Consider the following 56,729-nt stretch of genomic DNA (forward strand, 5'->3'; position numbering starts at 1 on the left):
TTCTGTCGCTCGCCGACGGCCTCGCGCGTTCGCTGGGTCCGGTTCCCGTCGATGGAATCGCCGCACTCGATTATCACGACCGGCGTCTGGAGGTGACCTTCAAGCCGCAGATCAAGGTCGATCAAGACCTCGCGCGGCGGCTCGCGCGCAACGGGCTGAACGGCGCGATCGACGCGAATACCGGCAAGTGGACCATCAGGAGCGGACAATGAAATCGGCACTTGCCCAATCGTGGGCTGGATTCTGGGACGGCCGCACCGAGCGCGAGAAAGCGTTGCTGACGTGGGGTGGCGCGGCGGTCGGCGTGGTGGTCGCGTGGTCGGTGTTGTGGGCGCCCGCGCAAGACGGCCGCGCGCGTCTGCGTGAAACGCTGCCGGCGATGCAGCGTCAGCTCGCGCAGATGAGCGCGCAGGCGAACGAGGCGCGCACGCTGTCGGCGGCGGCGCAAAGCGTGGCGCCGACCGGCATTGCGCTGCGCGATGCGTTGACCGCGTCGCTGACGGATCACGGAATGTCGGCGGTGCAGGTTCAGGTGGTCGGCAACGCAGTGCAGATCCAGTTGAAAAACGTGTCGTTTCCCGCGTGGACGCAATGGGCGAACGACGTGCGCCGCCAGTTCAAGGTGCAGGTCGCCGAGGCGCACGCGAGCGCGCTGAAGGACAACGGTCAGGTCGATCTGATCGCGTCGCTGCAACCGTCGACGGTCAAATGACCGCAGCGTGTCTGCGTGCTACGTGCCGCACGCGTCGTCTGACTCAAAAGAATCTGTATCGGGAATTCGCATGAACTTCTGGACGTTGCGCTTGCGTGCCGCCCTGCCCTGGCTCGTCGTCGCGCTGTTGTCGAGCGGCGCCGTGCTGCTCGCGCTGTTGCCCGCGGCGTGGATCACGCCGCAGTTTGCCAAAGCCACGGGCGGTCACGTCAATCTGGTCGATCCGGCCGGCTCGCTGTGGCATGGCTCGGCCACGCTGATGCTGGCCGCCGGTTCCGATACGAGCGCGGCAACCTTGTTGCCGGGACGGATCGAGTGGCATACGGCATTCTGGCCGCTGTTCACCGGTCGTCTGCGGATGAAGATGCTGCAAAGCGAGGCGATGCCCGACCCGATTACCGTCGACGCGACGCCGCGCGGCGCTGTCGTCACGCAAGGCGCGCTGGCGGTGCCGGTGTCGTTGCTGTCGGGGTTGGGCGCGCCATTCAACACGCTTGATCTGCAGGGCGACGTGCGTCTGACCTGGAGCGACTGGCGCAGCTTCAACCAGCAGGCGTTCGGTCAGTTGACGGTGATGCTGAACGACGTCAGTTCGCGGGTATCGATGGTGAAACCGCTCGGGTCGTACCGGTTGGTGTTCCAGGCGCAAGGCGCGGTATCGACGCTCGACCTGTCTACGCAGAAAGGTCCGTTGATGCTCGACGGACACGGCACGGTGACGGCCAGTTCGACGTCGTTCCACGGCTCGGCCAGCAGCACGCCCGAAACCCACGACAATCTCGCGGGCCTGCTGAATCTGCTCGGACGGCCGAGTGGCCCGAATACGGTGCTGCTGAGCTTCGTCCACTGAACGCGACGCCGGACGCCCGGCGCCGTGCTTCAGTTGGCGCGCGGCTGTTGCGGCGCACCGGCCGCCTTCGCAACCGGCACGGCCGAAGCGGGCATAGCCGCCGACGCCGCATCGGGCGCCGCGACGCTGCCGGTTTCCTGATCCATTTGCGACGCGTCCCAGCCGCCGCCGAGTGCCTTCACCAGACCCACCGACGACACCATCCGTTGACCCGCGAGCGCAGACAGTTTTTGCGACGCGGTGAACGCGGTGGTTTGCGCCGTCAGCACGTTGACGTAGTCGACGGTGCCCGCCTTGTACTGATTCGTGACGATAGCCAGCGCCTGATTCGCCGACGCGACCGCCTGCTCCTGCACGACGATTTCCTGTTCGAGAATGCGCTGCGACGCGAGATTGTCTTCGACGTCCTGGAACGCGGCGAGCACCGTCTGACGGTACGTGGCGACGTCCTGGTCGTACGTGGCGCGCGCGGCGTCGGTTTGCGCCTTGCGCAAACCCGCGTCGAAGATCGTGGCGGCGAGTTGCGGTCCGAGGGTCCAGAAACGGGCGGGCGCGGTGAGCCATTGCGAGAACACCGAGCTTTCGAAACCACCCGACGCCGATAGCGTTAGCGTCGGGAAAAACGCGGCAATCGCGACGCCGATCTGTTCGTTCGCTGCCGCTGCCTTGCGCTCTGCCGCGGCGATGTCGGGCCGCCGTTCGAGCAGCGACGACGGCAATTGCGCGGGCACCGTGGGCGGCGTTGCGTCGAGCGGCGCAGCGGCAATCGAGAAAGTTGATGCCGGTTCGCCGACCAGCACGGCGATGGCATGCTCGTCCTGCGCGCGTGCCACGCCGTTATCGATCGCGGACGCTTGCGCCGATTGCAGCTGCGTCTGCGCCTGGATCACGTCCGAGCGCGCGGCGACGCCGGCCGCGTACTGGTTTTGCGTGAGCGTCAACGAGCGCTGATACGCCGCGACGGTGTCGTCCAGCAGCTTTTGCGACGCGTCGAGCGCGCGCAACGAGAAATAGGTTTGCGCGAGCGTGGCTTGCGCCGACAGACGCGCGTTGGCGAGATCGGCGGCGGCGCCCTGCTGCCCCGCTTTCTGCGCGCCGACCGTGCGGCTGACGCTGCCCCACAGATCCGGCTCCCACGTTGCGTCGAGCGCGAGGTTGTAGGTGTTGTTGATGCCGCTGCGGCTGGTAGTGCCCGAGTTGGACGTGACGCTGCCGCTCTTCGAGCGCGTCGCCGAGCCCGATGCGGTCACGATCGGGAAGTACGACGCGCGGGCTTCCGCGACCAGCGCGCGAGCTTGCCGGTAAGCCGCCGCGTATTGCGCGATGGTCTGGTTCGCCGTGTTCAGCTTGTCTTCGAGCGCGTTCAGTTGCGAGTCGTTGTAGATCGTCCACCACGTGCCACGGTCGTGTTGATCGGCGGGTTCGGCGACTTTCCAGCCCGGCGCGGCTTCCTTGTACGACGCGGGCACCGCAGCGTCCGGCCGGTGATAGTCCGGACCGACCGCGCAGGCGGCAAGCAGCGTCGCGAATGCGGCGGCAGTGGCGACGGTCAGGACGCGCGGCGCAACGGCCCGCGCGCGCGAGGTTCGATCAAACGGCATGCAGTGGATTCCTGTCGATTCGACTGACGGGTTCATGGCGGAATGCGGACGGCGCCGGACGGCCGACCCGCGACGTCGCGGACGGTGGCCGCAGCTATCCGGAATGGTAGCGCAGGCCGCGTTCGCCACGATGAAAACACAAGGTTAATGCGGGTCGGGTCGCAGGTGTGTAACCGGCGGTGAGGTATCGGTTACCTGCTGTTACGGCGATGTAAGGCCGACGCGACGGTCGGCCTGGAAAAGAGAGGATGCGGCGTGACTGGAGACGGCAGGACGGCGCGCCGAATGCCGCTTAGTTAAGCGGTTTCGAGCAGGCCTGGCGCGGCTGCTTGTGCTTGCCCGCAGCGGCGCGACACGGCGCTGCGTCGGCGCGCGACTGACAGCCGCCAGCGGATGCCGCACCCGGCTGGTTCGCCGCCGATGCGCCCGCTCCAGCGTTCGACGTCAGACGTGCGGCCGGCACGACCCGCGCCGCACGTGCTTGCCGCCGATGATCGATCCACGCGAAAACCATCACCCCTAGCGACCCGCCCGGCAGCACGAACAACACCGCGTACAGCGCGAGTTTCCACCAGCGATGCGGACCTTGAAAGGTTTGCATTGCGGAACCGGCGATCGAGCGGCTCAGGCCGTGGAGGGTGTTTTTCAGGTACAGCATCGGAGCGTCCTTACGCGCGGCAGAATGCGATGCGCGGCACAGCGGGTCGAAACAAAGTCGCGGCAAACGCGCGTAACTCATTGACTGTCATAATATTGACTATGCAAGTAAATTTCAACATACTTCATACCAACTTTTTTGGCGTTGTTGTTTTTAGGTGTCGATCGGCAGATTTTGTCGGGATTGACATCACTGCTTAGGCAGATAAAATTTCGCCAGCATTTCCGGATTTCAGCGTAACCCCCATCGAGATGACCGACAGCCACTATCAAGCCGACCAGATTCAGCTCGAAACGAGTCTCGGCTATTACCTGTCGAAAGCGCGCAACGTGCTGGTCGAACGAACGGATCGCGCGGTCAAACCGTTGGGGCTGACGTCGCAGCAGATCGGCGTGATCCTGATGCTGTCGAGCGGGCGCGCAAACACGCCGCTCGAGTTGTCGCGTGCAATGTCGTACGACAGCGGATCGATGACGCGGATGCTCGATCGCCTTGAAAAGAAAGGCTTCGTGGTGCGCTCGCGTAGCGATGCGGATCGCCGGATCGTCGAACTCGAACTGACGCCGCAAGGCAAGGACGCGGCGCGGCAACTGCCTGCGCTGGGTGCGACGGTGCTGAACGACCAGCTGCGCGGCTTCTCCGCCGACGACCTCGCCACGTTGATCGGCCTGCTGGGCCGTTTCATCGAAAACGGCCGTCCGGCGGACGGCAGCGACGAAAACGCGGACGCCGTCGGCGGGTGCATCGGCGGTTGCGGGTTCGGCGATCCGGACGACGAAGACTGACGCCGGGACCGGCGCTAAACCTCCAGACGCAGACGTATCCGCCGCGCCCTTCGGGGTGCACTTTGAACATCGAATATCTGTCTGGGCAGAAGGTGCACGAGCATGCAAGCGGCCTTGAAGCGAGGCCAAAATTGCATGCTACGGCAAGTTTTCTGCGCAAATTCGTGAGAACCGACCCATGTCTACAACGACATCCGCCGCGCCGGAGCCGATCGAAGGCCCGTCACCCTCACCCGCTCCCGCCGCCGGACCCGCGCCGCTCAGCGGTGGCGCCCTCGCGCTGCTGACGGTCGGGCTCGCGCTCGGCACGTTCATGGAAGTGCTCGACACGTCGATTGCGAACGTGGCCGTGCCGACCATTTCCGGCAGCCTCGGCGTCGCGACGACGCAAGGCACGTGGGTGATCTCGTCGTACTCGGTCGCATCGGCGATCGCGGTGCCGCTGACCGGCTGGCTCGCGCGCAGGGTCGGCGAGGTCAAGCTGTTCACGGTGTCCGTTTTGCTGTTCACAATTGCGTCGGCAATGTGCGGGCTGGCGCATAACTTCGAATCGCTGATCGGGTTCCGGCTGCTTCAGGGGCTGGTGTCCGGTCCGATGGTGCCGCTGTCGCAGACCATCCTGATGCGCAGCTATCCGCCCGAAAAGCGCGGCCTCGCGCTCGGCCTGTGGGCCATGACGGTGATCGCCGCGCCGATCTTCGGTCCCGTGATGGGCGGCTGGATCACCGATAACTACACGTGGCCGTGGATCTTCTACATCAATCTGCCGGTCGGGCTGTTCTCCGCCGCGTGCGCGTTCCTGTTGCTGCGCGGCCGCGAAACCAAAACCATGAAGGTACCGATCGACGCGATCGGTCTGACCTTGCTGGTGGTCGGCGTCGCGTGTCTGCAGATGGTGCTCGACCTCGGCAAGGACCGCGACTGGTTCAACTCGTCGTTCATCGTCGCGCTGGCGATCATTTCGGTGATCTCGATTGCGTTCCTGCTGGTGTGGGAACTGACGGACGCGCAGCCCATCGTCGATCTGACGCTGTTCAAGGACCGCAATTTCGCGCTCGGCGTGCTGATCATTTCGTTCGGGTTTATGGCGTTCTTCGGCTCGGTGGTGATTTTCCCGCTGTGGTTGCAGACGGTGATGGGCTACACGGCGGGCGCGGCAGGTCTCGCGACCGCGCCGGTCGGCCTACTGGCGCTGGTGCTGTCTCCAATGATCGGCAAGAACATGCATCGTCTGAATCTGCGGATGGTGGCGAGTTTCGCGTTTATCGTGTTCGCGGGCGTGTCGTTCTGGAATTCCACGTTCACGCTCGACGTCGCGTTCAACCAGGTAATCTGGCCGCGACTCGTGCAAGGGATCGGCGTCGCCTGCTTCTTCGTGCCGATGACGACGATCACGTTGTCGAGCGTGTCCGACGAGCGTCTGGCCAGCGCATCCGGGCTGTCGAATTTCTTCCGGACGCTGTCGGGCGCGATCGGCACCGCCGTCAGTTCGACGTTCTGGGAAAACGACGCGATCTATCACCACGCGGTGCTGGCGGAGTCGGTGAGCGCGTATTCGGCGAACACCAGCGCGTATCGCGACGCGATGGCGCAGATCGGCTATGTCGGCCAGCAGGCGACCGTGAAACTGAACAGCGTCGTCACCGATCAGGGTTTCATGCTCGCCACCAACGACTTCTTCCGCGTGTCATGCGTTGCGTTTCTGGTGCTCGCGGTGGTGGTGTGGATCACCAAGCCGCGCAAGGGCGCGGGCCCGTCGATGGGACATTGACGCGTTGCGCGCTGCAACAGCAATCGCTGCGGCAGAAAGTAGAAACAAAAACGGCGCACCTTACGTGCGCCGTTTTCTTATTTGCGAGCTTATTGCGGTGCGGGCTCGACGCCCGGCGCGCTGGTCGATTGCGCGGGCGTCGAATCGGGCAACGGCAAGTGGGCGTCGCCCGATGCCGGCGCGGGACCGGCGCCGCCGTGCGGCGGCGGGCTCTCGGTGCCGCTGCGCACGAACGCCTTGAAGTCCGCGCCCGCCTCCCACGGATTCGGTTTGCAGCCGAGCGAGCTATCGCAATGCGCGGCAAAGCCGATCGTCGCGGTGCCGTCGTTGTTCGGCGCTCGCGTAATCTGGAATGCGAGCGCGCGCTTGCCGCCGTCGGGACCGGCGGTCTGGATCAGCGTGTCGGTATTCGCCTGCAAATCGTAGCGGGAATGACTTTTCACCCACGTTTGCGCGCGCTGCCACCACACGTCGCACTCGCTGCGGTTCGCGCACGTCAGCGGCTTGGTGGCGACCTGCATGACGTCCGGATCGACCTGGCCACGCGTCGAGCATCCTGCGGCGAGCGCACACAGCATGACGCACAGAAGCTTCTTCATCGCGTGATTCCTCCGTCGTAATGCAGGTTGGACCGCAGCGGCGTGAGCACGTTTCAAAACCTGCCCGAAGCTTGATGCAGATCGCGTGCCCGGACGAAAAACGATCAGGTGGGACGGGGCATTGGCGCGATGCCAATAAAAAAGGCAGCGTCGAAACGCTGCCTTTTCACTGCCGATGACGCTGCGCTGCAATGCGAAACGCAACGCACGTCGCGACTTACACGCTGAAGCGGTTCAGCGTATACGCCCGATACGCGGCGACGAACGCATCGAACGAGCCGACTTCGTCGTGTTCGAGTTGCACCTGCTGCGCGAGCGACTGCGCGGCGAGATCGTCGAATGCTTTCGACTCGGCCGGATCGAGCGGACGCGCGCGGAAAAAGTCCGCGTGCGCCTGACTCAGATCGAGCGCGAAATCGAGGAAGCTCTGCTGCTTGTCGCGCATGGTTTGCAACACACGCGCGGACGGCGTCAACGATGCGTCCGCGAGTTTTGCACGCTGTAAGCGTACCGAATCGGCATGCGAGGTGTCGCCGCGCAGCGTATCGAGCACGGCGGCCGCCTTGTCGATTTTCGCCATCAATTCGTTGGCCCAGTCGAGCATGGCGACCGGCTGTCCGTCGCGGGACAGTTCGAGGCCAGGCTTGCGGCCTTCGAGCGTCACGCGACCGAAGTTGCGATTTGCTTCGCAGTACGCGTCGGGCGGCAGCGGTGCGCTGTCGTCGAGCGCGCAGACGAGCAGATACGCATCGAGGAAACGCGCGGCTTCCAGCGAGATGCCGGTCGGCTCGAACGGATCGATATCCATGCAACGCACTTCGACATACTGCACGCCGCGCGAGGCCAGCGCATGCAACGGACGCTCTCCGGGATACGTGACGCGCTTCGGACGGATCGTCGAGTAGAACTCGTTTTCGATCTGCAGCACGTTGGTGTTGATCTGCACCCACTCGCCGTCGCGCTGCGTGCCGATCGCTTCGTACGCCGGATACGGCTGACTGACGGCTTGTGCGAGCGCGTCGAGATAGCCCGGCAACGTGTCGTAGTCGGCATGCAGTTCGGCTTGCGCGGCGGTGTTCGAATAGCCGAGATCGCTCATCCGCAAACTGGTCGCGTACGGGCGATACAACGTGTCGGCGTCGAGCGATTCCAGGTTGTGCGGACGGCCGCGCAAAAAGCGCCGGTCGAGCGCCGGCGACGCGCCGAACAGATACATCAGCAGCCAGCTGGTGCGGCGGAAATTGCGGATCAGCGCGAGATAGCGCTCCGATTGATAATCGACCGCGCCGACCGTGGATTGCTGATCGACGTGCAGCAAACGCCACACTTCTTCGTTCAGCGAATAGTTGTAGTGGATACCCGCGATGCACTGCATCGTGCGGCCATACCGCAGCGACAGCCCGACGCGATACACGTACTTCAGCTTGCCGATATTCGACGAACCGTAACGCGCGATCGGGATGCCTTCATCTTTTTCGGGCAACACGCCTGGCATCGAGTTGTTCCACAGCAGTTCGCCGTCGAGCTTTTCGTAGACGAAGCGATGCAGCGTGTCGAGCTTGTCGAGCGTAATGGACGCGTCGTGTTCCGCGGGCGTGATCAGTTCGATCAGCGCTTCGGAATAGTCGGTGGTCAGCGACGGATGGGTCAGCGCAGATCCGAGCGTGCGAGGATGTTCCGACAGCGCTAGCGCGCCGTCCGGCAGCACGCGCAGACTTTCCTTTTCGATGCCGCGCAGCCCGGTAATCAGCGCATCGCGCTGCGGCCCGGAAGTCAGCACGGACAGGCGGTGCGAAAGCGCGTCGGTCGTGCGGGAGGAGGTCGTGTTTGGCATTGATGCGTGTCAAGCGTTGTCGGCCGCCAGGTGCCGCTTGCAGCCAGGTGAGCATGACTGTGTGCGGTCGACAACGTTCGGCGGAATTTTCGGTAGCGGGCACTTTAACATCTCGCCGTAACGGCTGCTTGACGCGACTTTGGACGCAATTTTCAGACGCTCCCGATCGACCCCGAACCCACGCCGGAACGCCGGTTGCGCTGCTTCGACGGCAGCGTGAGACCGGGTTGCGACCGGCTGCGGATCAGGTCGGTGTCGGTTCACCGGTTTTGATCCGCGCAGCGGACGGTGCGGTTGTCGTGGATGTCGTCGTCGGCCGGGCGGCCGATGTATTCGCCGTGGCGTTGCCAGCTTCGTGCGATGCACCCTGCGCTTCGACCGCCAGCAGCGCTGCCTTGCGCCCCAAGCCCCAGCGATATCCTGCAAGCGCCCCGCTCTTTCCGACGACACGATGACAGGGAATCGCCAACGCAACGGGATTTGTCGCACACGCGCTCGCGACCGCCCTGACCGCGCGAGGCGAACCCACCGCTTCCGCAATGTCCGAATAACTGCGCGTCTCACCGTATGGAATGCGTTGCAACGCGTCCCACACACGCTGTTTGAACGCGGTCGCGGCGATATCGAGGGGCAACTCGACATGCTGACGCGTGCCGTGCAGATACGCATCGATCTGCGCGAGAAATGGCGCGATGTAGCGATCGTCGTCACGCAGATCGGCATTGGCGAACTCGGCGCGCACTTCGTCGGCGAGCACGGCCGCGTCGTCACCGAATGCGATCTTGCACAAGCCTTTGGCGGTGGCCGCGACCAGCACCTGACCGAGCGGCGTCGGCGCGCTTGCGTAGTACACCGTCAGACCCGCGCCCTTCTTCCGGTACGCGGATGGCGCCATGCCCAGTTCCGCCGACGCGCTCTCGTACATTCTCGACGGCGAACCGAAGCCCGCATCGACGGTCGCGCGCGTAACGTCGGCGCCACGCTGCAGCGCATCGCGCAACGATGCGCCACGCCGCGCGGCCTGATACTGACGCGGCGACACACCCACGACGCGCTTGAACAGACGCTGCAAATGAAACGGGCTGACGTGCACGGCATCGCTCAATTGCGCGAGCGTTAGACGCTGCTGCGGATCGGCGTCGAGCGCGGCGCATGCACGTTTGACGATCTCGATCTCGCGCGGCAAACCATCCGGCTGACAACGCTTGCACTCGCGATAACCGGCTGTACGCGCTGAATCTGCGGAAGCGAAAAAATCGACGTTCTCACGACGCGGCAAGCGCGATGCGCACGATGGCCGGCAAAAACACGCCGGTCGTGCGCACGCCGTAGAAGAACGCACCATCGGCGCGTGCATCGCGACCCACGATGGCGTCCCATCGTTCGGAATCGACGGTGAAACTGGCTGCGTTGCTGTTGCCGGAAGCATTGAATTCAGTGCGATACATGATGTGCCCACATAGAGGGTTTCGATGACCCTCAAGGTAATTCGCATCCCGTCACAGTACGCTCCGCTTATTGCTCTGTCATTGCGCATCGCATTCGGCAATCAAACGTCGTTGAGCACGTAATTGCGCACCCCAAAAACCGCTGGAACGCCCGGCCCGTGGGCATCTGCGACAAAGTGACACCCCATCGGGTTTTCCCTTAAAAAGTTATTGCGTCGCACCAACCCAATGTGTATAGTGATTCTTGTCTCCTCCATGTCTCCTCCTGATATGGATTAAGCCCGCTCCCAGTGAGTGGGTTTTTTTTCGTCTATTGCGTTTGAATCACCGCGCATAATCGGCCCGTAAAAAAGCCGACTCTCACGCGCCACGCGCGTCTCCTACACTCCGTCAGAACACGCCTGATTTTGCGCGGAGACCGTATGAAAATTCTGATTCGCGAGATCGATCACGTCGTCATCCGGACGATCGACGTCGATACGCTCACGCGCTTTTACTGCGATGTGCTGAGTTGCACCGTTGAAAAAGAACAGCGCGATCTTGGACTGATCCAGTTACGCGCCGGCCGGTCGTTGATTGATCTGCTGCAAGTGGGCGGCAAACTCGATCGCGCGGAAAGCGGCCCGCCGGGCGCGGGTCGGAACATGGATCATCTGTGTTTGCGCATCGACGGGTTCGATCGCGACGCGCTGGCCGCGCATCTACGGGCGAACGGCGTGCGGATCGGGGAAACGGCGGAGCGTTATGGCGCGGACGGTTATGGACCGTCGCTGTATCTGTTCGATCCGGAGGACAACATGATCGAACTCAAAGGCGACCCGCGCGCGTCGGCTTCGTAGCCTCGAAACGTCGAGACGTTTCACCGCGCATCGGGTCTGCAACGGGAATTACGATTTGGTCGGCGCCTTCAACACCGTCCATTCGATCGGTACCGGATCGGCGTCGGCGCTGCCCAGCCATGCCTGGCCGTCCTGCACCGTGCATTGCAGACGCATCGTGCGCTCCGCGAGACCGCTCAATTCCGATGCGACTTCTTCGCCGAGCGACCATACCGTCACGTTGCGCAATCGTTCGACCTTGTTGCGCACGCCTTGCCACCAGATGTCCGACGTGCGGCCGCCGTACGCGATCACGATCACTTCGTTCGAGCGGCCGCTCGCCTTCGAGATCCGGCGTTCGTCGGGCTGGCCGACTTCGATCCACGTTTCGATCGCGCCGGTCAGATCTTTCTGCCAGAGATCGGGTTCGTCGGCGTCGGACAAGCCCTTGCTGAACTCCAGTCTTTCCTGCGCGAACAGCGCGAATGCGGCGACACGCACCATCATCCGTTCATCGGTTTCGGACGGATGACGCGCGATCGTCAGCGCATGGTCGGCGTAGTAATGCCGATCCATATTGGCAATCTGAATTTCTGCCTTGTAAATCGTCGATTTGAGAGCCATGAAAATCCGGGGACCCGCGCCTGCGGGCCGCACTGAAAAGGGATCGTCAGCGGCACGTTGCCGTCTGTTGTGATGTTTGAACATTGCCTGCTCCTTCACGGTCGGTCGATGCCGCGACGTGAAACGGCGGCTTTGACGATAGCGACGCATTTAGCGTGCCATCGGCGTGAGGAGGCTGGCGCGTGATGATACCGAATATGGCGCGCGCGCACCGGACATGGCTGCGCGTCGTTTAAGGCAGAAGGCCGTCGATGCCGCGCGAAAACCCTGCGGTTTGCGCGGCAGTACGTTTTTACAGCGGGAATGGCGCGCGAGAGGCGCTTTGGGAGAAGCGGTAAACCGGTTCGCAACGTCGATAACGATGCGGCCGCGCAGCGCTACGAATGATTTGAGTTTTAACGTCGCGGGCGCATGCAAAGCCCGCCATTCAACTGGCGGGCATGTTGCCTTCAATGCGATAAAACATCGGCAATAGTGTCGGTTTTAGACCAACAGTTATTGCTTGATAAACCGATCGCTTGTCCAGAGCCCTTGCGTGTCGCTATTTCCCGCATTGACGAACTCGACGTCATGTCCGACGACCCGCAACACTCTGAAATTCGAGTTTTCAGGCGTCGACAGACATTGATAGCCGCTGAAGAATTCCTGCATTTTCTGCTGTTCGCCTGCTTGCGCATGCTGATCGGCAGCGTCGAGTTTATCTTTCGACACGCAACCATAAGCATTTGCTTTTAGTTGAATCATTTGTTCAGGCTTGACCATCGAGTCTTGCGCTTGCGCGACCGAAATGGCGGCCAGGCCAGCAAAGGCAAAGAGAAGCGTAATTGACGTTTTCATGTGATGCCTCCCAGCGGCGATTTACTGAGGTTAGCTATGCGTTTAACTTCACGGTTTTACCCACGCCTTTCAATGTAGAGGACATTGCACGAACGACAAGCACATCTTGTGTGCGCTCGCAACAGCGGCGAATTGCCGCACCCTGGAATCGGCTCGTGTTTCAGCTTAATGCCTGTTTTAAAACCGGTTTTCCCGTTGCAACCGCGTGTCGCGAATAACGGTGAAGGGTTATTGAATAAGCTTGAGCGCGAAGCATGCGCGTAAACACGCATGCGAATTTAAGCGAGTTAATACAACGCAAACGCGATTTGATGCATTGCACACAAATTCATTTTGCTGATTAATCGGCGGCCAACGCGCAATGGGGCGGTTGCAGGACAAGAACGGTGCCTATTGCTGTTGGTGCGCTCGCGAATCCGGATTCGGAAGCGGCTTGCGCTGCGCAAAAGTTCGTGGATAAATCCGGCATCTACTACGGAGACAATGCCCCATGACACTCGCCAACTGGCTACCTTTCGCGATCGCCTCCGCGATCCTCGTTGCGATTCCCGGTCCTACGGTTCTTCTCGTCGTGTCCTACGCGCTCGGTCATGGGCGCCGATACGCGATGGTTACCACGGCCGGCGTCGCGCTCGGCGATCTGACGTCCATGACGTTGTCGATGCTCGGACTCGGCGTGATCCTGGCGGCGTCGGCGGCGATGTTCACTGCGTTGAAATGGGTCGGCGCGGCGTATCTGATCTATCTCGGCATCAAGCTCTGGCGCGCGCCGATCAACACCGGCGACACACCCGCCGCCGACGAAACCCGGACGAGCCGGATTTTCGCGCATGCCTACGCGGTGACGGCGCTCAATCCGAAGAGCATCGTCTTCTTTGTCGCGTTCGTCCCGCAATTCATCGATCCGCATAACGCGCCGGTCTTGCAGATCGTCGTTTTCGAAGCCACCTTCGTGCTGCTCGCGACGGCCAATGCGTTCGGTTATGCGTTGCTGGCGTCGGCGGCACGGCGCGCGGTGCGCAAGCCCGGCGTACAGCGCGCAGTCAACCGGACGGGCGGCGGTCTGCTGATGGCTGCCGGCGTGTTCGCCGCGACGTGGAAGAAAGCGGCAGCTTAAAACTGACCTCGGCCGCCGCGATCTGCGGCAAACGCCCGTAACGCCCGCTCAGCGGCTTGCGGGCGACGGTCGCCCCCGCACGTGGTGCGCAGCCGGACGCGCCGCGCTAACGGCCGGAAAGCAGCTTTTCAAACGCCGTCTACAATGAATTCACGGACCTGGCTGAATTGGGAGGGAGCCGTGATCGAGAATCTGATATTGGGCGCGTTTCTGGTCGTGCCGCTGGTGATAGTCGCTTTCCTGTTCTCGGACGAACTGTGGCAGGAGCATCGCCTGCAACCGCGCCGGGTGCGAGCGCGCCATATCGACTGGCGTCATCCGTTGCGGAGCATTCGCCATCATTGAGCGTCGGCGAATCGGGAATCCGTTTCGTGCGTGTCGCGCATGCGTGGCGACATGGCGGACAACTGTGCGTTTTCCCTGACGTATTCGCCGATCAAACCCCGCGTTTCTGACGTTGCCGTCCTATTGGAGCATATGGTCTTAAAATAGGGCCGCGTTAGAAAGGAGGGTTTGTGCGCAAGTTGATTTCGTTGTTTGTGATCGCGGCCGCCAGTGCGGCCGTTTTGTTGCCTGGGACCGCCGAAGCGCGCGGTCACTCGCGTGTGGTCTGTAAGCGGGTGTGGGTGCATGGCCGGCTGGAGCGTCATTGCCGACGGATTCCGCCGCCGCCTCCGCCGCGGCATCATCAGCATCGGCCGCCGCCACCGCCGCCGCATCGATATTGAAAAAAGCCCCGCGATTACTGCGGGGCTTTTTGTTTGGACGACGCCGGATTAACCGTTAAGTGAACGCCGCGCGAATCCGCTCGGCGAACGCTTCGAGCGTCGGTTGCGGCGCGATTTCACGCGCGTGCATGCGCAAGCTCTGGCCTTCGGTGCACGGAATCACGTGAAAATGGACGTGCGGCACGGTTTGTCCGGCGGCCGCTCCGTTGAACTGGCCGATAAACATTCCGTCCGGTTCGAATGCGGCGTGAACCGCGATCGCGACGCGGCGCGTCAAACGCATCGCTTCGGCCGCCGACGCTTCCGATAACTCGAAAATCTGCGTCGCCGGTTCCTTGGGAATCACGAGGACGTGGCCGTCGGCTTGCGGCATCAGATCCATGATGGCGATCGCGGCGTCGGTTTCCGCGATCTTGATGCACGGCAGTTCGCCGCGCAGGATGCGGGCGAAGGGATTCGAGATGTCGTAGGTCATGATGTCGGTCAAAGTGACGGTGAATTACTTCCCTATGCAGAACCGGCTAAAAATCACGCCAAGCAGATCGTCCGAGCTGAATTCGCCTGTGATCGAGTTCAATTGATCCTGGCCAAGCCGCAATTCTTCGGCGAACAGATCGAGCGCCTGTGAATTCTGATCGGCGTGTTGCGCGGCCATCTGCAAATGCTCGCGTGCTGCGCGAAGCGCGATCAGATGCCGTTCGCGCGCCAGATACACGCTTTCGGCGCCCGCCTGCCAACCGGCGATCCGCAGCAACTCGGCACGCAGCAACGCAATGCCGTCGCCCACTTTCGCCGAGAGTCGCACCTCGCACACATCCGCGCGCTTGCCCGCGTCGAGCGTGCGCACTTCCGGCGCCATCTCCGTCAGATCCGTCTTGTTCATCACTCGGACGACCGGAACGCCTCGTGGGAAACGCGCGGCGATCAAGTCGTCTTCCGCTGTCATCCCGATCCGCGCATCGAGCAGGTGCAATACGACGTCCGCTTTTTCGATCGCGCTCCACGTCCGCGCAATGCCGATCTTCTCGACTTCATCCTCGGTTTCGCGCAAGCCGGCCGTATCGATCACATGCAGCGGAATGCCTTCGATCTGGATCGTCTGCGCGACCTTGTCGCGGGTCGTGCCGGCAATCGGGGTGACGATCGCGAGCTCGGCGCCGGCCAGCGCATTCAGCAATGACGACTTGCCGACATTCGGCTGACCCGCGAGCACGACCGACAACCCCTCGCGCAACAACGCGCCTTGCCGCGCTTCGCCGAGCACTTGCGCGAGACGCTCGCGAATGCGTGTCAGCTTGCCGCGCGCGTCGGCGGCTTCGAGAAAGTCGATTTCCTCTTCGGGGAAATCGAGCGTCGCTTCGACCAGCATCCGCAGCGTGATTACCTCTTCGACCAACGCGTGAATGTCCCGCGAAAACGCACCGTCCAGCGACCGTCCGGCCGAGCGCACGGCCGCCTCCGTGCTGGCTTCGATCAGATCGGCGACCGCTTCGGCTTGTGCCAGATCCAGCTTGTCGTTCAGAAACGCCCGGCGCGTGAACTCGCCGGGTTCGGCAAGCCGCACGCCAAACGGCGCGCCCGCCTCGATGCAGCGCTGCAGCACCAGCTGCAGCACGATCGGGCCGCCATGACCTTGCAGTTCCAGAACGTGCTCGCCGGTGTAGGAATTCGGGCCGGGAAAGTACAGCGCGATGCCGCGATCCAGCGCGTTGCCGTCGGCGTCGAGGAACGGCACGTAACTGGCGTGGCGCGGCACCAGCAGCTGGCCGGTCAGCGCGCGCATCAGCGGTTCGGCGGCGGCGTCGCCCGCGCGGCCAAACGAAACCCGTACGACGCCGATGCCTCCGCGGCCGGGCGCTGTGGCAATGGCGACGATCGGATCGGAATCGGTGGCGAGCATAGGAATCGGCGAAAGAATGGACGGGAATTTCGTCCGACCCGCACGGATTGCGGATCGAACGCGACGCATTGTATCGCGCGCGTCATACGCGCTTCGGCATGCGTTATTGAGAGTTTCTAGGACGATTGGCTATCAGGATAAGACACTTACGGATATATCCTAGGTAAGCTAGGATCAAGAGGACGGCGTTCCGAATTCGTAAATTGCCCCGCGGCTTCACAACTTTGCTACACAAGGCTTTGCGCCTTTGCAAAAAACGAAATACGGCGCCCTCGACTAGATCAATGTTTGAGCTATAAATGCCGACGCTACGCGCAATTTAGCGCGCATGGTTGCCTACCTACGGACATCGCGATTGCACAATCTCGATCATGCCGACAGTCAAAGAAAAACAAGCCTTCTCAGACCGACTCAGGTTCGCGATGAGACAAACGCCCGAGAAACCCAAGGGCGGGACCGCGCTCGCGATGCACTTCAACCTGCGTCACAGGTCGGGTCAACCGGTGTCGCCGCAAACTGCCCATAAATGGTTGAGCGGCCGGACCATTCCAACGCCTGACAAATTGCAAACGCTCGCCGAGTGGTTCGGCGTCGATCTGCACTGGTTGCACTACGGGCCGTCGCCGGGTGTGCCGAGTCGTGGCATACCCAAGCCAGTGGTTCGCGGCGAAAAGTACCAGCCGTCACCTGAAATCATCGAACTCGCTACCAAAATCGATTCGATGTCGCCCCACGACCGTTATCTCTTGCAGGAAATCGTCACGAAGTTCTATGGCGACGATAGCCACAAGTAGCTCACGGGTCAGTCCATCCGGAATGAAAAAAGCCGCCAGGTTTGCACCTGGCGGCTTTTTTTATCGCAGCTTTCGCGAGATGCGCCGGAAGCGCGGCGGCTTCCGGAACGCACCCGACGCTCAGGCGGCTTTTTCTTTCTTCTTCGCGCCCATCATGCGGGTGATGTAGTACTGCTGGGCGATCGACAGCACGTTGTTGACCACGTAGTACAGCACGAGGCCAGCCGGGAAGAAGAAGAACATGACCGAGAACGCCAGCGGCATGAACATCATCATCTTGGCTTGCACTGGGTCCGGCGGCGTCGGGTTCAGACGCGTTTGCAGGAACATCGATACGGCCATCAACACCGGCAGGATGAAGAACGGATCCTGCTGCGACAGATCGTGAATCCAGAGAATCCACGGTGCGCCGCGCATTTCCACCGACGACAGCAATACCCAGTACAGCGAGATGAACACCGGAATCTGGATCACGACCGGCAGACAGCCGCCGAACGGATTGACCTTTTCGGTTTTGTACAGCTCCATCAGTGCGGCGTTCATCTTCTGCGGATCGCCCTTGAAGCGTTCGCGCAGCGCCTGCATCCGCGGCGTGATTTCCTTCATGCGCGCCATCGACTTGTAGCTCGCAGCCGACAGCGGGAAGAACACGGCCTTGATCAGCAGCGTCAGCAGAACGATTGCCCAGCCCCAGTTACCGACATAGCTGTGGATCTTTTCGAGCAGCCAGAACAGCGGCTTTGCGATGATCGTCACGTAACCGTAGTCTTTGACCAGTTCCAGACCCGGCGCGACGCCTTCGAGCATGCGCTCTTCTTCCGGACCCGCGAACAGACGCGCCGAGATATCCACCGATTGTCCCGGTGCGATCGTGCCGGCAGGCTGCTTCACGCCCACACGATACAGCGCCGGATCGATCTTCTCGACGTAGATGTCGCGCTTGGCGCCTTGCTGCGGAATCCATGCCGACGCGAAGTAATGCTGAACCATCGCGATCCAGCCGTTGTCGGCCTGATTCGCGAAGTCTTCCTTGTTCTTGTCGATGTCGCCGAACGTCATCTTCTGGAAGTGATGCTGTTCGGTGTAGACAGCCGGTCCGATGAACGTGTGCGAGAAGCGCGGCGTTTCGACCGGTTCGCTGTCGCGCACGAGTTCCATGTACAGCGTCGGGCTGACCGGCGCGGTGCCGACGTTGACGATCTTCGTGTCGACGCCGATCACGTAGCTGCCGCGCGTGAACGTGTAGGTCTTGACGACCTTCACGCCGCCTTTATCCGGCGATTCGAAGCTGAGCTTGAACGACTTTTCGTCGCCGGTCAGGCCGGTGGGCTGATTCGCGACCGGCGTGAAGACGTCCGTGTGGTTCGGGAAATCGCCGCCGAGCAGGCCCGTGCGCGCCAGATACGTGTGGTTCGCGGTGTGATCGAACAGCGTGATCACGAGGTCCGGCTGCTTGCCGTCGCCTTGCTTGACCAGCGACAGCTTCGACAGCGTACCGCCGCGCGTGTCGATCTCGCCGCTGTAGACGTCAGTGGTGAAGTGAACCAGTTGCGCCTGTGCGGCCGGCGCGACAGCGCCCGGTGCAGCGGCGGTGGTCGCGTTCGTGGCCGGCAGGTCGGCCGGCTGGGTTCCCGGAGTCGTCGTACCCGGCGCTGCGCTACCGACGGTCTGCGTCGGCGTGGCACCCGGGAAGAACATCGACGGGCGTCCGTGGTCGCGCTGCCAGTTGTCGAACAGCAAGACCGCTGACATGAAGAAGATGACCCATAGGACGGTGCGTTTGATATCCATGCGTTGTCTCAGTGTCGATGGAACGGCGCGTCAGCGCTTTTCAGAGGTGGAAGGCGGGACGAGATCGATGCCGCCCGCGGAAAACGGGTGGCAACGGCACAGGCGCCTGGCGGCGAGGTAAGTCCCGCGCGCGGCGCCATGATACTGGATTGCCTCGCGCGCGTAATCCGAACAGGAAGGGTAAAAACGGCACCGGTTGCCGAGCAGGGGGCTCACGGCAACCTTGTAGAAACGCAGTAAAGCGAAAAGTACCGTTTGCATGGCAAGAGCGGTCGGACAGCGCCGCACAGGGTGATTCCGGGCGACGCGCCGTGCGGCATGACCGCACAGGCGTGTCGCGAGCGTTACGCCGCCGGCGGCGGAGCAACGGACGATGCCGCCGACGCGTCGGCCGGCACGGCCTCGCGACGGGCGATTTCGCGCGCGGCTTTATCGAGCAACGCCTCTATTTCGCTGCGACACAGCGCTTTAAGCGGCGGAGACGACGCGCACGGCAACGCTTTCTTGTCGAATTTCGTATGCAGGCGCAGCAACACGTCCCAACCGCCGAAATCCGCGCGACGCAATCTGAATACTTCACGCGCGAGGCGGCGCACCAGATTGCGGGTGACCGCGCGCGGCGCATATTTCTTGCCGATCACGAGGCCGAGGCGCGATTCGTTGCCGGTGGGCCGCGCATACACGACGAAATGTGCAGTGCGTCGCCACGGGCGCAAACGAAAAACGGATGAAAATTCATCCGTTTTCAGCAGCCTTGCGGCTTTGGGGAAGGCAGCTTGCGCTCGCAACGAGACCGGGCCCGTTTGCGGCGCCCCTACCGTTCCCGCTGCAACGCGGGTGTCGGACACGGCGCGCAATCCGCTCGCAGCCTTAGATTGCGAGGCGCTTGCGACCCTTCGCGCGACGTGCGTTGATGACTTTGCGGCCACCAGCAGTCTTCATACGGACGCGGAAACCATGGGTGCGCTTGCGACGGGTAACGGAAGGTTGGTAAGTACGTTTCATGTTGCTCTCACTTTGAGAATTGACCGCGCGAGCATCACATAAAGGAGCGATGTCCGGTGGTTCACGGATTGGTTTTCGCGGAACCCGCTATTTAAACCGGTTTTCCGTTGACCGTCAATAGTTTAGAGCGTGGTCCGATTGACAGCGACAGTCTCGCCGTGATGATCCGTCCCTGTGGATAACTCCCTTGGCCCATCGTTTTGGCGTTAGAATCTCGCCTTAACTCCCGAGAATCCAGCACGCCGCTCCGGCTCGCTTGCCCCGCAAACCCTTGTGGCACAAGCACCCGGAGCCGTTCCGCCTTCCTGCTCAGGGCCTTGTTGCGACAACGCGACAGGGGCAGCGGCGGGGCGCCGTGCGCACCATAACGACAGCACTCGATGAACGAATTCTGGCAACACTGTTCCGCATTGCTGGAGCGTGAGCTGACGCCTCAGCAGTACGTAACGTGGATCAAACCGTTGGCCCCGGTCGCCTTCGACGCCGCTGCGAACACGCTTTCCATCGCCGCGCCGAATCGCTTCAAGCTCGACTGGGTCAAGAGCCAGTTTTCCGGCCGTATTACCGACATGGCCCGCGACTTCTGGCACGCCCCGGTCGACGTCCAGTTCGTGCTCGACCCGAAAGCCGGCATGCGCGCGCCCACTGCGGCGCCGTCGCGGCCAGCCTCTGCGCCCGCGCCGATGGGCGGCAGTCATCACGCTCACCAGCCCCATTCGCAACACGGCGGCATGACCGCCGTCGACGCAGCCGTGCACGCGGTTCAGTCCGCCCAGGTGAATCATGGCGCGCAGGCCATCGCGCGCGCCAATGCCGCTGCGGCCAACGCCGCCGCCCACGCGCAAGCCGCCGCCGACGACCACGCCGACCTCGATCTGCCGAGCCTCGACGCTAACGAAGCTGCCGCCGCCCGTCGCGCGTGGCGTCCGGGCCAAAGCGCGAGCGCGCCGAACGGCAACGGCGAGAACGACTCGATGTACGAGCGCTCGAAGCTGAATCCCGTGCTGACCTTCGACAATTTCGTGACCGGTAAGGCCAACCAGCTGGCCCGCGCCGCGGCCATTCAGGTCGCGGACAATCCGGGCATCTCGTACAACCCGCTGTTTCTGTACGGCGGCGTCGGCCTCGGCAAGACTCACCTGATCCACGCAATCGGCAATCAGTTGCTGATGGACAAGGCGGGCGCGCGCATCCGCTACATTCACGCGGAACAGTACGTGTCCGACGTAGTGAAAGCGTATCAGCGCAAGGCGTTCGACGATTTCAAGCGTTATTACCATTCGCTCGACCTGCTGCTGATCGACGATATCCAGTTCTTTTCGGGCAAGTCGCGCACGCAGGAAGAGTTCTTCTACGCGTTCGAGGCGCTGGTCGCGAACAAGGCGCAGGTCATCATCACGAGCGACACCTATCCGAAGGAAATTTCGGGTATCGACGACCGGCTGATCTCCCGCTTCGATTCCGGCCTGACCGTCGCGATCGAACCGCCGGAACTTGAAATGCGCGTCGCGATCCTGATGCGCAAGGCGCAGTCGGAAGGCGTGAGCCTGAACGAAGACGTCGCGTTCTTCGTCGCGAAGCATTTGCGCTCGAACGTGCGTGAGCTCGAAGGCGCGTTGCGCAAGATTCTCGCGTACTCGAAGTTCCACGGTCGCGAGATCTCGATCGAACTGACCAAAGAAGCGCTGAAAGACCTGCTGACGGTGCAAAACCGGCAGATTTCGGTGGAAAACATCCAGAAAACGGTCGCCGACTTCTACAACATCAAGGTCGCCGACATGTACTCGAAGAAGCGTCCGGCGAATATCGCCCGACCGCGTCAGATTGCGATGTACCTGGCGAAGGAATTGACGCAGAAGAGCTTGCCGGAGATCGGCGAGCTGTTCGGCGGACGCGATCACACGACCGTGCTGCACGCGGTCCGCAAGATCGCCGACGAGCGCAGCAAGGATGCACAGCTGAACCACGAATTGCACGTGCTCGAACAGACGCTGAAGGGTTGATCCCGGCAGCGGTTTTTCGAGCTTGCGCCGGTCACGGATTCTCGCGACGCAGTCGCGGCAAACGCCCGGCACGTGGGCCGCAGCGCGCATTGGCGCGCGCCGTCGCAAAAAGCGCTCTGTTTATTTCGTGAGTCGCCCCCATTTTAGTGGAGCGGTTCTGTTTTCAGGCACAATACAGGTTTAACGCCCGGTGGCCGCAGGCGGGTTTTGCGCCTTGCTGGCGCGGCGTCGCACCGGCGGGGGGCCGGGGCCGCGTCGGGAAAAGCTGCCGGACGAGGCGCGCAGGCCGTCACATCAACGAAGGAACTCTATGCAACTGGTCAAGACCGAACGCGATAACCTCCTCAGGCCGCTGCAAACCGTGAGCGGCATCGTCGAACGCCGCCATACGTTGCCGATCCTCGCCAATTTGCTGATTACCAAGAACGGCGATGACGTGTCGTTCCTGTCGACCGACCTCGAGCTTCAGATCACCACGCACGCCGGTTTCGGCGTGGGCGGCGAATCCGTCGCGACCACGGTTGCCGCGCGCAAGCTTCTCGACATTCTGCGGGCCATGCCCGACGGGCAGGTGACGCTGACGCTGAACGACAAGCGCCTGACGGTTCAGTCCGGCAAGAGCCGCTTTGCCCTGCAAACGCTGGCCGCCGACGAATTCCCGACAGTCGCTCAAGCTAAAGACTTCGGCGCGAACCTCGCGGTTCCCCAGAAAACGTTCCGCCAGTTGCTCGGCATGGTCCACTTCGCGATGGCGCAGCAGGACATCCGCTATTACCTGAACGGCATGCTGCTCGTCGTCGACGGCGACCAGTTGATGGCGGTCGCCACCGACGGTCACCGTCTCGCGTTCTCGTCGATGAAGATCGAAGGATCGTTCGCGCGCCAGGAAGTCATCATCCCGCGCAAGACCATCCTCGAACTCCAGCGTCTGCTGGAAGACATCGACGACACGCTGAAAATCGACATTGCGCCTACGCAAGTCAAATTCACGTTTGGCCAGGTCGAACTCGTGTCCAAGCTGGTGGAAGGCAAGTTCCCCGACTTCCAGCGCGTGATCCCGAAGTCGCACAAAAATACGTTCGTGATTGGCCGTGAAGAACTGCAGCGCTCGCTGCAACGTGCGGCCATTTTGACGTCGGACAAGTTCAAGGGCGTGCGCTGCATCATCGAGCCGGGCCAGCTGAAGATCATGTCCACCAACGCGGACCAGGAAGAAGCGCAAGAAGAACTGGAAATCGCCTACACGGGCGACAGCGTCGATATCGGTTTCAACGTCACGTATCTGCTCGACGTGCTCGCGAACCTGAAGGTCGACATGTTGCAGGTGAGCCTGGGCGACGCGAGTTCGAGCGCGCTGATCACCATCCCCGAGAATGACGAATTCAAGTACGTCGTGATGCCGATGCGCATCTAACGCGTCCACCACCTAAAACACTCCAAGGGGCGCAGCGCCCCTTTGGCGTTTTTATGGCGTTTTGAAAAGTCCCGAGCAGTAACGTTGCAGCAACGCAGAACCGGAAAAAATCCATGACTGATACGAACCCATCGCAACCCGACAACAGCTACGGCGCCTCGTCCATTCAGATCCTCGAAGGTCTGGAGGCCGTGCGCAAGCGGCCGGGTATGTACATCGGCGATACGTCGGACGGCACCGGTCTGCATCACCTCGTGTTCGAAGTGCTGGACAACTCGATCGACGAGGCGCTCGCCGGTCACTGTAACGACATCCAGGTGATCATCCACGCGGACAACTCCATCTCCATCACCGACAACGGCCGCGGCGTGCCGACCGGCCTGAAGATGGACGACAAGCACGATCCGAAGCGCAGCGCCGCTGAAATCGTGATGACCGAGTTGCACGCCGGCGGCAAGTTCGACCAGAACAGCTACAAGGTGTCCGGCGGCCTGCACGGCGTGGGCGTGTCGTGCGTGAACGCGCTGTCGGCATGGCTGCGCCTCGTGATCCGCCGCGATGGCAAGAAGCACTTCATGGAATTCCACCGTGGCGTGCCGCAAAACCGCCTGATCGAAGAAATCAACGGCGTGGCCGTGTCGCCTATTCAGGTGACCGGCGACACGGAAAACCGTGGTACCGAAGTGCACTTCATGGCCGACGAGACGATCTTCGGCAATGTCGAATTCCACTACGACATTCTGGCCAAACGTATCCGCGAACTGTCGTTCCTGAATAACGGCGTGCGCATCCGTTTGACCGATCAACGCTCGGGCAAGGAAGAAGATTTCGCATTCGTCGGCGGCGTGAAGGGTTTTGTCGAGTACATCAACAAGACCAAGAGCGTGCTGCACCCGAACATTTTCCACATCAGCGGCGAGAAAGACGGCGTAGGCGTCGAAGTCGCGATGCAGTGGAACGACAGCTACAACGAAAACGTGCTGTGCTTCACGAACAACATTCCGCAGCGCGACGGCGGCACTCACCTGACCGGTTTGCGCGCGGCGATGACGCGTGTGCTGAACAAGTACATCGCCGATCACGACGTCGCGAAAAAGGCGAAGGTCGAAACCTCCGGCGACGACATGCGCGAAGGGTTGTCGTGCGTGCTGTCCGTGAAGGTGCCTGAGCCGAAGTTCAGCGCGCAGACCAAAGACAAGCTGGTGTCGTCGGAAGTGCGTGCGCCGGTCGAAGACGTGGTCGCGAAGGCGCTCGAAGATTTCCTGCTCGAAACGCCGAACGACGCGAAGATCATCGTCAGCAAGATCGTCGATGCTGCGCGTGCGCGCGATGCAGCGCGCAAGGCGCGTGAAATGACGCGTCGCAAGGGCGTGCTCGACGGCGTCGGTTTGCCGGGCAAGCTGGCGGATTGCCAGGAAAAAGATCCGGCGAAGTCCGAAATCTACATCGTCGAGGGCGACTCCGCAGGCGGGTCGGCCAAGCAGGGTCGCGACCGGAAATTCCAGGCCATCCTGCCGCTGCGCGGCAAGGTGCTGAACGTCGAAAAGGCGCGCTTCGACAAGCTGCTGTCGTCGGAGCAGATCGTCACGTTGATTACCGCGCTGGGTTGCGGGATCGGCAAGGACGACTACAACCTCGACAAGCTGCGTTATCACCGCATCATCATCATGACCGACGCTGACGTCGACGGCGCACACATCCGTACGCTGCTGCTGACGTTCTTCTATCGTCAGATGCCGGAAATGATCGAGCGCGGTTATATCTATATCGCACAGCCGCCGTTGTACAAGATCAAGGCGGGCAAGGACGAACGGTATCTGAAGGACGCGTCCGAACTGAACGCGCATATGTTGAAGCTGGCGCTGAATGGGTCGGAACTGATGCCGGGCGAGAACGCCACGCCGATCGCCGGTGACGCATTGGGCGAACTGGCGCGGTCGTATCTGCTCGCGAAGGCCGTGGTGGACCGTCTGAGCCGTCTGTACGACGCGGGTGCGCTGGAAGCGGTGATGGATGGCATCTCGATCGATCTGTCCAGCCAGGAGGCCACGGAGGCATCTGCGGTCGCGCTGGAAGCCAAGCTGCGCGACGATCCGTTGAAGCCTGAAGTGAAGGTCCGTCCGATGTACGACGCGGTGCGCGAACTGCGTTCGCTGCGCGTCGAACGCACGCATCACGGCAACGTGAAGGTGTCGGTGCTGGACGAAGAATTCCAGCTGACGGCGGATTATCTCCAGCTTCTGAACACCGCGAATACGTTCAAGGGTTTGATCGGGCAGGGCGCCGTGATCAAGCGCGGCGAGCGCAGCATGGCTGTGAACGACTTCAAGAACGCGATGAAGTGGTTGATTGCCGACGCGGAGCGCAACGTCTCGAAGCAGCGCTATAAAGGCTTGGGTGAAATGAACCCTGGCCAGTTGTGGGAAACCACGATGGATCCTTCGGTGCGTCGTTTGTTGCGCGTGCAGATCGAAGACGCGATTGCGGCGGATGGCATTTTCACGACGTTGATGGGCGACGACGTGGAACCGCGTCGTGCGTTTATCGAGTCGAATGCGTTGCGCGCGGGGAATATCGACGTTTGATGTGTGAGCCCCTCAAAGCCCCACCCAGGCTTTAAAACCTCACACTCCCCCCACCACAAGCCGCACTAAAAAAGGCCCGTGATTCCCCATCGCGGGCCTTTTTTCATTTCAAACCAACCCCGCCGCTCACCCCGTCCCCAACCCCACAAATTTGACGCTATATCATGCTAACCACACGGCAGCATGAACCGGATCCACCCGCCGTGTAGTCGACGCTCAACCCTGACAACCCGCCACGCGCCGTTTCTCAGCAAACCCGCCCGGCCCAGGAGTCGTTCGCATGAGCTATACCGCCACCATCGGCGTCCGGACCTACCGTTTCGCCCACCTGAAAACGCTGCTGGCCAAGGCCAGCCCGCAGCGCTCCGGCGATCAGCTCGCCGGTATCGCCGCCGCGTCCGAAGAGGAACGTGTCGCCGCGAAAATCGCGTTGTCGCACGTTCCCCTGAAAACCTTCCTGTCCGAAGCCGTGATCCCGTACGAATCGGATGAGATCACGCGGCTAATCCACGATACGCACGATGCCGCCGCTTTCGCCGAAATCTCGCATCTCACGGTCGGCGACTTCCGCAACTGGCTGCTCGCGACTTCGACCGATACCGCCGCGCTCGAACGCATCACCCACGCGCTCACACCCGAACTCGTCGCGGCCGTCTCCAAGCTGATGCGCAACCAGGATCTGATCGCCGTTGCGCGAAAGCGACCGGTCGTCACGCGCTTTCGCAACACCGTCGGCTTGCCCGGACATCTGTCGGTGCGGCTTCAGCCCAACCATGCCACCGACGACGTCAAAGGCATCGCCGCGTCGATGCTCGACGGCTTGATGTACGGTTGCGGCGACGCGCTGATCGGCATCAATCCCGCTACCGACAGCCTCGCCGCGATCACGACGCTGCTGAAGATGATCGACGAGTTCCGCCAGAAGTACGCGGTCCCGACGCAATCCTGCGTGCTCACACATGTCACCAACACGATCACCGCAATCGGCAAAGGCGCACCGGTCGATCTGGTGTTTCAGTCCATCGCCGGCACGGAAAAGGCGAACGCCAGCTTCGGCATCAACCTCGCGTTGTTGCACGAAGCGCACGAGGCCGCGCAATCGCTGAAGCGCGGCACGGTCGGCAACAACCTGATGTACTTCGAAACCGGCCAGGGCAGCGCGTTGTCCGCCGACGCCCATCACGGCGTCGATCAGCAAACCTGCGAAGCGCGCGCCTATGCGGTCGCGCGCGCGTTCAACCCGTTCCTCGTCAATACGGTCGTCGGCTTTATCGGCCCGGAATATCTGTACGACGGCAAGCAGATCACGCGCGCCGGCCTGGAAGACCATTTCTGCGGCAAGTTGCTCGGCGTGCCGATGGGTTGCGATATCTGCTATACGAACCACGCGGAAGCCGATCAGGACGACATGGATAACCTGCTGACGCTGCTGGGCGTCGCCGGTATCAACTTCATCATGGGCGTGCCCGGCGCCGACGACGTGATGCTCAACTACCAGAGCACGTCGTTCCACGACGCGCTCTATGTGCGCGACGTGCTCGGTCTGCGGCGCGCGCCCGAGTTCGAAGAATGGCTCGAGTCGATGCAGATTGCCGACGCACGCGGCGCACTCATCAGCGGCTCGACACGTCAACCGCTGCTCGAAGGCGCGAGCGAATGGATGGGCATCGCATGAACGATCCGGTCGAGAAGAATTCGTGGAGCGCGCTGCGCCAGTTCACCAACGCGCGCATTGCGCTGGGGCGCGCGGGCAACAGCTTGCCCACCGATGCGCTGCTCGCGTTCAACCTGTCGCATGCGCAGGCCCGCGACGCGGTCCATCAGCCGCTCGACGCCGATGCGTTGCACACGGGGTTGCGCGCGCTAGGTCACAGCACGCTCGAAGTGCATAGCGCGGCGCCGGATCGGGATCACTATCTGCGTCGGCCGGATCTCGGCCGTCGTCTGTCGGACGACAGCCGCGCCGTGCTGACGAGTACCGCGATCGAACCGTCGGAGGTGGTGTTCGTGATCGGCGACGGCTTGTCGGCGCTCGCGGCGGGCAAGCAGTCCATCCCGTTCCTGCAAGCGATGCTGCCGCGTCTTTCCGACTGGAAACTCGGTCCGGTGGTGGTCGCGCGACAGGCGCGGGTCGCGCTCGCCGACGAGATCGGGGAATTGCTGAAGGCGAAAATCGTCGTGATGCTGATCGGCGAACGGCCGGGTTTGAGTTCGCCGGACAGCCTGGGCATCTATCTCACTTACGCCCCGAAAGTGGGTTGCAGCGATGCGCAGCGCAATTGCATTTCAAACGTTCGGCCCGAAGGCTTGAGTTACCCGCTGGCCGCCCACAAACTGCATTATCTGCTCACCCATGCACGCCGTTTGGGCCTGACGGGCGTGGATCTGAAGGACGATAGCGACGCGTCGCTCGAACATTCCACAGATGCGCAGAATGCGATAAGCATTGAAAACAAGACATAAAAATCCCAATACCGGCCTTTCTAATCGAGGTTATTCACAGCGGCCGGTGGATAACTCGGGTATCGGCGCTTGCATCGCAAGTTCACCGATCTTTGATAAATCAGTTTACTCAAGGACAGTAAGCCCGGTTTGAACGCCGTGCCTTGCTGAACAAGCCGTCCAACCCTGTCCCTACAACAATCATTCTCAAACGCAACGCATCGCCGATTGCGATTCTCTGGCATCTTCGGACACCCGGTTGATAAAGATGTTTTCTGCCGTAAGACTAAAATATTTCTTAAGATTTCCTGTGACTTGCCGCTAAACAGCAGGCAGGTCGATTAATTCGCTTTTCATGATGTGGTGGACTTCACGGAACGCTTTGAATAAAAAAGACATTCCGCGAATCAAACCGATCGCGAATCGCCGATAAGCCCGCCAGAGTAAAAATCCAAAGCGCCTTTCCGCGCCGGTTTCGTCCATCGAAAACGGCCGGTCGATCGCCGATAACACTCTGTCTATTCCGGGGAAAATGAAAACACGTATTGCATGCGCCGTGACGCTCGTCATGGCTATGACGGGTTGCGCCACCGTTTCCGATCAGCCGGCCAAGGTCGAAGCGCCTCAACCGCGCGTCCAGCAAACCGCCGCTCAGCAATCGCAGGCCACGCCCGCGCTTAAAACCTTCAAACGCAAAATTGCGATTGGCCGGTTTACGAACGAAACGCGCTATGGCCGCACCTTCGTCACCGACGCCAGCCTCGATCCGCTCGGCAAACAGGCCAGCGATATTCTCGCCGCCCGTCTCGTCCAGTCGAAAGAGTTCATGGTTTTCGAGCGCCCCGACCTCGGTAAGGTCGCTGCGGAACAAGGGCTGTTGAAAGACGGCAAGATGATCGGCGTCGATACGCTGATCCTCGGCTCCGTCACCGAGTTCGGTCGCGGTACGACCGGCAAGGCAGGCTTCCTCAGTTCGACCAAGATCCAGACCGCGCACGCCAAAGTCGAACTGCGTCTCGTCGATGTGAAGACCGGCTATGTGTTTTTCTCGGCGCAAGGCAGCGGCGACGCCTCGACCGAATCCGGCGAAATCGCGGGCTTCGGCAGCCGCGCCGATTACGACGGCACCTTGAACGACAAGGCCATTTCCGCAGCGATCTCCGATGTGATCGGCGCGATGATGACCCGGCTCAACGAACGCCCGTGGCGCACCGACATCCTCAAGGCCGACGGCAGCACCGTGTTCATCACCGGCGGCCCGCGTCAGGGCATCCAGCCGGGCGCGACGCTGCGCGTTTTCAAACCGGGCGAATCCGTGCAAAGCGGACAGACCGGCTTCCAGATCGCGTTGCCCGCGACACCCGTCGCCACACTGCGCGTCGTCAGTTCCTTCGGCGACAACGAAACCAACGAAGGCTCGGTGACGCAGGTCACGAGCGGCACGATTCCCACCAAGGGCGCGGCCAATTACTACGTCGCGGAGTAAGCATGCGGACAACTCGAATCACGACGCGCATCGGTGGCGCGTGGCTGGCGTGCGCGCTCGGCGCAGCCGTTCTCGGTGGCTGCGCGCTGCCGCAATCGAAGGTCGAATCGGGCGGCACACGTCCGACGCTCGCGCTGATCGGCGCGCCATCGGATGCATCGCTGATGCTCGACGGCACGGTGATCGGTCAGGCGTCGTCGTATGACGGCGTCCAGCACGTACTCACGGTCGAAGAGGGCGCGCACACGGTGGAAGTACGACGCAACGAACAGATCGTCCTGCGCAAGAAGGTCTTCGCGACCTCGGGCGAGACGATCAAGGTGGATGTCGCTAACGGAGGCACGCAATGATGATCGGTACATGGATGAAGGGCGCGGGCGCGATGGCGCTCCTCGCGCTGGCGACGGGCTGCGCGCAGCAACAGGTCGCGAAGTACAACTGGGGCGACTACGAGTCGGCGATGTACAACTACTACCAGACGCCGGCCACGAGCCGGGCATTCGCGGACAAGCTGCTGTCGGCGATTCAGGCGTCGGAATCCGCTGGAAAGAAGGTCCCGCCCGGCATGTACGCCGAGTATGGCGAGCTGATGTACGAAGCGGGCGACAACGCCGCCGCGACGACATTCTTCGAGAAAGAGAAATCGACGTGGCCGGAATCGTCGGTGCTGATGACGAACATGATTCGCCTCGCGTCCTCGTCCGCATCCAGGCCCGCTGACAAAAGCAGCAAGACGGGTGACGCAACGACGCCCGTCCTGTCGACCAACGCCGCTGCGGCCAACCTGACCCAGAACAAATGATGACGATCCGATCCCTGTTCCGTGCAGCGTGTGCCGCTGCGCTCGTCGCCGCGCTGGCGGCCTGCGTGCCGCTCAAGACCGCGAACAAGCACGCGGACTACAGCGCATTCCGCGCTGCCGCGCCGCATTCGATTCTGGTGGTGCCGGTGGTCAACGAGAGCGTGGACGTCGATGCGCCCGACTTCTTCCTGTCGACGATCGCGCGTCCGCTGGCCGAGCGCGGTTACTACGTGTTCCCGGTCAACCTGACGAAGAAAGTCATGTCCGACGACGGCCTGTCCGACGCGAACATGGTCCATGCGAGCGATCCGACTGCATTGGGCAAGATGTTCGGCGCGGACGCGATCATGTATATCCGCATCAAGCGGTGGCAGTCGCAATACATGATGCTGAAAACGGTGACGACGGTCGAACTGGATTACTCGCTGAAAAGCGGCACGACCGGCGAGGAATTGTGGAAAAACCATGAGTCGCTGCAATACGCGCCGCAAGCGGCGAATACGGGCAACCTGCTCGGCGATCTGATTTCCGCGGCGGTGACGGCAGCCGTCCAGAAAGCCAAACCGAACTACATTCCGCTCGCGCGCCAGGCCAATCTGCGCGCCGTGGATCTGATCGGAACCGGTTTGCCCGCAGGCCCGTACGACAAGTCGTATGGACAAGACAACGCGTCGTATTGAACGCGCTGAACCCGCATCGTTGCGGCGGGTAAGTTGAAGCGGGCGGCCTTTGGGCCGCCCGTTTTCGTTTTACGACGCCGTTTTCAAAACCGACGCGAAAAATAGCCTGGTTATCCACAGACGCCTCTGGATAACTATGGGATTCATCACTGCACTAGATGTGGACCAAACCTTGATAACTCGCGCCGTGTATACGTCGCCCGCAAAGTTGTCCTTTTTCCAGGCGCGCTGTCCCACTTTGGCGCGCAGGGTTATGGATTTCCCATCGCATTGATTTGACGACGAAGTTCGGGGTTATCCACAGAAAAGCGTGCAGCTTGTTAACTGCTACTACGTATATATACAAAGACGTAAACAACCAGAGGATAACTCCGCTCGACGGCAAAGCAGGGCAATGCGCGATCGGGCAATGGCCTGGCAAAGGGTGTTTTCTTCACTACGCTCAGCTTCGCCGGATCACGCCGCTTTCCTCAATAAACGCAGTCCGTTCGCTACTACCAGCAGACTCGCGCCCGCATCGGCGAACACGGCCATCCACATCGTGCCCATGCCGATCAGCGTCAACACGAGAAACACCGCCTTGATCGACAGCGCGAGCGCGATGTTCTGCACCAGCACCGAATGCGTGGCTTTCGACAGCCGGATGAACAGCGCGATCTTGCGCAGATCGTCGTCCATCAGCGCGACGTCGGCGGTTTCGATTGCGGTGTCGGTGCCCATCGCGCCCATCGCGAAACCGATGTCGGCGCGAGCGAGCGCGGGCGCGTCGTTGATTCCGTCGCCGACCATCCCGACCCGCACACCGTTTTTCGACAGATCGATCACAGCCGCGAGCTTGTCTTCCGGCAACTGGTTGCCACGCGCTTCGTCGATCCCGACCTGTTGCGCGATCGCTTCGGCCGTGTGCGGGTTGTCGCCTGTCAGCATCGCGGTTTGCACGCCGAGCGCGTGCAGTTCCGCAATCGCGTCGCGGCTGCTGTCCTTCACCGTATCGGCGACTGCGCACAACGCGAGCACGCGTTCGGCGTCGATCAGCATCACGACGGTTTGGCCCTGGCGCTCCAGCGTGTCGAGTCGCGCTTCGAGATCGGTCGAGCAGCGCGACAGTTCTTCGACGAGCCGATGATTGCCGAGCCAGTATTCGCGACCGTCGATCACGCCTTTGACGCCACGGCCGGGCAACGCTTCGAATGCATCCACTGTCAGCATGTCGACCGAATCGCTTTGGGCCGCCTGCGCAATCGCCGTCGATACCGGATGGTCCGAGCGGGCGGCAAGACTCGCGGCCAGTGCGCGCGTGCGTGCTGCGTCGGCGTTGGCGGCGCGCAATTCGAACGCTGTCTGGACCGGTTTACCGTGCGTTATCGTGCCGGTCTTGTCGAGCGCGAGCCACTTCAGCTGACGGCCCTGTTCCAGATACGCGCCTCCTTTGATCAGAATGCCTTTGCGCGCCGCTGCCGCAAGACCGCTGACGATGGTCACGGGCGTCGAAATCACCAGCGCGCACGGACACGCGATCACCAGCATCACAAGCGCCTTGTATATCCAGTCGAGCCACGCACCGCCGAACAGCAGCGGCGGCAGAACCGCGAATCCCAGCGCGATCGCGAACACGATCGGCGTATAGACGCGCGCGAATTGATCGACGAACCGTTGGGTGGGTGCTTTCGAACCTTGCGCTTCCTCGACTGCGTGGATGATCCGGGCGAGCGTGGTGTTGTTCGCCGCCGCCGTCACGCGATAGTCAAACGAGCCGGATGCGTTGATCGTGCCCGCGAACACGGCGTCGCCTTCGGACTTATCCACAGGCAGGCTTTCACCGGTGATCGGCGCCTGGTTCACGCTGGAGCGGCCCGACACGATGTCGCCGTCGAGTCCGATCCGCTCGCCGGGTTTGACCCGCACGACATCGCCGACGCCGATCGATTTCACGTCCTGCTCGATCCAGCTGCCGTCGGGCTGTCTGACCGTGGCCTGTTCGGGCGTCAGTTGCATCAGGCCCTTGATGGCGTTGCGCGCGCGATCGAGCGATTTGGCCTCGATCAGCTCGGCGATCGTGAACAGCACCATCACCATGGCGGCTTCCGGCCATTGACGCAGGATGAGCGCGCCGGTCACGGCAATGCTCATCAATGCATTGATGTTCAGATTGGCGTTGCGGATCGCGAGCCAGCCTTTGCGGTACGTGTTCAGACCGCACGACACGATCGCGACGATCGCCAGCGCGGCCGGAATCCAGGCCGGAGCGCCCAGCCAGCTTGCCGCTTCCGCGCCGACGGCCGCAACACCGGCGAGCGCGAGCGGCCACCACGGCTTGGGCGGTGCGACGGGCGCTTCGGTCGGCGGCGCGTCGGCTTCGATGACTTCGGGCGTGAAATCGAGCGATCGGACCGCCGAAACGATCGAATCGCGCGCGTTGGGCGCGTGAACCACGGTCAACACGCGTTGCATCAGGTTGAAGTCCAGCCCGCGCACGTCCGCCATCCGGCCGAGTTTTTTGCGGATCAGCGCTTCTTCCGTCGGGCAATCCATCTGCGTGATGCGGATGGCGGTGCGAACGCTGTCGCCGGTGACGGCCAGCTCGACCGTGGAGGCGGCGACCGGCGCAGCGGCGCAGCACGCGCCGTGGTCGTGGTCGTGGCTGTGGGCCGCTTCGTGGGCATCGGCGGAATGATCGTGTCCCGTGTGATCGTGCGCATCATGGTCGTGCCCGCAATCATGCGCAGACCCCGAATCGTGCCGATGTGCGTGATTTTCCAACGCTTTTTGGTGCGACGCTTGCAGCGGATCGGGATGTTCGTGGGACGGCTTTGCGATACTCATGATGGCTTCCTTGCTGAATTTGTGGTCTAGTAAACACCTTGAAGCCACTACAAGGTCAAGGCCGCAATCCGGAGGCTCCATGAAGATTGGCGAACTCGCGAAGATTGCCCACTGCACGACCGAAACCATCCGCTTTTACGAAAAAGAAGGGCTGTTGCCCGAAGCGGAACGCACCGAAGCGAATTACCGGAGTTACGTTGCGAAGCATGTCGAAAGACTGCGTTTTATTCGCAATTGCCGTGCGCTCGACATGACGCACGACGAAATTCGCGGCCTTTTGCGCCTGACCGACGCGCAGGAAGGCGGTTGCGGCGCCATCAACGCACTAATCGATCAGCACATTTCACATGTGGATATGCGGATCGAAGAACTCAAGCAGCTGAAAGTGCAACTGACGACCTTGCGCGAGCAATGCCACGGCGAGCAGGCGGTCGACGACTGCGGCATCGTCCACGGGCTCACCGATATGGACGTTCCCGTGCGCACTCGTCACACGCATCTGGGCTGAAAGCAAGCGTCGTCGTCGTCCAGGTTTTGAGCCGTCGAATCGAAAAAGGCGTTGCCGCTGCCTGTCGCAACGCCTCACACATCACCGAATCCAGTTGGAGAAGCAACGTGTTTACCTGTAGAAACCAGCCCTGCGACGCGCAGTGGGAAGAATCCGACGTCGTCATCAAGAACGAAGGCCAGGGCCTGCTGTTCCGTTGCCCGATGTGCGGCGCACGCAATTACGTCGAGCGTTTCGACGCCGACGACGGCACGGTGGTCTACGAGCAGATCGACGGCCGTCCTTTCATCTAAGCCATCGGATCACTCACATGAACACCCCCACGACCGCCGCGCCGGGCGCGCCTTTCAGTACGCTGGCGTTGCCGCCCGCGACGCTCGCGAACCTGACGCAACTCGGCTATGTCGACATGACGCCGATCCAGGCGGCCAGCCTGCCGATCGCGCTGGCCGGCCACGATCTGATCGCGCAAGCCAAAACCGGTAGCGGCAAGACGGCGGCGTTCGCGCTGGCGCTGCTGTCGCGCCTCGACGTGCGCAACTTCGCCGTGCAGGCAATGGTCCTGTGCCCGACCCGCGAACTCGCCGATCAGGTCACGCAGGAAATCCGCCGCCTCGCGCGCGCCGAAGAAAACATCAAGGTGCTGACGCTGTGCGGCGGCACGCCGATGCGTCCGCAAACCACCAGCCTCGAACACGGCGCGCATATCGTCGTCGGCACGCCGGGCCGGATCATGGATCACCTCGAACGCGGCAGTCTCGCGTTGCAGGGCTTGAACACGCTGGTGCTCGACGAAGCGGACCGGATGCTCGACATGGGCTTCTTCGACGACATCGTCACGGTTGCACGGCAGTGTCCGAAGGAGCGTCAGACGCTGCTGTTTTCGGCCACTTACCCGGACGGCATCGGCAAGCTGAGTCAGCAGTTCCTGCGCAATCCCAAGGAAGTGAAGCTCGAAGAGCGTCACGACAACAGCAAGATTCGTCAGCGCTTCTACGAAGTCACCGAAAACGACCGGCTGCATACGGTCGGCATGTTGCTGAATCATTACCGTCCGGTCAGCACGATCGCGTTCTGCAATACCAAGCAGCAATGCCGCGACTTGCTCGACGTACTGGCGGCGCAGGGTTTTCATGCGCTCGCGCTGCACGGTGAACTCGACCAGCGTGAACGCGATCAGGTGCTGATCCAGTTCGCGAACCGCAGTTGCTCCGTGCTGGTCGCCACCGACGTCGCCGCGCGCGGTCTGGATATCGCGCAACTCGAAGCCGTGATTAACGTGGACGTGACGCCGGATCCGGAAGTGCACACGCACCGGATCGGCCGCACGGGTCGCGCGGATCAGGAAGGCTGGGCGCTGAGCCTCGCGAGCATGAACGAGATGGGGCGCGTGGGCGGCATCGAGCAGGCGCAAAAACGCGAGGTCGAATGGCATCCGGTGTCGGAGCTGACCGCGCAGAGCAACGAGCCGCTGTTGCCGCCGATGGAAACGCTGCAGATTCTGGGCGGCCGCAAAGAGAAAATCCGTCCCGGCGACGTACTCGGTGCGCTGACCGGCGACGCCGGCTTCAGCGGTTCGCAGATCGGCAAGATCAACGTGACCGAGTTTTCGACTTACGTGGCGATCGAACGCGGCGTCGCGCGCGATGCGCTGCGCAAGCTGAACGCGGGCAAGGTGAAGGGCAAGAAAGTCAAAGTCCGTCTGATGGACGAATAAGCGACAGGTCGAGCGGCTGATCCGCCAGACGGATTCGCCGCTTTCCTGCGCGAGCGCCATGACATAAACGCATGGCGCGTATGACAAAGTTTCGATTGTGACGGTGTATTGGCTGATGCCTAATCAGCAATCAATGCAACGCGGTGCGCAATGCGCCGCGTTGTCGTCAGAAGGAGACTTTTCATGCAGAGCGCTTTGCAAGCCCGCTCAAAACTGCCTGACGTAGGCACCACCATCTTCACCGTGATCGGCCAGCTGGCCGCGCAATACGACGCGCTGAATCTGTCGCAAGGCGCGCCGAACTTCCTGCCCGATCCGAAATTGATCGACGGCGTGGCGAATGCGATGCGCGCCGGTCATAACCAGTACGCCCCGATGGCCGGCACCGGCCCGCTGCGCGACGCGCTCGCCGCGAAAGTCGAAACCCTGTACGGCGCGCGCTACGATCCCGCATCCGAAGTCACCGTGCTCGCCAGCGCGAGCGAGGGCCTGTATTCGGCGATCAGCGCGCTCGTGCACCCCGGCGACGAGGTCATCTACTTCGAGCCTTCTTTCGACAGCTACGCGCCGATCGTGCGCCTTCAGGGCGCAACACCGATCGCGATCAAGCTGTCGCTCGACGATTTCCGCGTGAATTGGGACGAAGTCAGCGCGGCGATCACGCCGAAGACGCGGATGATCATCGTCAACTCGCCGCACAATCCGACCGCGACGGTGTTCAGCCACGCCGATATCGAACGGCTGAGCGCGCTGACGCGTGATACCGACATCGTGATTCTGTCGGACGAAGTGTATGAGCACGTCGTCTTCGACGGCGCGAAGCATCAGAGCATGGCGTGTTATCCGGAACTGGCCGAGCGCAGCGTGATCGTGTCGTCGTTCGGCAAGTCGTATCACGTGACCGGCTGGCGTGTCGGTTACTGCTTTGCGCCGGCGGAATTGATGGTCGAGATTCGCAAGGTGCATCAGTTCATGGTTTTTTCGGCCGATACGCCGATGCAGCACGCATTTGCCGACGCGCTGGCCGATCCGTCCAGTTATCTCGATCTTTCCGGGTTTTATCAGCGAAAGCGGGATTTACTCGTGCGCGAATTGCGCGATTCGCGCTTCGAGTTATTGCCGAGCGAAGGCAGCTTTTTCCTGCTCGCGCGCTTCAGGCACTTCTCCGACGAAAGCGACAGCGATTTTGTTTTGCGCTTGATCCGCGACGCGCAAGTCGCGACGATTCCGTTGTCCGCGTTTTATACGGACGGCACGGATTCGGGGTTGATCCGGCTGAGTTTTTCGAAAGACGACGATACGTTGATCGAAGGCGCGCGGCGGCTTCGGGCAATCTGATTTGGTGTTTCCACTCAAGGGCAAAACCGACATGACACGGGTGAAGCGGTTGTTGGCGGCGGGATTGGCGTGCGCATCGATGGCCGCGTGCTGGCCCGCAATGGCGGCCGATGCCGCCTCGATGCGTTTCGGACTCGAAGCGCAATATCCGCCGTTCGAATCGAAAGGGCCGAACGGCGAATTGCAGGGACTCGATATCGACGTCGGCAAAGCCGTTTGTGCGGCGGCGCATCTGACATGCACGTGGGTCGAAACATCGTTCGATGGATTGATTCCGGCGCTTCAGGGTCGCAAGTTCGACGCGATCAATTCGGCGATGAATGCGACGGAGAAGCGTCGTCAGGCGATCGATTTTACGAGCGTCGTGTATCGCGTTCCATCGCAGTTGATCGCGCGCAGCGACAGCGGATTGACGTCGACGGCGGCGTCGTTGAAAGGCAAACGCGTGGGCGTCTTGCAGGCGTCGATCCAGGAGACGTTTGCGAAAACGCATTGGGAACCGGCGGGCGTGAACGTGGTTTCGTATCAGGATCAAAACCAGGTATACGCGGATCTGATGGGCGGACGGCTGGATGCGACGTTGGTGCTGGCGCCGGCGGGGCAAACGGGTTTTCTGTCTAAACCCGATGGCAAAGGATTTGGGTTTGTCGGTCAGCCGGTACGCGACGACACGATTCTCGGAAGCGGAATTGCGTATGGAATCCGCAAAGGCGATAAGGCGTTGCGCGAGCAATTGAATGCGGGAATCGCCAAAGTGCAGGCCGACGGCACGGTGAAGGCGCTAGCGAAAAAGTACCTGGGCGATATCGACGTATCGCCGAAGTGATTTGCGTGGATGCGGTTCGCGTCGCTCAGTTGAGCGGCGCGTGGATCGTATCGTATTGGGTCTGAAATGAAAAAACCCGGTCAGCTTTCGCTAGACCGGGTTTTTAAATACTTGGTGGGGCGTGACAGATTCGAACTGTCGACCTACGGATTAAGAGTCCGCTGCTCTACCAGCTGAGCTAACGCCCCCAAACAGAAGACGGATTATGCAGCACTTTTCAGAGTTTGCCTAGCCCCCTTTAGCAGATTTCTTAAAAAAACTGTCAAGATTCACCGCACTAAAACGACGTCCGCGAGCCATGTTCCGAAAGCGCGGAGTCGCAGACGTCCCGGTATGATGTGACGACACGATGCCCCGCGAAATGTCGCGTGGCTGCAACCGGGGCCAAGGATGGATGACAAAGAAATCGCCGAGCTGCTCGACCGCGTGCTGGCGCCGTGGGTTCGCTCGCTGTCGTTGACGCCGGTCAGCGCGGACGAAGATAGCGTGACCATGCGTCTGCCGTTTTCCGGCGAACTGCGTCATTCGGGCGGCGTGATCTGCGGTCAGGTCTTCATGGCTGCGGCCGACACCGTGATGGTCGTCGCGATCAGCGCGGCGCTCGGCGGTTTCAAGCCAATGACCACCGTCTCGATGAACATCAGCTTCATGCGCGCCGTTCGCAAAGGCGACGTGACGATCACCGCCCGCGTGCTGCGAATGGGCCGCAACCTGGTTTTCGGTGAAGTCGAACTATTCGACGAAGACGGCAAAATGGCCGTCCACGCGACCACCACCTACGCACTTCTCAACTAACACCCTCACACGTTTCGCTGCACGCCCACATTCCGGACGCTTCGCGACTTATCGCGGCGTCGCGTGCGGTATCCGAAGGACAACACCGATGTTCGATCAGGTCGTATTCGCGGGCGGCGGCAATCGCTGCTGGTGGCAGGCAGGTTTCTGGGATGTCGTGCAACCGGAGCTGAAAATCCGGCCACGTGTGATCACCGGCATCTCGGCCGGCGCAGCCACCGCGTGCATGCTCTACACGCGCGATTCCGAATGGGTGATGCGCTATTACGAGAAAGCATTGCGCGGCAATACGCGAAACGCGTATTGGGGCAATCTGTTGCGCGGCGAATCGGTATTTCCGCATTACCGGATTTATCGGCAGGCGCTGCTCGATATCTACGGCGAGAAGTTTTCGCAATTGCAGGATTCACCGGAAATCCGTATCGGCGTGTCGCATCTGCCGCGCTGGCTCGGCGCGCGCAGCGCCGTCGCGGCGGGATTGATCGCCTACAACATCGAAAAATACGTCCGCAAGACGCTCCATCCGACGCTCGGTCAATCGCTCGGTTTTCATCCGGAATTTGCGCGCGCACAGGATTGCACGTCGGTCGATGAACTCGCCGACCTGATCCTGCAATCGTCGAGTACGCCGCCGTTCACGCCGGTGTTGCGGCGCAACGGCCGGCCGGTGCTCGACGGCGGCATGGTGGACAACGTTCCCGTCGGCGCGCTCGACGATGCGCCCGGCATGGTGCTCGTGATGGTCACGCGGCTTTATCCGCGTCCGCAGATGTTCGTCGTGCCGCACGGCACGCAGCAACGTCTGTATGTGCAACCGTCGCGCAAGGTGCCGATCTCGAGCTGGGATTACACCAGCCCATCGCAGATGCAACATGCGTATCACCTCGGCCGCGTGGACGGCGAGCAGTTCCTCACGCGCATGCCCGAGCTGATGGAAGCCGCGGCGAACGACTGAAACGCGTGACGGCGCGTCGGGCAGCACCGAAAACACATCGCTGCAAACAAAAACGGCGCGCGTCCGGGATCGTTGCAGATCGCCGAACGCGCGCCGTCATCACACGCGACACCTCACACAACGCTTACCGGCGACGTCCGCCCTGAAGTGCTTCAGGATTCGCGACGCTCGACAGATCGCCGTTATCAAACGCGATGATGTTGTTGAACGCGGCGGTGAAGTACTGCTCGTAGCTTTCGCGTTCCACGTAACCGATGTGCGGCGTGCAAATCACGTTTTCCATGCGCAGCAGGCTGTAGCCCTGCAGGATCGGCTCGCTTTCGAACACATCGATTGCGACCATACCCGGCCGGTTGTGCGACAGCGCATTCAGCAGCGCGTTTTCTTCGAGCAGTTCGGCGCGGCTCGTATTGACCAGCAGGGCGGTCGGTTTCATACGCAGCAGGTCTTGCGTCGTGACGATGCCGCGCGTGTCGTCGTGCAGGCGCAAATGCAGCGACAGCACGTCGCTTTGCTCGAACAGCGCCTCACGGCTTTCCGCAACCGCGAAGCCGTCGGCGAGCGCCGCTTCGCGCGTGTGTTCGCGACCCCAGATCAGCACGTTCATCCCGAACGCCTTGCCGTATCCCGCCAGCAATCGCCCGATCTTGCCGTAACCCCAGATACCCAGCGTCTGACCGCGCAGCACCTGACCCAAACCGAAGTTCGGCGGCAATGCCGACGTCTTCAGCCCCGACTGCTGCCAGGCGCCTTGCTTAAGGTTTGCCACGTATTGCGGAATCCGGCGCTGCGCGGCCATGATGAGAGCCCACGTCAATTCGGCCGGCGCGATCGGCGAACCGGTGCCTTCGAGCACCGCGATACCGCGCTCGCTACAGGCGGCCAGATCGATGTGGCTCGATACCTTGCCGGTCTGGCTGATCATCCTCAGACGCGGCAGCTTGTCGAGCAGTTGCGAGTTCACGCGCGTGCGTTCGCGGATCAGCACCAGCGCGTCGACTTCCGCGAGGCGGCTGGCAAGCTGACCGAGGCCGCGCACGGTGTTGTTGAATACCTTGACCTCGTGGTCGGCCAGCAATTGAAAGCAGTCAAGCTTACGAACAGCGTCCTGGTAGTCGTCGAGGATGGCAATCTTCATGATGTCGGGGGTGTTTTGCGGTGCACCATGCGGGTGCGGAACGGAGTGTTAAGCTGACTGTCCCAATGTGAGATAGATCACATGCAGAACTGAGTGAATGCCTTAACGTGGAAGTGCCGCGTAAGACGGCCTCACGACGCTACGGCTAAGTGACATCGTTTTTAACAGTTTGTTGCACGGTGAGGCAAGCCGCTTTACAGACGGTTGCAGACACTCTACCGGCAACAGGCTGTGTTGGCCCAGGGACGACATGCCGCCTGCTTACGTCTGGTTTCCGGCGAAGCGGGTTTGAACGCCTCTCGCGTGCAGCGTCTTTTGGGCTCGTACCGTTTTTCTTGCTAAATCAAAACGGAGACAGCTCGATGAATCATCCCGCTATCGCAGGTCAATCCACTCTCGAATCCAGCGTGCAGGCGCCGGATTGGGTGAGACACAAAAAACTGATCGATTGGGTTCAGCGCGTGGCCGCACTGACCCGGCCCGAACGCGTCGTGTGGTGCGACGGCTCGCAGGAGGAATACGATCGCCTGTGCGCGCAGATGGTCGAAGCCGGCACGCTGACAAAGCTCAATCCCGCCAAACGCCCGAACTCGTTTCTCGCCTGTTCCGATCCGACCGATGTGGCGCGCGTCGAAGATCGCACGTTCATTTGCTCGCAGCGTCGCGAAGATGCGGGACCGACCAATAACTGGATCGAACCGGCCGACATGCGCAGCACGCTCGACGGTCTGTTCGACGGCGCGATGCAAGGCCGCACGATGTACGTCGTGCCGTTTTCGATGGGGCCGCTCGGCTCGCCGATCGCGCATATCGGCGTCGAGTTGAGCGACAGCCCGTATGTCGTGACGAACATGCGGATCATGACGCGGATGGGCCGCAAGGTGTACGACGTGCTCGGCACCGACGGCGAGTTCGTGCCATGCGTGCATTCGGTCGGCGCGCCGCTGGTCGATGGTCGCAAAGACGTGCCGTGGCCATGCAACGACACCAAATACATCGTTCACTTTCCCGAGTCGCGTGAAATCTGGAGCTTCGGCTCGGGCTACGGCGGCAATGCGCTGCTGGGCAAAAAATGCTTCGCGCTGCGGATCGCATCCACGATGGGCCGCGACGAAGGCTGGCTCGCCGAACACATGTTGATCCTCGGCGTTACGTCGCCGGAAGGGCACAAGCATCATGTCGCGGCCGCGTTTCCGTCGGCGTGCGGCAAGACCAATTTCGCGATGCTGATTCCGCCGGCGCAGATGAACGGCTGGTCGATTTCGACGATCGGCGACGACATCGCGTGGATCAAGCCGGGCCAGGACGGACGCCTGTACGCGATTAATCCGGAAGCCGGCTATTTCGGCGTGGCGCCCGGCACGAGCGAAAAGACCAACTTCAACGCGATGGCGACGTTGAAGGAAAACGTGATCTTCACCAACGTCGCGTTGACCGACGACGGCGACGTCTGGTGGGAGGGCATGACCGACGACGCGCCCGCGCATCTGATCGACTGGCAGGGCAAGGACTGGACGCCGGAGATCGCGAAGGAAACCGGTCGCAAGGCGGCGCACCCGAACGCGCGCTTTACCGCGCCAGCCTCGCAATGTCCGTCGATCGATCCTGATTGGGAGAATCCGGCGGGCGTCGCGATCGACGCGTTTATCTTCGGCGGTCGCCGTTCGACCACCGTGCCGCTCGTCACCGAAGCGCGTAACTGGGTCGAAGGCGTCTACATGGCCGCGACCATGGGCTCGGAAACCACGGCGGCGGCGGCGGGGCAACAGGGCGTGGTGCGCCGCGATCCGTTCGCGATGTTGCCGTTCTGCGGCTACAACATGAGCGACTATTTCGGTCATTGGCTGAACACCGGCAAGCGCCTCGAAGCGCTGCAAGCGAAGCTGCCGAAAATTTTCTGTGTGAACTGGTTTCGCAAGGGGCCGGACGGCAAGTTCGTGTGGCCGGGTTTCGGCGAAAACATGCGCGTGTTGCAGTGGATGGTTGCGCGGATCGAAGGCTCGGCGAACGGCGAAGACCATGCGTTCGGCGTGTCGCCGGATTACGACGACCTCGACTGGCGCGGCCTGAACTTCACCCGCGAGCAGTTCGAGCAGGTCATTTCCGTCGACGATGCCGCGTGGCGCGCCGAACTCGCGTTGCACGGCGAGCTGTTCGACACACTGCAACATGGGCTTCCGGACGCGTTGAAGGCCGCTAAGGCTTCGCTCGAAGGACGCCTCGAAAGCTGATTTCGGCGTCGATGTAAGTAGTCGCTAACCAAAAAAGCCGCCTTCGGGCGGTTTTTTTTCTTTCGTAACAATTACGTTGACGCTTTTTAGCCACTTTTAGGGTCGAAATCGGGCCCGAGTCTGTTCGAACAATTCGGCTGATGTTAGCTGCATTGCAGCATATTGTTTCCAAGTTAGGAACAATAAGGGGTGAAATGCACCGAAGTAGCGCATAGTGGGCACAAATTCAATAAAAAATGCGCTTCCTTAGGCAACTTCTGCACGTTTTCGGGAGTCGTAGGAGAATTCCAAATTCGCTACCCGCGTATAGATGGGAAGCTGTATTACGGCAGGAGTTGTCTCATGGATCATTTGCAGTCGATGCGAGTTTTCGTCCGAGTGGCGGATCTCGGCAGTTTTGCCCGCGCAGCCAGCGCGATGGATATCTCCAACGCGGTCGCCACCCGCCACGTTGCCGATCTGGAAGGCCGCCTTGGAACGCGACTTCTGAATCGCACTACCCGTAGCCTTTCGTTGACCGAGTCGGGTCAGGTTTATCTCGAACGCGCTCGCCAGATTCTCGACGAGCTTGAGGACGTCGAGCAGATGGTGGTGGCGCGCAACCACGAACCCGTCGGCACGTTGCGCATCGTTGCGCCCGTGGTGTTCGGCCTTCATAACCTCGCGCCGGTGTTGCAGACCTACGCCGAACGCTATCCGAAGGTGATTCCGGATGTGACGCTGGTGGATCGCCAGGTCGATCTGGTCGAAGAAGGTTTCGATGTCGGCGTCGTGATTGCGCGTCAGATGCGCAGCGCCAGCATCGTCACGCGACGTCTGACCACCGGTTGCATGACGGTGTGCGCGACGCCCGCGTACCTCGAAAAGCACGGCATGCCGACGCGTCCCGAGCATTTGCTCGAGCATCCGTGTCTGAGCCTGCCGTCCGAATATTGGGGCGACGAGCGCGTGTTCACGGGTCCGGACGGCGAAGTGCGCGTGCGCCCGACTAACGTGATAGTCGCTAACAACACGGAAATGCTGCGTCAGTTCGCGTTGCTGGGAATGGGCATCGCGATACTGCCGAGCTATCTGATCGGTCGTGACATGACACGCGGCAAGCTGGTGCGTCTGCTCGGCGATTACCGTCTGCCGCAGGTCGAGATCAACATTGCGTACCCGAGCCGCCGTCACTTGCCGGCCAAGGTCCGCACGTTCATCGATCATCTGGTCGAGCATTTCAGCCAGACGCCGAATAGCCTGCTGGGCGAACAGTGGATCAAGGACGGCATGGGCAATCCGGGTGCTGCGATCTCCGCGGAAGCATCGGAGATGATGCCCCCGGAGGCTTTTGACGGCGCCGAGCCGTTGTCGCGTCTGCTCGATAGCGAGTTGCCGGCGAAGCCGCCGACCAAGGCACCGGTTCGACGGCATTCGGCGCTGTCGCCGTTGTGATCGTCGGCGGCGCGGGTCGGAAGCGCGCCGCTGAATAAAAAAGGCGCAGTCACGTCAGTGACTGCGCCTTTTTTTGTGCCCGCCCGTCCAGCCGACGACGATGCGGGAACTTCACTTCCCGCGTCGTGCCGCCCGTCCAGGGCCGAGTGTTACGAGCCCGTCTTTCGCGCCGCGACCTTCTTCGCCGGTGCTTTCTTTGCCGCGGCCTTTTTAGCCGGCGCCTTTTTGGCAGCGACCTTCTTTGCCGCCGGTGCTGCCGCTTCCGTCACGACGTCGCCGTCTTCCGCTTCGGCTGCGCCCTTGGCGGCCGCCGCAGCACTCTTCGCCGCCGCCGTCTTGGCTGCGGTTTTGGCGGACGGTTCCTTCTTCTCGAATTCGAAACCGATCTTGCCGTCGCCCTGTTTGACGAGGAACGCCTTGAAGTTACGGCCCGTGCGCGACGACTTGAAGTTGGTCAGCAGATCCGTACGACCGCCATCGAGCAGCTTCGCCATCTGTTCGCGCGCGATTTCCTGCTGGAGGATCACCTTGCCCGAACGGAAGTCACAGGTTTTCGGATTCGCGACCGAGTTCTCGCAGACATAGCTCATGCCGTGCTCGAACACGCGTCCCTTGCACTTCGGGCACGCGCCGACCGCTTCCTGCGCGGAGAAATCGGGCGGTTCGCCGTCTTCGGTGCCGGAATCCTGACCGAAATCGAATTCGAGCTTGTAGTTCTTCGTTTCGTCGTCGAACGACAGCTTCAGAATGGCCGAGAACGGGCGGCCCATCTTGCTGCGGAAACCCGACAGCGGTCCGATCGTACGGTTCTTCAGCAGGTCTTCGACTTCTACGATCTCGAACTGACGGCCGCCGGGAATCTTCGAAATCGAGAACTCGCATTTCGAACAGGCAAAGCGGCGATAGTTTTCCTTCACCTGACCGCCGCAATTCGGACACGGCGTCTGCAACGTCGCGTAATCGCCCGGGATCGTGTCGGAATCGTATTCCTTCGCACGCTTGACGATGGTTTGCGTCATGCGGGCAATTTCCTGCATGAACTCGTCGCGCTTCAGGTTGCCGCGCTCCATCTGCGACAGCTTGTGTTCCCACTCGCCCGTCAATTCCGGCGCGGTCAGTTCTTCGACGCCGAGACCGCGCAGCAGCGTGGTCAACTGGAACGCCTTGGCGGTCGGAATCAGGTCGCGGCCTTCGCGCACGAGATACTTTTCGCCCAGCAGACCTTCGATGATCGCCGCGCGCGTGGCCGGCGTGCCGAGACCCTTGGCGGCCATTGCCTCGCGCAATTCGTCGTCTTCGACCAGCTTGCCCGCGCCTTCCATCGCCGACAGCAGCGTGGCTTCGTTGTAGCGAGCGGGCGGCTTCGTCACCAGTTGATGGGCGGCGATCTTGTCGGTCTTGACCTTCTCGTCCTTCTGCACCTGGACGAGGTTCGCGTCTTCGCCGCTGGTTTCGCGGCCGTAGATCTGCAACCAGCCCGGTTCGACCAGCACCTTGCCTTCGGTCTTGAAGTGATGTCCGACGACTTCGGTGATGCGGGTCGTCACGCGAGATTCGGCAGGCGGGAAAAACACCGCCAGGAAGCGTTTGACGACCAGGTCGTACAGCTTCTGTTCCGGCTCGGACAACGCTTTCGGCGCTTGCAGCGTCGGGATGATTGCGAAGTGATCCGTGATCTTCGAGTTGTCGAAGATGCGCTTGTTCGGCTTGACCCAACCCTTGTCGAGCGCCTGTTTCGCGAACGGCAGGTAGTTGTTGCTTTCCTTCAGCATCTCGAGCGTGCTTTTCACGGTCTCGATGTAGTCCTCGGGCAGCGCGCGCGCGTCGGTACGCGGGTAGGTCAGCACCTTGTGCTTTTCGTACAGCGCCTGCGCGAGGCCAAGCGTGTTCTTGGCCGAAAAGCCGAAGCGGCCGTTGGCTTCACGTTGCAAGCTCGTCAGGTCGAACAGTGCCGGCGACAGTTGCGTGGACGGCTTCGATTCTTCCGTCACCGTACCGATCTGGCCGCGGCAGGCGGCGACGATGGTTTCGGCCGCGGGCACGCTCCACAAACGGGAGTCGCGCTTTTCCGGATCGAACTCGTCTTTCTTGAACTTCGGGTCGAACCAGCGGCCTTCGTAGAAACCGGCCGCGCAGACGAATTCAGCCTTCACTTCCCAATAGTCGCGCGGGACGAAACGGCGGATTTTCTCTTCACGTTCGACGACGATCGACAAGGTTGGCGTCTGTACGCGACCCACCGTGGTCAGGAAGAAGCCGCCGCCCTTGCTGTTGAAGGCGGTCATCGCGCGCGTGCCGTTGATGCCGACCAGCCAGTCGGCTTCGGAGCGGCAGCGGGCTGCGTCGGCGAGCGGCTGCATTTCTTCGTCGCTGCGCAGACGGGCGAAACCGTCGCGGATCGCGCCGGCAGTCATCGATTGCAGCCACAGACGCTGGACCGGCTGCTTGGCTTTTGCGTGTTGCGCGATCAGGCGGAAAATCAGCTCGCCCTCGCGCCCCGCGTCGCATGCGTTGATCAGGCGGTCGATGTCTTTGCGCTTCAGCAATTTCGTCAACACCTTGAGCCGCGATTCACTTTTCGCAATCGGATTCAGGTCGAAATGCGGCGGAATAACCGGCAAATTGGCGAAACTCCATTTGCCGCGTTTTACTTCGTATTCTTCGGGCGCTGCAATTTCGAGCAAATGGCCGACCGCCGACGAAAGCACGTAATCGTCGCTTTCGAAGTATTCGTCATGCTTGGTAAAGCCGCCCAAAGCTTTCGCGATGTCGTTCGCGACAGAAGGCTTTTCGGCGATGATCAGTGCTTTGGACATGACTGGATATCAGTTGGTAGAACCGGGTTTGCGACCTTGGGTTGGCGACCCATTAACGACCGCTTTATAGCACACGCGGCTCGCGCCACGTGTCAAGTGCCGAAAAAAGCGGCCATTCGTCATGGCCCGTCGGTGGGTGGGGCACGCCGTCGGAATGGTTGTCCGTCGGACCTGCCGGAGCCGTTTCGGTTCAGGCGGCGACCAGCGCCGGACGTAACTTCGGCGCGCCCTTGATACCGGGCACGGCAGTCAGATCGGCCAGCATCCGTTCGACGATCGCCGCTTGCGGCAGCACGGTGCCGAAAAACCGCGTTGTCACCGAGTCTTCGATCAGAATGGTAGGAAAGTTTTCCACATCGAGGTCGTCGAAACGGTCGGCGTGCGTTTCGATATCGATCCACGCGAAACAAATATCAGGATGCGCGTCGGCCAACCGGTCGAACGCGCTCTGGTAATCCCGGCAGGTACCGCACCACTCGGCACACAGGCAGGCGACGAACAGTGTCGCGTTGTCGCTGATGCGCTCCGCGATCCGGTCGTTGTCGGTGTCGAGATTCAGCGCGGGCATGGCGGGTCCTTACGTACTTTTATCAGGTGCTTTGGCGCGAATGTAGCATGCGCGTTCAGCCGGTGTGCCCGGCGCGCGTGAAACGTCCGCCCGGCAGCGCGGTCAACTGGCCGGCCAGTTCCAGTTGCAGCAACGTGCTTTGCAACGCCGCGTCGCCCATGTCGGTGCGGGCAGCGAGGATTTCAAGCGTAACCGGCGAATGACCGAGCGCGGCGAGCAGACGTTCGGCATCGGCGCAATGGGTTGCGGAATGTGTCGGCGGCGCGGTTTCGTCGGGCGTGACGGGGGCGGGCGGCACGGCGATGAAACCGAGTTCCTCCAGAACTTCGTCGGGCGTTTCGACCAGTTTCGCGCCTTGCTTGATGAGCCGATGACAACCCCGCGACAGCGGCGCATGAATCGAACCGGGTAACGCGAAAACATCCCGCCCCATTTCGTTGGCGAGACGCGCGGTGATCAGCGAACCCGAACGCATGGCTGCCTCGACGATCAGCACACCGCCCGACAAGCCCGCGATCAGCCGGTTGCGTTGCGGAAAATGCGACGACCGCGCCGACGTGCCCAGCGGCCATTCCGACAGGATGGCGCCGTGGTCCGCGATCTGCCGCGCGAGCGCGTGATGCGCGGCCGGATACACGAGGTCCGCGCCGGTGCCGATCACCGCGACCGTGCTGCCGCGCGCGGTCAGCGCGCCGCGATGCGCCGCGCCGTCGATGCCGAGTGCGAGGCCCGATACGACCGTCAAGCCGGCGTCCGCGAGATGCCGCGCGAAACGGTACGCATCCTCGGTGCCTTGCGGCGTCGCGCTCCGGCTGCCGACGATCGCCACCGCTTTCGTGTGAAACAGTTCGAGGCGTCCCTTTACATATAGCAACGCCGGCGGATCGGGCATCGTCAGCAGCGCGGGCGGATAAACGGGGTCGTCCAGCGTGACGACGGTGTTGCCCGGCAACTCGCGCCACGCGAGCACGTCATCGAGCTGTTGCGTGAAGGCCGAACCTGGCGGCGCGAGGACGGCGCGCGCCGACCCTTCGTCGGTGGCGATGGCGAGCATCTCGAACGACTGCGCGAGGATCGTCGCGGGCAAGCCGAAGCGCTGCAATAGCGCGCGCAATGCGCCCGGTCTGAGACCTGGCGCGTTGGCAACGCGCAGCCACGCGGCGAGTTCGGTGTCGGTGGTGGGCAAGGTGTGCATCAGGCGCTTCCTCCAGCACGGCCAGCGGGCGGACAGTCCCCATGCTAAAATTTTCATCATCCGAAATAACTGTTGCGCCGCGCCCGCCCGCGCGGAGTCGTCGTTTGCGCCCAGCTCGAGCAGGCGTTGCGCGATGTTTTCAATGCGCGTGGCGCGGTTGAATCCATCGGCTTCGTCAGCATCTATCCTGTGCGTATCACGGTGGCCTCACAAGCTGGCCGAATGGCTAATCAGGCGGGCACTCACCCCTTCGCGGCGCCTAAAAAACTACCTACGATCATGGCTTTACTGAACATCCTCAATTACCCGGACAAGCGGCTTCACAAGATTGCGAAGCCCGTCGAAGTCGTCAACGACCGTATTCGCCGACTCGTCAAAGACATGGCCGAAACGATGTACGGCGCGCCCGGCGTCGGCCTCGCGGCGACGCAGGTGGACGTGCATGAACGCGTGATCGTGATCGACGTTTCCGACGCGCACGACCAGCTGCTGGCCTTCATCAACCCGGAAATCATCTGGTCGAGCGAAGAGCGCAAGCTGAACGAAGAAGGGTGTCTGTCGGTGCCGGGCATTTACGACAACGTCGAGCGCGCGGAAAAAGTGCGCGTGCGTGCGCTGAACGAAAAGGGCGAAACCTTCGAGATGGATTGCGACGGCCTGCTCGCCATCTGCATCCAGCACGAAATGGATCACCTGATGGGCCGTGTGTTCGTCGAATATCTGTCGTCGCTGAAGCAGACCCGGATCAAGAGCAAGATGAAGAAGCTCGTGCACGCGCTGTAAGCGCCCATCGTCACCCACTGCTCTTATTCATGACTCAGTCTTTGCGCGTCATTTTTGCCGGTACGCCGGAGTTCGCCGCGGCGGCGCTCGCTGCCATTCACGACGCGGGTTTTGAAGTGCCGCTGGTGTTGACACAGCCGGACCGTCCGGCCGGACGTGGGATGAAACTGCAGGCGAGTCCGGTCAAGCGCTATGCGCAGGAGCACGGACTCGCGGTCGCACAACCGACGTCGCTGCGTCGCAACGGCAAATATCCGGCCGAGGCGAGCGCCGCGCTCGATCTGCTGCGCGACACGCCGCACGACGTGATGGTGGTCGCGGCTTACGGGCTGATCCTGCCGCAGGAAGTGCTCGATCTCCCGAAGCATGGCTGCATCAACATTCACGCTTCGCTGTTGCCGCGCTGGCGTGGCGCCGCGCCGATCCATCGCGCAATTGAAGCGGGTGACGCCGAAACGGGCATCACGCTGATGCAGATGGACGCGGGCCTCGATACCGGCGCGATGATTTCCGAAGTGCGCACGCCCATTCTTGCCGACGACACCACCGCGACGCTGCACGATCGCCTCGCGCAAGCCGGTGCCACGCTGATCGTCGACGCATTGCACGAACTGCAAAGCCACGGCGCGCTCGCGTCCACGCCGCAGCCGGAACACGGCACGACTTACGCGGAAAAGATCGGCAAGCATGAGGCTGCCCTCGACTGGCGCAAGCCGGCCGCCGTGCTGGCCCGTCAGATTCGCGCGTTCGATCCGTTCCCCGGCGGCGTCGCCACGCTCGGCGACGGCACTGCGCTGAAACTTTGGGCAGCCGCGCCGGTTGAAGCGTCAGGCGAAACGGCTGAACCCGGCACGATTCTCGACGTGTCGCCGGATGGCGTGACGGTTGCGTGCGGCGAAGGCGCGCTGCGTCTCACGCAATTGCAAAAGCCGGGCGGCAAGCGCCTGCCGGTTCGCGAGTTTCTCGCCGGTTCCACGCTCGAAGCGGGACACCGTTTCCAGCTTCCCGACGCGGACTGATCCGCGCCGGTTCCACGGCCGCACACGCCATGAACCGAACCCTGCAAACACGGTAACAGGCGGACGGCCACGTCCGCCATCCACCGTTCGGCCAGGTCGCGCCGCGTGTCGGCGGCGCGTTAGAATCCGTCACGCAACCCCCAGCTTTCGAGGATTCCATGTTCGGCATTACGCATTTCGGATTTTTCATCGTCGCCGTGTTCCTGCTGAATCTGACACCCGGCCCGGATACCGCCTACATCGTGGGTCGCAGTGTCGCGCAAGGACGTGGCGCGGGTCTGATGTCGTCGCTTGGAATTTCCGCGGGTTGCTGCGTGCATTCGCTTGCCTGCGCGTTCGGGTTGACCGCGTTGCTCGCGGCGTCGGTTACGGCGTTCACGGTGATCAAATTCGTCGGCGCGTTCTACCTGATTTACCTCGGCGTGCGTCTGATCTTCGCGAAGCCCGCCGCCGATCAGGCAACCGGCGAAGCGCGCGGTGCCGGCGCACCGAAGTCGTTGCGGCAGCTGTTCATGCAAGGTTTCTGGACCAACGTGCTGAATCCGAAAGTCGTGCTGTTCTTCGTCTCGTTCTTTCCGCAATTCGTCAGCAGCGGCAGCGATCACAAAACGCTGGCCTTCCTCGCGCTCGGCGCGGTGTTCGTCGCGATGAGCACGGTGTGGAACAGCTCTGTCGCGTGGGTCGCGGGCAGTGTCACGCAGCGTTTTTCCGGCAAGCCGGCGGTGAAAAAGTGGCTGGATCGCGGTGTAGGCAGCGCATTCGTCGGTCTTGGCGTCAAACTCGCGACCAGCACGCGATAGTTGAATTTTCTGCGGGCGCCCATATCTAACATTTCGCTTACAATCAAACGCCGTCATGGGATGGCGTGGATCTGTATCAGTTTGGGCAAGGAGCAATGAACATGTTTAACTGGGTCAAAACCGCGATGTTGATGGCCGCGATCACGGCCCTTTTCGTCGTGATCGGCGGGATGATTGGCGGGTCGAAGGGCATGATGCTCGCGCTGCTGGTCGCGCTGGGCATGAATTTCTTCTCGTACTGGTTCTCGGACAAGATGGTGCTGCGCATGTACAACGCGCAGGAAGTCGACGAAACCAGCGCACCGCAGTTTTACCGGATGGTGCGGGAACTGGCGACGCGCGCCAACCTGCCGATGCCGCGCGTCTACCTGATCAACGAAGATGCGCCGAATGCGTTTGCAACCGGCCGTAATCCGGAACACGCTGCGGTCGCGGCAACCACGGGTATTTTGCGGGCGTTGTCGGAGCGTGAAATGCGCGGGGTGATGGCGCATGAACTGGCGCACGTGAAGCATCGCGACATCCTGATCTCCACCATTTCGGCCACGATGGCCGGCGCGATTTCCGCGCTGGCGAACTTCGCGATGTTCTTCGGCGGGCGCGACGAAAACGGTCGTCCGGGCAATCCGATCGCCAGCATCGCCGTGGCGATTCTCGCGCCGGTCGCGGGCGCGCTGATCCAGATGGCAATCTCGCGCGCGCGTGAGTTCGAAGCGGACCGTGGCGGTGCGCAGATTTCCGGCGATCCGCAGGCGCTCGCATCGGCGCTCGACAAGATTCATCGCTACGCGAGCGGCATTCCGTTCCCCACGGCCGAAGCGCATCCGGCCACCGCGCAGATGATGATCATGAATCCGTTGTCGGGCGGCGCGATTGCTAACCTATTCTCGACTCACCCGGCTACGGAAGAACGCATCGCGCGTCTGATGGAAATGGCGCGCACCGGTCGCTTCGAGTAAAAGGCGCGGGCGGGCGGGCGGCGCGGCGGTCGCGCCGTTGCTGTCGTCGGGAAAAAGGGCGAGTCGCGAGACTCGCCCTTTTTTATTGGCTCCAGTGCGGCTGTCGATCTGCACTGCCGGTTCGAATCACGCCGGAATCTTCCGCGCGCAGCGACGCGGCACGCCACGGCGCCAGCCGCGAGCGCCTGCCACGCTACAATGCGTTGTTTGCGTCGCGCGTTCCGCGCGGCCTGCTTTTGCCTTTTTCATGACCCCAAAGCCTCCTTTGCGCTCTGTCTCACCTTCGTCGCGTCCGCGCGAATCCCGCCTGTCGGTGCTGCATCTCGCGCCTGAGTCGCTCGGGTTTGCGCTCGACTGCGCATCGCAAGCGGTCGGTGCCGTGCGTCTGGGCTCGGCTTTGCCGGCTGCGCTCGGCGCGGTGTTCGCGTCGACGCCCGAAGTCAGCGTAACGGCCGCGCGCGGCGCGGTGCAGGATATTGCGTATCGCACGATGCGCCGTCTCGCCACCGCCGACTATCTGGTCGCGAAGCTCGTGCGCAAGGCGCCGCCGTCGCACGTCGCGAATCTGCTGGCATGCGCGCTGGCGTTGCTGATCGATGACGAAGCGAACGCCGCCTACACGCCGTTCACGGTCGTCGATCAGGCGGTGAGCGCGATTGCCGCGCGCCGTGAGTTTGCGTTCGCGAAGGGGCTGGTCAACGCGGTGCTGCGCAACTTCCTGCGCGAGCGCGACAGCTTGCTGGCCGAGTCGCAACACGACGAAGTCGCGCGCTGGAACTATCCGTCGTGGTGGATCGACGCGGTGCGCCGCGCGTGGCCGGACGCATGGCAACGACTGCTGGCGTCGGGCAACACGCAAGGGCCGCTGACGCTGCGCGTGAACGCGCGTCATTCCACCGTCGATGCCTATCTGCAAGTCTTGCGCGATCATCAGATCGACGCATCGGCTGCCGGCGAACACGGCGTGCGCCTTGCCACGCCGATGCCGGTCGATCGCATCCCCGGCTTCAGCGAAGGTGTCGTGTCGGTGCAGGACGCAGGCGCGCAACTCGCTGCGCAGTGGCTCGGCGCGCGTGACGGCATGCGCGTTCTCGACGCATGCGCGGCGCCCGGCGGCAAGACCGGTCATCTGCTCGAACTGTCGAACCTCGACCTGGTCGCGCTCGAAAGCGATGCGTCGCGGGCACGCCGGATCGGCGAAAACCTGCAGCGGCTCAAGCTCAACGCCGAAGTGCGGATCGGCGACGCGGGCGCGCCGTCCACATGGCACGACGTCGTCGATCAACCGTTCGACCGCATTCTGGCCGACGTGCCGTGCTCGGCATCGGGCATCGTGCGTCGTCATCCTGACATCCGCTGGCTGCGTCGTCCGTCGGATATTCCTGCGCTGGTGACGGAACAACGGCGCATCCTCGCGGCATTGTGGCCGCTCGTGAAATCGGGCGGCGAGCTGTTATACGTGACGTGCTCGATCTTTCCGGAAGAGGGCGAATTGCAGGCGCAGTGGTTTGGAGAGAAATACCCGGATGCGGTACGATTGGACGCGCCGGGGCAACTGTTGCCGAACGTGAGCACCGATGCCCGCGCGCCCGCCGGAAGCCCGGCCGGTCACGCTGTCGATCAAGCTGCGGCCCAGTCCGCAGAGGCCAGCGCCGGCACGAACCTAGACCACGACGGATTTTTCTACGCGCGCTTTCAGAAACGGTGACCATCAAACGCTTCTTTCCGCTTCGGCTCGCGGCTGTACTGTGGGTCGCGCTGAGCTTGTGGCTCGCGCTTCCACCGCTCGCGCATGCTGATTCGATCGCCGTGCAGCGCGCGTCGCTGCAGTCCGACGGCAATGGCTGGATGCTCGACGCCCGCTTCGAGTTCGAGCTGAACAGCAATCTCGAAGACGCCGTCAACAAAGGCATTCCGCTTTATTTCACGACCGATTTCGAACTGAGCCGACCGCGCTGGTACTGGTTCGACGAACAACCGGTCAGCGTGTCGCAAAGCATTCGCCTGTCGTTTCAGCCGCTCACGCGCGAATACCGCGTATCGACCGGCGGTTTGCAACTCGGCTTCAGTACGCTGAAAGATGCGCTCGCAGTGATCCAGCATGTGACGTCCTGGCACGTGTTCGATCGTAATCAGGTGACGGCCGGCGAAACGTATAACGCGTCGGTGCGGATGCAACTCGATATCGCGCTGATGCCCAAGCCGTTCCAGATCGACGCGGTGAACAACCGCGACTGGAACCTCTCTTCCGACTGGAAGCGTTTTACCTTCACGGTGACCGAACGTGCTAAATAGAGTGCGCCAGGCCACCGGAGCCACAAGCGTCAGCAGCATCGTCGTGCGCGTGCTGGTGTCGACGGTCGCCGTGACGGCCGTTCTGCTGCTCGTGTTGCTGGCCGCGGCCAGCGCCAACACCGAGTTCTTCGACCGTTACTATCAATGGCTCTACGCGGCCAACGTCGCGGTTGCGCTGATCTTCCTGCTGGTGGTCGCGGCGCTCGTCGTCATCATCGTGACACGGTTGCGCAAGGGCAAGTTCGGCACGCGGCTGCTCGCCAAACTCGCGTTTTTCTTCGCGCTGGTCGGCGTGGTGCCGGGCGGCATCATCTACGTCGTGTCGTATCAGTTCGTGTCGCGCAGTATCGAATCGTGGTTCGACGTGAATGTCGAAACCGCGCTGACATCCGGGTTGAACCTTGGACGTGGGATGCTCGACGCGTCGTTGTCGGATTTGCAGACGAAAGGCCGTCTGATGTCCGAACAGCTTGCTAGCGGCGACGCCAGCGGCACGACGCTCACGCTCTTGCGTCTGCGCGACCAGTTCGGCGTGCAGGACGCGATGATCGTCGAACCGGTGCGCAGCATGTCGGGCGCGACGCCGGAAATGCACGTGGTCGCTCAGGCGTCGGGCAGTTACGCGAGCCTCGTGCCGAGCGATCTGCCCACGACGCGGATGATCGATCAGGCGCGTGGACGGGGTTTCGCCGCAATCGAAGGCGAGGTCGACGGCGATCCGCGCGAGCACGGCAACAAGGGCGCGTTGCGGCTGCGGATCGTGCAGCGCATTCCGGATTCGAACACGGCGCTGTTGCAGCCGGCCGAACGCTTCCTGCAGTTGACGCAACCGGTTTCGCCGTCGTTGGCGCGCAATGCCGACGCCGTGCAACGCGCGTATCGCGAATATCAGGAGAAGGCGCTCGGACGGACCGGCTTGCGCAAGATGTATATCGGCACGCTGACGCTCGCGCTGTTCCTCGCCACTTTTATCGCGATGATGCTCGCGCTCGCGCTCGGCAATCAGCTCGCGCGGCCGCTGTTCCTGCTCGCGCAAGGCACGAAGGAAGTGACCGAGGGCGACTACACGCCGAAGCGCGAAATCAAGTCGCGCGACGAACTCGGTTTCCTCACGCAGTCGTTCAACGCGATGACGCGGCAGTTGTCGGAGGCGCGCGCGGCGGTCGAGAACAACCGGATCGCGCTCGAACATTCGAAGAGCTATCTGGAGAGCATTCTCGCGAACCTGACCGCCGGCGTGTTCGT

53 protein-coding genes, 1 tRNA gene and 1 pseudogene (2 of these 55 only partly in view) are annotated in these 56,729 nt (G+C 62.0%); 35 read left to right on the forward strand and 20 right to left on the reverse strand.

What is annotated here, in order from left to right; genetic code table 11:
- From gspL to PW947_RS12905, 3 genes are all read left to right on the forward strand, one after another.
- Positions 1–212 carry the 3' end of a type II secretion system protein GspL gene (gene gspL / locus PW947_RS12895; protein WP_299632175.1) on the forward strand. The gene continues 1,204 nt to the left of window position 1, outside the view, so 212 of the gene's 1,416 nt are visible here — the last part of the coding sequence; its start codon lies off the left edge, out of view; it ends in the stop codon at positions 210–212.
- Positions 209–712, forward strand: coding sequence for a type II secretion system protein M (locus PW947_RS12900; protein ID WP_299632177.1), 504 nt, complete (start codon positions 209–211; stop codon positions 710–712). The genes gspL and PW947_RS12900 overlap by 4 nt, the downstream gene beginning before the upstream one ends.
- A 70-nt stretch (positions 713–782) precedes the next feature.
- A complete protein-coding gene (locus PW947_RS12905; protein WP_299632178.1) occupies positions 783–1,562 on the forward strand; it encodes a type II secretion system protein N in 780 nt (259 codons plus the stop codon).
- A gap of 29 nt (positions 1,563–1,591) precedes the next feature.
- Here PW947_RS12905 and PW947_RS12910 read toward each other — a convergent pair whose 3' ends face one another.
- Together PW947_RS12910 and PW947_RS12915 are read right to left on the reverse strand one after the other, a co-directional pair.
- Positions 1,592–3,163 (reverse strand): efflux transporter outer membrane subunit, encoded by a 1,572-nt coding sequence (locus PW947_RS12910; protein ID WP_299632179.1) that lies wholly within the window; start codon positions 3,161–3,163, stop codon positions 1,592–1,594.
- Between the two features lie 292 nt (positions 3,164–3,455).
- On the reverse strand, positions 3,456–3,821 hold the full coding sequence (locus PW947_RS12915; RefSeq protein WP_299632180.1) for a hypothetical protein: 366 nt from the start codon (positions 3,819–3,821) through the stop codon (positions 3,456–3,458).
- Positions 3,822–4,072: 251 nt separating this feature from the next.
- Between PW947_RS12915 and PW947_RS12920 the strand changes: the two genes are divergently transcribed.
- Entirely contained in the window at positions 4,073–4,606 is a 534-nt protein-coding gene (locus tag PW947_RS12920) for a MarR family transcriptional regulator (protein ID WP_299632182.1), read from the forward strand.
- Positions 4,607–4,784: 178 nt separating this feature from the next.
- Positions 4,785–6,377 carry a DHA2 family efflux MFS transporter permease subunit gene (locus PW947_RS12925; RefSeq protein WP_299632184.1) on the forward strand — a complete coding sequence of 531 codons (1,593 nt, stop codon included), beginning with the start codon at positions 4,785–4,787 and terminating at the stop codon, positions 6,375–6,377.
- A gap of 89 nt (positions 6,378–6,466) precedes the next feature.
- On the opposite strand, the gene PW947_RS12930 is transcribed toward PW947_RS12925, so the two are convergent.
- The 3 genes and pseudogenes from PW947_RS12930 to ada form a co-directional block, all read right to left on the reverse strand.
- Positions 6,467–6,976, reverse strand: a complete 510-nt coding sequence (locus PW947_RS12930; RefSeq protein ID WP_299632186.1) for a hypothetical protein — start codon at positions 6,974–6,976, stop codon at positions 6,467–6,469.
- Positions 6,977–7,193: 217 nt separating this feature from the next.
- Entirely contained in the window at positions 7,194–8,810 is a 1,617-nt protein-coding gene (gene gshA / locus PW947_RS12935) for a glutamate--cysteine ligase (protein ID WP_299632188.1), read from the reverse strand.
- A 244-nt stretch (positions 8,811–9,054) separates the two neighbouring features.
- Positions 9,055–10,258 (reverse strand): annotated as a pseudogene (gene ada, locus PW947_RS12940) (bifunctional DNA-binding transcriptional regulator/O6-methylguanine-DNA methyltransferase Ada).
- A gap of 422 nt (positions 10,259–10,680) precedes the next feature.
- Between ada and PW947_RS12945 the strand changes: the two are divergent.
- The gene (locus PW947_RS12945; RefSeq protein ID WP_299632189.1) at positions 10,681–11,097 is read left to right on the forward strand and encodes a VOC family protein; all 417 of its coding nucleotides are present in this window, start codon (positions 10,681–10,683) and stop codon (positions 11,095–11,097) included.
- 48 nt (positions 11,098–11,145) lie between these two features.
- On the opposite strand, the gene PW947_RS12950 is transcribed toward PW947_RS12945, so the two are convergent.
- Together PW947_RS12950 and sap1 are read right to left on the reverse strand one after the other, a co-directional pair.
- Positions 11,146–11,700: a YaeQ family protein gene (locus PW947_RS12950; RefSeq protein WP_299632190.1), complete on the reverse strand. Its 555-nt coding sequence runs from the start codon at positions 11,698–11,700 to the stop codon at positions 11,146–11,148.
- A gap of 495 nt (positions 11,701–12,195) precedes the next feature.
- The gene (sap1, locus tag PW947_RS12955; RefSeq protein ID WP_299632191.1) at positions 12,196–12,537 is read right to left on the reverse strand and encodes a surface attachment protein Sap1; all 342 of its coding nucleotides are present in this window, start codon (positions 12,535–12,537) and stop codon (positions 12,196–12,198) included.
- 490 nt (positions 12,538–13,027) lie between these two features.
- On the opposite strand from sap1, the gene PW947_RS12960 reads away from it, so the two are divergent.
- The 3 genes from PW947_RS12960 (at position 13,028) to PW947_RS12970 (ending at position 14,434) form a co-directional block, all read left to right on the forward strand.
- Positions 13,028–13,654 (forward strand): LysE family translocator, encoded by a 627-nt coding sequence (locus PW947_RS12960; RefSeq protein ID WP_299632193.1) that lies wholly within the window; start codon positions 13,028–13,030, stop codon positions 13,652–13,654.
- Between the two features lie 180 nt (positions 13,655–13,834).
- Positions 13,835–13,999 (forward strand): hypothetical protein, encoded by a 165-nt coding sequence (locus PW947_RS12965; RefSeq protein WP_299632194.1) that lies wholly within the window; start codon positions 13,835–13,837, stop codon positions 13,997–13,999.
- Positions 14,000–14,284: 285 nt separating this feature from the next.
- Positions 14,285–14,434 (forward strand): hypothetical protein, encoded by a 150-nt coding sequence (locus PW947_RS12970; RefSeq protein ID WP_299632195.1) that lies wholly within the window; start codon positions 14,285–14,287, stop codon positions 14,432–14,434.
- A gap of 3 nt (positions 14,435–14,437) precedes the next feature.
- On the opposite strand, the gene PW947_RS12975 is transcribed toward PW947_RS12970, so the two are convergent.
- Positions 14,438–14,857 (reverse strand): HIT family protein, encoded by a 420-nt coding sequence (locus tag PW947_RS12975; protein WP_299632196.1) that lies wholly within the window; start codon positions 14,855–14,857, stop codon positions 14,438–14,440.
- Positions 14,858–14,881: 24 nt separating this feature from the next.
- Complete coding sequence (gene mnmE, locus PW947_RS12980; RefSeq protein WP_299632197.1) at positions 14,882–16,282, reverse strand: tRNA uridine-5-carboxymethylaminomethyl(34) synthesis GTPase MnmE; 1,401 nt, start codon at positions 16,280–16,282, stop codon at positions 14,882–14,884.
- Between the two features lie 371 nt (positions 16,283–16,653).
- Between mnmE and PW947_RS12985 the strand changes: the two genes are divergently transcribed.
- Entirely contained in the window at positions 16,654–17,076 is a 423-nt protein-coding gene (locus PW947_RS12985) for a helix-turn-helix domain-containing protein (RefSeq protein ID WP_299632198.1), read from the forward strand.
- Between the two features lie 120 nt (positions 17,077–17,196).
- On the opposite strand, the gene yidC is transcribed toward PW947_RS12985, so the two are convergent.
- From yidC to rpmH, 4 genes are all read right to left on the reverse strand, one after another.
- Positions 17,197–18,867: a membrane protein insertase YidC gene (yidC, locus tag PW947_RS12990; protein WP_299632199.1), complete on the reverse strand. Its 1,671-nt coding sequence runs from the start codon at positions 18,865–18,867 to the stop codon at positions 17,197–17,199.
- Between the two features lie 30 nt (positions 18,868–18,897).
- Complete coding sequence (gene yidD / locus PW947_RS12995) at positions 18,898–19,128, reverse strand: membrane protein insertion efficiency factor YidD (RefSeq protein ID WP_299632201.1); 231 nt, start codon at positions 19,126–19,128, stop codon at positions 18,898–18,900.
- An 83-nt stretch (positions 19,129–19,211) separates the two neighbouring features.
- On the reverse strand, positions 19,212–19,715 hold the full coding sequence (rnpA, locus tag PW947_RS13000; RefSeq protein ID WP_299632203.1) for a ribonuclease P protein component: 504 nt from the start codon (positions 19,713–19,715) through the stop codon (positions 19,212–19,214).
- A 22-nt stretch (positions 19,716–19,737) separates the two neighbouring features.
- Positions 19,738–19,872: a 50S ribosomal protein L34 gene (rpmH, locus tag PW947_RS13005; protein WP_004198824.1), complete on the reverse strand. Its 135-nt coding sequence runs from the start codon at positions 19,870–19,872 to the stop codon at positions 19,738–19,740.
- Between the two features lie 380 nt (positions 19,873–20,252).
- Here rpmH and dnaA point away from each other — a divergent pair, with 380 nt between their 5' ends.
- From dnaA to eutC, 5 genes are all read left to right on the forward strand, one after another.
- On the forward strand, positions 20,253–21,875 hold the full coding sequence (gene dnaA / locus PW947_RS13010) for a chromosomal replication initiator protein DnaA (protein WP_299632525.1): 1,623 nt from the start codon (positions 20,253–20,255) through the stop codon (positions 21,873–21,875).
- A 310-nt stretch (positions 21,876–22,185) separates the two neighbouring features.
- Complete coding sequence (gene dnaN / locus PW947_RS13015; protein ID WP_299632527.1) at positions 22,186–23,289, forward strand: DNA polymerase III subunit beta; 1,104 nt, start codon at positions 22,186–22,188, stop codon at positions 23,287–23,289.
- Positions 23,290–23,402: 113 nt separating this feature from the next.
- A complete protein-coding gene (gene gyrB, locus PW947_RS13020) occupies positions 23,403–25,874 on the forward strand; it encodes a DNA topoisomerase (ATP-hydrolyzing) subunit B (protein WP_299632529.1) in 2,472 nt (823 codons plus the stop codon).
- Positions 25,875–26,154: 280 nt separating this feature from the next.
- Positions 26,155–27,549: an ethanolamine ammonia-lyase subunit EutB gene (locus PW947_RS13025; RefSeq protein WP_299632530.1), complete on the forward strand. Its 1,395-nt coding sequence runs from the start codon at positions 26,155–26,157 to the stop codon at positions 27,547–27,549.
- Positions 27,546–28,337 (forward strand): ethanolamine ammonia-lyase subunit EutC, encoded by a 792-nt coding sequence (eutC, locus tag PW947_RS13030; RefSeq protein ID WP_299632532.1) that lies wholly within the window; start codon positions 27,546–27,548, stop codon positions 28,335–28,337. The genes PW947_RS13025 and eutC overlap by 4 nt, the downstream gene beginning before the upstream one ends.
- 300 nt (positions 28,338–28,637) lie before the next feature.
- Here the strand turns inward: eutC and PW947_RS13035 are convergent, their stop codons facing one another.
- Complete coding sequence (locus PW947_RS13035; protein ID WP_299632533.1) at positions 28,638–28,886, reverse strand: hypothetical protein; 249 nt, start codon at positions 28,884–28,886, stop codon at positions 28,638–28,640.
- Here PW947_RS13035 and PW947_RS13040 point away from each other — a divergent pair.
- The 4 genes from PW947_RS13040 to PW947_RS13055 are packed head-to-tail and all read left to right on the forward strand — an operon-like array spanning position 28,885 to position 31,284.
- Positions 28,885–29,802, forward strand: a complete 918-nt coding sequence (locus PW947_RS13040) for a CsgG/HfaB family protein (protein WP_299632534.1) — start codon at positions 28,885–28,887, stop codon at positions 29,800–29,802. The two genes, PW947_RS13035 and PW947_RS13040, sit on opposite strands and share 2 nt — an antisense overlap.
- A 2-nt stretch (positions 29,803–29,804) precedes the next feature.
- Positions 29,805–30,152, forward strand: coding sequence for a hypothetical protein (locus tag PW947_RS13045; RefSeq protein WP_299632535.1), 348 nt, complete (start codon positions 29,805–29,807; stop codon positions 30,150–30,152).
- Positions 30,149–30,604: a DUF4810 domain-containing protein gene (locus tag PW947_RS13050; protein WP_299632536.1), complete on the forward strand. Its 456-nt coding sequence runs from the start codon at positions 30,149–30,151 to the stop codon at positions 30,602–30,604. Before PW947_RS13045 ends, PW947_RS13050 begins: the two co-directional genes overlap by 4 nt.
- A complete protein-coding gene (locus tag PW947_RS13055) occupies positions 30,601–31,284 on the forward strand; it encodes a GNA1162 family protein (RefSeq protein ID WP_299632537.1) in 684 nt (227 codons plus the stop codon). The genes PW947_RS13050 and PW947_RS13055 overlap by 4 nt, the downstream gene beginning before the upstream one ends.
- 456 nt (positions 31,285–31,740) lie before the next feature.
- Here the strand turns inward: PW947_RS13055 and PW947_RS13060 are convergent, their stop codons facing one another.
- Complete coding sequence (locus tag PW947_RS13060; RefSeq protein ID WP_299632538.1) at positions 31,741–34,107, reverse strand: heavy metal translocating P-type ATPase; 2,367 nt, start codon at positions 34,105–34,107, stop codon at positions 31,741–31,743.
- A gap of 79 nt (positions 34,108–34,186) precedes the next feature.
- On the opposite strand from PW947_RS13060, the gene cadR reads away from it, so the two are divergent.
- From cadR to PW947_RS13085, 5 genes are all read left to right on the forward strand, one after another.
- Positions 34,187–34,615, forward strand: a complete 429-nt coding sequence (gene cadR / locus PW947_RS13065; RefSeq protein ID WP_299632539.1) for a Cd(II)/Pb(II)-responsive transcriptional regulator — start codon at positions 34,187–34,189, stop codon at positions 34,613–34,615.
- A 107-nt stretch (positions 34,616–34,722) separates the two neighbouring features.
- Positions 34,723–34,908, forward strand: coding sequence for a hypothetical protein (locus PW947_RS13070; protein WP_299632540.1), 186 nt, complete (start codon positions 34,723–34,725; stop codon positions 34,906–34,908).
- 17 nt (positions 34,909–34,925) lie between these two features.
- Positions 34,926–36,332, forward strand: coding sequence for an ATP-dependent RNA helicase DbpA (dbpA, locus tag PW947_RS13075; protein WP_299632541.1), 1,407 nt, complete (start codon positions 34,926–34,928; stop codon positions 36,330–36,332).
- Between the two features lie 183 nt (positions 36,333–36,515).
- The gene (locus PW947_RS13080) at positions 36,516–37,670 is read left to right on the forward strand and encodes a pyridoxal phosphate-dependent aminotransferase (protein WP_299632542.1); all 1,155 of its coding nucleotides are present in this window, start codon (positions 36,516–36,518) and stop codon (positions 37,668–37,670) included.
- A gap of 31 nt (positions 37,671–37,701) precedes the next feature.
- Entirely contained in the window at positions 37,702–38,496 is a 795-nt protein-coding gene (locus tag PW947_RS13085) for an ABC transporter substrate-binding protein (RefSeq protein ID WP_299632544.1), read from the forward strand.
- A gap of 112 nt (positions 38,497–38,608) precedes the next feature.
- On the opposite strand, the gene PW947_RS13090 is transcribed toward PW947_RS13085, so the two are convergent.
- A tRNA-Lys gene (locus tag PW947_RS13090) sits at positions 38,609–38,684 on the reverse strand.
- A 202-nt stretch (positions 38,685–38,886) separates the two neighbouring features.
- On the opposite strand from PW947_RS13090, the gene PW947_RS13095 reads away from it, so the two are divergent.
- Positions 38,887–39,291, forward strand: a complete 405-nt coding sequence (locus PW947_RS13095; protein ID WP_299632546.1) for a PaaI family thioesterase — start codon at positions 38,887–38,889, stop codon at positions 39,289–39,291.
- An 88-nt stretch (positions 39,292–39,379) separates the two neighbouring features.
- Positions 39,380–40,246, forward strand: a complete 867-nt coding sequence (locus PW947_RS13100; RefSeq protein WP_299632548.1) for a patatin-like phospholipase family protein — start codon at positions 39,380–39,382, stop codon at positions 40,244–40,246.
- Between the two features lie 124 nt (positions 40,247–40,370).
- Here PW947_RS13100 and PW947_RS13105 read toward each other — a convergent pair whose 3' ends face one another.
- Positions 40,371–41,384, reverse strand: coding sequence for a D-2-hydroxyacid dehydrogenase family protein (locus PW947_RS13105; protein ID WP_299632550.1), 1,014 nt, complete (start codon positions 41,382–41,384; stop codon positions 40,371–40,373).
- Between the two features lie 362 nt (positions 41,385–41,746).
- Here PW947_RS13105 and PW947_RS13110 point away from each other — a divergent pair, with 362 nt between their 5' ends.
- A complete protein-coding gene (locus PW947_RS13110) occupies positions 41,747–43,615 on the forward strand; it encodes a phosphoenolpyruvate carboxykinase (GTP) (protein WP_299632553.1) in 1,869 nt (622 codons plus the stop codon).
- 342 nt (positions 43,616–43,957) lie between these two features.
- Entirely contained in the window at positions 43,958–45,049 is a 1,092-nt protein-coding gene (locus PW947_RS13115) for a LysR family transcriptional regulator (protein ID WP_299632555.1), read from the forward strand.
- A gap of 149 nt (positions 45,050–45,198) precedes the next feature.
- Here the strand turns inward: PW947_RS13115 and PW947_RS13120 are convergent, their stop codons facing one another.
- The 3 genes from PW947_RS13120 to dprA all read right to left on the reverse strand — a co-directional run bounded on the left by PW947_RS13120 (position 45,199) and on the right by dprA (position 49,628).
- Positions 45,199–47,865 carry a DNA topoisomerase III gene (locus PW947_RS13120; RefSeq protein WP_299632557.1) on the reverse strand — a complete coding sequence of 889 codons (2,667 nt, stop codon included), beginning with the start codon at positions 47,863–47,865 and terminating at the stop codon, positions 45,199–45,201.
- Between the two features lie 190 nt (positions 47,866–48,055).
- Positions 48,056–48,433 (reverse strand): thioredoxin family protein, encoded by a 378-nt coding sequence (locus PW947_RS13125; RefSeq protein WP_299632558.1) that lies wholly within the window; start codon positions 48,431–48,433, stop codon positions 48,056–48,058.
- 55 nt (positions 48,434–48,488) lie between these two features.
- Positions 48,489–49,628, reverse strand: coding sequence for a DNA-processing protein DprA (gene dprA, locus PW947_RS13130; RefSeq protein ID WP_299632560.1), 1,140 nt, complete (start codon positions 49,626–49,628; stop codon positions 48,489–48,491).
- Positions 49,629–49,907: 279 nt separating this feature from the next.
- Between dprA and def the strand changes: the two genes are divergently transcribed.
- From def to PW947_RS13165, 7 genes are all read left to right on the forward strand, one after another.
- On the forward strand, positions 49,908–50,411 hold the full coding sequence (gene def / locus PW947_RS13135) for a peptide deformylase (protein ID WP_299632562.1): 504 nt from the start codon (positions 49,908–49,910) through the stop codon (positions 50,409–50,411).
- Positions 50,412–50,440: 29 nt separating this feature from the next.
- A complete protein-coding gene (fmt, locus tag PW947_RS13140) occupies positions 50,441–51,430 on the forward strand; it encodes a methionyl-tRNA formyltransferase (protein ID WP_299632564.1) in 990 nt (329 codons plus the stop codon).
- A 158-nt stretch (positions 51,431–51,588) separates the two neighbouring features.
- Positions 51,589–52,230: a LysE family translocator gene (locus PW947_RS13145; RefSeq protein ID WP_299632565.1), complete on the forward strand. Its 642-nt coding sequence runs from the start codon at positions 51,589–51,591 to the stop codon at positions 52,228–52,230.
- 101 nt (positions 52,231–52,331) lie between these two features.
- On the forward strand, positions 52,332–53,189 hold the full coding sequence (gene htpX, locus PW947_RS13150) for a zinc metalloprotease HtpX (RefSeq protein WP_299632566.1): 858 nt from the start codon (positions 52,332–52,334) through the stop codon (positions 53,187–53,189).
- 247 nt (positions 53,190–53,436) lie between these two features.
- A complete protein-coding gene (gene rsmB, locus PW947_RS13155; RefSeq protein WP_299632568.1) occupies positions 53,437–54,897 on the forward strand; it encodes a 16S rRNA (cytosine(967)-C(5))-methyltransferase RsmB in 1,461 nt (486 codons plus the stop codon).
- On the forward strand, positions 54,894–55,484 hold the full coding sequence (locus PW947_RS13160) for a DUF4390 domain-containing protein (protein WP_299632569.1): 591 nt from the start codon (positions 54,894–54,896) through the stop codon (positions 55,482–55,484). Before rsmB ends, PW947_RS13160 begins: the two co-directional genes overlap by 4 nt.
- On the forward strand, positions 55,474–56,729 hold the 5' portion of the coding sequence (locus PW947_RS13165; RefSeq protein ID WP_299632570.1) for a PAS domain-containing sensor histidine kinase. The gene runs 1,171 nt beyond the window's last position; the window shows 1,256 of its 2,427 coding nt (coding positions 1–1,256); the start codon lies at positions 55,474–55,476; its stop codon lies beyond the right edge, outside the window. The genes PW947_RS13160 and PW947_RS13165 overlap by 11 nt, the downstream gene beginning before the upstream one ends.

This window comes from Paraburkholderia sp. (assembly GCF_028283785.1).
GTDB lineage: Bacteria > Pseudomonadota > Gammaproteobacteria > Burkholderiales > Burkholderiaceae > Paraburkholderia.

Excerpts from the sequence above, each read along its gene's own strand:
- PW947_RS12900 (WP_299632177.1), top strand. The coding sequence starts at position 209 with ATGAAATCGGCACTTGCCCAATCGTGGGCTGGATTCTGGGACGGCCGC.
- PW947_RS12905 (WP_299632178.1), top strand. The coding sequence starts at position 783 with ATGAACTTCTGGACGTTGCGCTTGCGTGCCGCCCTGCCCTGGCTCGTC.
- PW947_RS12910 (WP_299632179.1), bottom strand. The coding sequence starts at position 3,163 with ATGCCGTTTGATCGAACCTCGCGCGCGCGGGCCGTTGCGCCGCGCGTC.
- PW947_RS12915 (WP_299632180.1), bottom strand. The coding sequence starts at position 3,821 with ATGCTGTACCTGAAAAACACCCTCCACGGCCTGAGCCGCTCGATCGCC.
- PW947_RS12920 (WP_299632182.1), top strand. The coding sequence starts at position 4,073 with ATGACCGACAGCCACTATCAAGCCGACCAGATTCAGCTCGAAACGAGT.
- PW947_RS12925 (WP_299632184.1), top strand. The coding sequence starts at position 4,785 with ATGTCTACAACGACATCCGCCGCGCCGGAGCCGATCGAAGGCCCGTCA.
- PW947_RS12930 (WP_299632186.1), bottom strand. The coding sequence starts at position 6,976 with ATGAAGAAGCTTCTGTGCGTCATGCTGTGTGCGCTCGCCGCAGGATGC.
- gshA (WP_299632188.1), bottom strand. The coding sequence starts at position 8,810 with ATGCCAAACACGACCTCCTCCCGCACGACCGACGCGCTTTCGCACCGC.
- PW947_RS12945 (WP_299632189.1), top strand. The coding sequence starts at position 10,681 with ATGAAAATTCTGATTCGCGAGATCGATCACGTCGTCATCCGGACGATC.
- PW947_RS12950 (WP_299632190.1), bottom strand. The coding sequence starts at position 11,700 with ATGGCTCTCAAATCGACGATTTACAAGGCAGAAATTCAGATTGCCAAT.
- sap1 (WP_299632191.1), bottom strand. The coding sequence starts at position 12,537 with ATGAAAACGTCAATTACGCTTCTCTTTGCCTTTGCTGGCCTGGCCGCC.
- PW947_RS12960 (WP_299632193.1), top strand. The coding sequence starts at position 13,028 with ATGACACTCGCCAACTGGCTACCTTTCGCGATCGCCTCCGCGATCCTC.
- PW947_RS12970 (WP_299632195.1), top strand. The coding sequence starts at position 14,285 with ATGGCCGGCTGGAGCGTCATTGCCGACGGATTCCGCCGCCGCCTCCGC.
- PW947_RS12975 (WP_299632196.1), bottom strand. The coding sequence starts at position 14,857 with ATGACCTACGACATCTCGAATCCCTTCGCCCGCATCCTGCGCGGCGAA.
- mnmE (WP_299632197.1), bottom strand. The coding sequence starts at position 16,282 with ATGCTCGCCACCGATTCCGATCCGATCGTCGCCATTGCCACAGCGCCC.
- PW947_RS12985 (WP_299632198.1), top strand. The coding sequence starts at position 16,654 with ATGCCGACAGTCAAAGAAAAACAAGCCTTCTCAGACCGACTCAGGTTC.
- yidC (WP_299632199.1), bottom strand. The coding sequence starts at position 18,867 with ATGGATATCAAACGCACCGTCCTATGGGTCATCTTCTTCATGTCAGCG.
- yidD (WP_299632201.1), bottom strand. The coding sequence starts at position 19,128 with ATGCAAACGGTACTTTTCGCTTTACTGCGTTTCTACAAGGTTGCCGTG.
- rpmH (WP_004198824.1), bottom strand. The coding sequence starts at position 19,872 with ATGAAACGTACTTACCAACCTTCCGTTACCCGTCGCAAGCGCACCCAT.
- dnaA (WP_299632525.1), top strand. The coding sequence starts at position 20,253 with ATGAACGAATTCTGGCAACACTGTTCCGCATTGCTGGAGCGTGAGCTG.
- dnaN (WP_299632527.1), top strand. The coding sequence starts at position 22,186 with ATGCAACTGGTCAAGACCGAACGCGATAACCTCCTCAGGCCGCTGCAA.
- gyrB (WP_299632529.1), top strand. The coding sequence starts at position 23,403 with ATGACTGATACGAACCCATCGCAACCCGACAACAGCTACGGCGCCTCG.
- PW947_RS13025 (WP_299632530.1), top strand. The coding sequence starts at position 26,155 with ATGAGCTATACCGCCACCATCGGCGTCCGGACCTACCGTTTCGCCCAC.
- eutC (WP_299632532.1), top strand. The coding sequence starts at position 27,546 with ATGAACGATCCGGTCGAGAAGAATTCGTGGAGCGCGCTGCGCCAGTTC.
- PW947_RS13040 (WP_299632534.1), top strand. The coding sequence starts at position 28,885 with ATGGCTATGACGGGTTGCGCCACCGTTTCCGATCAGCCGGCCAAGGTC.
- PW947_RS13035 (WP_299632533.1), bottom strand. The coding sequence starts at position 28,886 with ATGACGAGCGTCACGGCGCATGCAATACGTGTTTTCATTTTCCCCGGA.
- PW947_RS13045 (WP_299632535.1), top strand. The coding sequence starts at position 29,805 with ATGCGGACAACTCGAATCACGACGCGCATCGGTGGCGCGTGGCTGGCG.
- PW947_RS13050 (WP_299632536.1), top strand. The coding sequence starts at position 30,149 with ATGATGATCGGTACATGGATGAAGGGCGCGGGCGCGATGGCGCTCCTC.
- PW947_RS13055 (WP_299632537.1), top strand. The coding sequence starts at position 30,601 with ATGATGACGATCCGATCCCTGTTCCGTGCAGCGTGTGCCGCTGCGCTC.
- PW947_RS13060 (WP_299632538.1), bottom strand. The coding sequence starts at position 34,107 with ATGAGTATCGCAAAGCCGTCCCACGAACATCCCGATCCGCTGCAAGCG.
- cadR (WP_299632539.1), top strand. The coding sequence starts at position 34,187 with ATGAAGATTGGCGAACTCGCGAAGATTGCCCACTGCACGACCGAAACC.
- dbpA (WP_299632541.1), top strand. The coding sequence starts at position 34,926 with ATGAACACCCCCACGACCGCCGCGCCGGGCGCGCCTTTCAGTACGCTG.
- PW947_RS13080 (WP_299632542.1), top strand. The coding sequence starts at position 36,516 with ATGCAGAGCGCTTTGCAAGCCCGCTCAAAACTGCCTGACGTAGGCACC.
- PW947_RS13085 (WP_299632544.1), top strand. The coding sequence starts at position 37,702 with ATGACACGGGTGAAGCGGTTGTTGGCGGCGGGATTGGCGTGCGCATCG.
- PW947_RS13095 (WP_299632546.1), top strand. The coding sequence starts at position 38,887 with ATGGATGACAAAGAAATCGCCGAGCTGCTCGACCGCGTGCTGGCGCCG.
- PW947_RS13100 (WP_299632548.1), top strand. The coding sequence starts at position 39,380 with ATGTTCGATCAGGTCGTATTCGCGGGCGGCGGCAATCGCTGCTGGTGG.
- PW947_RS13105 (WP_299632550.1), bottom strand. The coding sequence starts at position 41,384 with ATGAAGATTGCCATCCTCGACGACTACCAGGACGCTGTTCGTAAGCTT.
- PW947_RS13110 (WP_299632553.1), top strand. The coding sequence starts at position 41,747 with ATGAATCATCCCGCTATCGCAGGTCAATCCACTCTCGAATCCAGCGTG.
- PW947_RS13115 (WP_299632555.1), top strand. The coding sequence starts at position 43,958 with ATGGATCATTTGCAGTCGATGCGAGTTTTCGTCCGAGTGGCGGATCTC.
- PW947_RS13120 (WP_299632557.1), bottom strand. The coding sequence starts at position 47,865 with ATGTCCAAAGCACTGATCATCGCCGAAAAGCCTTCTGTCGCGAACGAC.
- PW947_RS13125 (WP_299632558.1), bottom strand. The coding sequence starts at position 48,433 with ATGCCCGCGCTGAATCTCGACACCGACAACGACCGGATCGCGGAGCGC.
- dprA (WP_299632560.1), bottom strand. The coding sequence starts at position 49,628 with ATGCACACCTTGCCCACCACCGACACCGAACTCGCCGCGTGGCTGCGC.
- def (WP_299632562.1), top strand. The coding sequence starts at position 49,908 with ATGGCTTTACTGAACATCCTCAATTACCCGGACAAGCGGCTTCACAAG.
- fmt (WP_299632564.1), top strand. The coding sequence starts at position 50,441 with ATGACTCAGTCTTTGCGCGTCATTTTTGCCGGTACGCCGGAGTTCGCC.
- PW947_RS13145 (WP_299632565.1), top strand. The coding sequence starts at position 51,589 with ATGTTCGGCATTACGCATTTCGGATTTTTCATCGTCGCCGTGTTCCTG.
- htpX (WP_299632566.1), top strand. The coding sequence starts at position 52,332 with ATGTTTAACTGGGTCAAAACCGCGATGTTGATGGCCGCGATCACGGCC.
- rsmB (WP_299632568.1), top strand. The coding sequence starts at position 53,437 with ATGACCCCAAAGCCTCCTTTGCGCTCTGTCTCACCTTCGTCGCGTCCG.